The sequence below is a fragment of the Streptacidiphilus sp. BW17 genome, assembly GCF_041262485.1.
Lineage (GTDB): Bacteria > Actinomycetota > Actinomycetes > Streptomycetales > Streptomycetaceae > Streptacidiphilus.
Window position 1 is genome coordinate 1 of sequence record NZ_JBGCCR010000043.1, and the last position, 57,671, is coordinate 57,671.

Sequence of the window (57,671 nt, forward strand, 5' to 3'; positions counted from 1 at the left end):
TCCATAGAACAATTATCAAGCCACAACCCCACCCAAGACCATGGCCCATCAGGACTATCTTCCGAACACGAACGAGTTAGTCATTCCGTTCGATTACTCGGATGCCAACGGCGGAACCTCGACACCGCCCTCGCGGGCCTCCCGGAGGGCTTCCTCCAGCTCGTCGAGGGCGCGAGAGACACCCACCGGATCCTTGATGGCCACCGCGGTCGCCAGCGCGGAGCGGGCGTCGGCAACCTGTCGAAGGAGGACCTCGGCCGACTTGCGGCCCGGCTCCCCCAGGTAGCCGGACTGATCGACCTGATCGAATCCAGCGACGTCCTCGACCTGGTCGAGCTGCTCGTTCCGGTCCACCGCGGCCTCCTCACAATGCACGCTGGAAGCCCCTCCCACAGCCACCTTCGCAGGGATTGAAGAATTCTTCAATTCACACTTCAACGGACCTCAATCTCAAGGCCAAGGCAGAGGTCAGGCGGAGGCCAGGCCGAGGTCATGTCGCCAGGGATCACAACCAGCCCAGCCGTGATCCTTGACAGCCGCCCGACCCGCGACGGACGATCAACCGAACATTCGGTTGGCAACCACATCCAGTCAGTGGATCCGTGGCGCGCCCGACTGGTAGGCAGGAGTTCCGCGCATGCCCGTCCCCACCTCGACTCCCCCGGCCGACCTGCTCGACGCCGGCGAGCGGCTCAGCCCGGAGGAGTTGCACGCGCACCAGCTCAGGCAACTGCGCTGGACTCTCCGTCACGCCTACGACAACGTCGAGCTCTACCGGCGCAAGTTCGACGCGGCCGGGGTGGCTCCGGACGACTGCCGCAGTCTGGCCGATCTGGCGCGGTTCCCGTTCACCACCAAAGCGGACCTGCGCGAGACGTACCCGTTCGGGATGTTCGCGGTGCCGATGGAGCGGGTGCGGCGGATCCATGCGTCCAGCGGCACCACAGGGCGGCCGACAGTGGTCGGGTACACGGACGGCGACCTGGACCTGTGGGCCGACGTGGTGGCCCGTTCGATCCGCGCGGCGGGCGGGCGGCCGGGGCACAAGGTGCACGTGTCGTACGGGTACGGGCTGTTCACCGGGGGGCTCGGCGCGCACTACGGCGCGGAACGGGCCGGGTGCACGGTGATCCCGGCGTCCGGCGGGATGACCGCGCGGCAGGTGCAGATCATCCAGGACTTCCGGCCCGAGATCATCATGGTCACGCCGTCCTACATGCTGACGCTGCTGGACGAGTTCGAGCGGCAGGGGGTCGACCCGCGCAGCACCTCACTCCAGGTCGGCATCTTCGGGGCGGAGCCGTGGACCGAGGAGATGCGGCGCGAGATCGAGGAACGGCTCGACATCCACGCCGTGGACATCTACGGGCTGTCGGAGGTGATCGGTCCGGGCGTGGCGAGCGAGTGCGTCGAGACCAAGGACGGGCTGCACATCTGGGAGGACCACTTCTTCCCCGAGGTGGTGGACCCGGTGACGGACGAGGTGCTCGACGCGGACGTGATGGCTGCGGGCGGCACCGGCGAGCTGGTCTTCACCTCACTCACCAAGGAGGCGCTGCCGATCATCCGCTACCGCACCCGTGACCTGACCCGGCTGCTGCCCGGCACAGCCCGGCCCGCGTTCCGTCGGATGGAGAAGGTGACCGGGCGCTCGGACGACATGATCATCCTGCGCGGGGTCAACGTCTTCCCGACCCAGATCGAGGAGGTCGTGCTGCGCACACCCACCGTCGCACCCCACTTCCAGCTGCGGCTGACCCGGAGCGGACGGCTGGACCGCATGGAGGTCCGGGTCGAGGCACGGCCCGACGCCACCACGTCGGAGCGCGACGCGGCGGCTGCGGAGATCGCGCGGGGGGTGAAGGACAGCGTCGGCATCAGCGTCGCGGTGACGGTCGTGGACCCGGAGACGTTGGAGCGGTCGGTCGGCAAGATCAAGCGCGTCTTCGACCTGCGCAGCCAGGACGACACCGGGAACTGAACGGCGCTGAACGGCACGAAGCGGCGCTGAACGGCGCGACTTCCGAGGTCCCGGCCCTGCCGCCTCTTGTTACTGGCGAGTTAACTCCCTAGCATCGGCTCTACGCAGTCATGTCGCCGCTCCCCGTTCTGTGGAGGCCCGATGCCCGAGTCCGCCGCGCCGATCCCCGACCCACCCGCCCAGGCGGGACCGCTCGCCGGTGTCCGGGTGGTGGAGCTGGCGGGGCTGGGGCCCGGGCCGTTCGCGGCGATGCTGCTGGCCGACCTCGGCGCGGACGTGGTGCGGGTGGACCGGCCCGGAGGCGCGCCGCTCGCCGGGGATCCGGCGCTGGACGTCACCAACCGGGGCAAGCGCAGCGTGGTCCTCGACCTCAAGTCGGCGGACGGAGTGGCGCAGGTGCTCGACCTGGTCGGGCGCGCGGACCTGCTGATCGAGGGGTACCGGCCGGGCGTGGCCGAACGCCTGGGCGTGGGACCGGCCGACTGCCTCGCCAGGAACCCCCGGCTCGTGTACGGCCGGATGACCGGCTGGGGGCAGGAGGGGCCGCTGGCCCAGGCCGCGGGGCACGACATCGGGTACATCGCCACTGCGGGCGTGCTCGGGCTGGTCGGCGCGGCGGACGGGCCGCCCGCGATCCCGGTCAACCTGGTGGGCGACTACGCGGGCGGCTCGCTCTACCTGGTCGTCGGCCTGCTGGCGGGGCTGCACCACGCCCGCGCGACGGGACAGGGACAGGTGGTGGACGCCGCCATCGTGGACGGCGCGGCCCATCTGACCACGGTGCTGTGGGGGTTCATGGCGGGCGGGCGCTGGCAGGACCGGCGTGGCGTCAACATCATCGACGGCGGTGCGCCCTTCTATGCCGTCTACGCGACCGCCGACGGTCGACACATGGCCGTGGGCGCGCTGGAACCGCAGTTCTACGCCGAGTTCGCCAAGCTGCTGGACCTGCCCGCCGACGCGCCGGGGCAGCGCGACTTCGGGCGCTGGGACGACTTGCGCACGCTGATCACCGAACGCTTCGCCACCCGGACGCTGGCCGAGTGGCAGCAGGTCTTCGAGGGGACGGACGCGTGCGTCGCGCCGGTGCTCAACCTGCACGAAGCCGCCGAGCACCCGCACCTGCAGGCGCGGGGCAGCTACGCCGTTCACGACGGAGTCCCCCAGCCCGCGCCCGCACCCCGCTTCTCGGGCACTCCGACCGCCGTACCCCGCCCTCCGGCGCTGCCGGACGCGGGACGCGCCTCGGTCGCCGCCGACTGGGACCTGCCCGCCCTGCTCGACGCCGAAGCGGAAGCGGAAGCGGAAGCGGACGTGGACGTGGACGTGGACGCCAACGCGGACGCGGACGCGGACGCGGACGCCGAAGCCCCGCACGACCCTGACGCCAGGACGTGAGCCCCGGCTCCACGACCTCCGCGCACCCGAAGACCATCACCCCAAGACCATCACCCCAAACACCGTCCCACCCCAAAGACCATTCCACCCCTGACACTTCGCCAGAAAGCAGGCAGTCAGCGTGACCACCGGAACCCCCGAAGCATTCGTCTACGACGCGATCCGCACCCCGCGTGGCCGGGGGAAGGCGAGCGGGTCGCTGCACGGGACCAAGCCGATCGACCTCGTGGTCGGGCTGATCCACGAGATCCGGCGACGGTTCCCCGACCTCGACCCGGCGGCGATCGACGACGTCGTGCTCGGCGTGGTCAGCCCGCTCGGTGACCAGGGGTCGGACATCGCCAAGGTCGCCGCGATCGCCGCGGGGCTGCCGGACACGGTGGCCGGCGTCCAGGAGAACCGCTTCTGTGCCTCGGGCCTGGAGGCGGTCAACCTGGCTGCCGCCAAGGTCCGTTCGGGCTGGGAGGACCTGGTCCTGGCGGGCGGCGTGGAGTCGATGTCCCGGGTGAAGATGGGCAGCGACGGCGGCGCCTGGGCGATGGACCCGATGACCAGCTACGAGACCGGATTCGTGCCGCAGGGCGTGGGCGCGGACCTGATCGCCACCGTCGAGGGGTACTCGCGCACGGACGTCGACGCGTTCGCCGCCGAGTCCCAGGCCCGCGCGGCTGAGGCGCAGAAGGAGGGCCGGTTCGACCGCTCCGTCGTGCCGGTGCGCGACCGGAACGGCATCACCGTCCTCGACCGCGACGAGTTCATCCGCCCGGGCACCACCGCGGAGTCGCTGGCGGGCCTCAAGCCCTCCTTCGCGACCATTGGTGAGCTGGGCGGGTTCGACGCGGTGGCGCTGCAGAAGTACCACTGGATCGAGAAGATCGACCACGTGCACCACGCGGGCAACTCGTCCGGCATCGTGGACGGCGCGGCGCTGGTCGCGATCGGCAACGCCGAGGTGGGCGAGCGGTACGGGCTGACGCCGCGGGCGCGGATCGTCTCCGCGGCCGTCTCCGGGTCGGACCCGACGATCATGCTGACCGGCCCGGCCCCGGCGACCCGGAAGGCCCTGGCCAAGGCGGGTCTGACGGCCAAGGACATCGACCTGGTGGAGATCAACGAGGCCTTCGCCGCGGTGGCGCTGCGCTTCATCCGCGAGCTGGGCTTCGACCACGCGCAGGTCAACGTCAACGGCGGCGCGATCGCGCTGGGGCACCCGCTGGGTGCGACCGGGGCGATGCTGCTGGGCACCGTCCTGGACGAGTTGGAGCGGCGCGACCTACGCCGCGGCCTGATCACCCTCTGCGTGGGTGGCGGCATGGGCATCGCGACCGTCATCGAGCGACTGTGACGGCCGGTTCGAAGCCGCACCGCCCCTCCCCCTCGCCGCACGCCGACCCCGCGCCTGGAGACCACAACCCATGAGCACCGAGAACACCGCGACCGAGCAGAACACCACCGCAGCCGAGCAGTCCACGGTCCGCTTCGACCAGGACGCCGACGGTGTCGTCACCCTCGTCCTGGACGACCCCAACCAGTCGGTCAACACCATGAACACGGCCTTCACGGCCGACTTCGTCGCCGTCGTCGCGCGGCTGACCGCGCTGCGCGACGCGGGTGAGCTGCGCGGCGTGATCGTCACGTCCGCCAAGAAGACCTTCTTCGCCGGTGGCGACCTGCGCATGCTGAGCGCCGTCCAGCCCGCCGACGCGCAGGAGTTCTTCGAGGGCTCGCTGGTCCTCAAGCGCGCCCTGCGCGGGCTGGAGACGCTGGGCGTTCCCGTCGTCGCCGCGATCAACGGGGCCGCGCTCGGCGGTGGCCTGGAGCTCGCGCTGGCCTGCCACCACCGGGTGGCCCTGGACGCGCCGCAGGTCAAGATCGGGCTGCCGGAGGTGACGCTGGGTCTGCTGCCGGGCGGTGGCGGTGTAGTGCGTACCGTGCGGCTGCTCGGGATCACCGACGCGCTGCTCAAGGTGCTGCTGCAGGGACAGCAGTACCGGCCCGCGCAGGCCCTGGAGCACGGGCTGGTCCACGAGTTGGCAGCCGACCGCGACGAACTGCTGGCCAAGGCACGGGCGTTCGTCGAGGCAAACCCGACCGCGCAGCAGCCGTGGGACGTCAAGGGCTACAAGATCCCCGGCGGCACGCCGAGTTCGCCCGCCTTCGCCGCCAACCTCCCCGCCTTCCCGGCCAACCTGAAGAAGCAGCTGAACGGCGCGCCCTACCCGGCGCCGCGCAACATCCTGGCCACCGCCGTCGAGTCGGCGCAGGTGGACATCGACACCGCCTTCACCATCGAGGCGCGCTACTTCACCGAGCTGGCGACCGGCCAGACCGCGAAGAACATGATCCAGGCGTTCTTCTTCGACCTCCAGGCCGTCAACTCGGGCGCCAACCGGCCCGCCGACGTCCCGGCCCGGAAGGTGACCAAGGTCGCGGTGCTGGGCGCGGGCATGATGGGCGCGGGGATCGCCTACTCCTGTGCCAGGGCGGGCATCCAGGTGGTGCTCAAGGACGTCAGCGCGGAGGCGGCCGAGCGGGGCAAGGACTACTCCCGCACCCTGCTCGCCAAGGCGCTGTCGCGCGGCCGGACCACCGAGGCCAAGCGGGACGCGCTGCTGGCCCTGATCACGCCGACCGGTGACGTGGCCGACCTGGCCGGCTGCGACGCGGTGATCGAGGCGGTCTTCGAGAACCCGGCGCTCAAGCACCAGGTCTTCGCCGAGATCCAGGACGTGGTCCTGCCCGACGCGCTGCTCTGCTCCAACACCTCGACGCTGCCGATCACGTCGCTGGCGGAGGGCGTCAAGCGGCGCGAGGACTTCATCGGGCTGCACTTCTTCTCGCCGGTGGACAAGATGCCGCTGGTCGAGATCATCAAGGGCGAGCAGACCGGCGACGAGGCGCTGGCCCGGGCGTTCGACCTGGTCCGGCAGATCAACAAGACCCCGATCGTGGTGAACGACTCGCGCGGCTTCTTCACCTCGCGGGTGATCGGGCAGTTCATCAACGAAGGCGTGGCGATGGTCGGCGAGGGCGTCGACCCGGCGTCGGTCGAGCAGGCGGCGGCGCAGGCCGGGTACCCGGCGAAGGTGCTGTCGCTGATGGACGAGCTGACGCTGACCCTGCCGCGCAAGATCCGCGAGGAGTCCCGGCTGGCGGCCGAGGCCGAGGGCCGTGCCTGGGCCCCGCACCCGGCGGACGTGGTGCTGGACCGGATGCTGGACGAGTTCGGCCGCACCGGACGCAGCGGCGGCGCGGGCTTCTACGACTACGTCGACGGCAAGCGGGCCGGGCTGTGGCCGGGGCTGCGCGAGCACTTCACCAAGCCCGGCAGCACCGGCTCCGAGGGACTGGAGGCATCCGGGCGAGCGGAGGCATCCGAGGGAGTGGGCGTCCCGTTCCGCGACATGCAGGAGCGGATGCTCTTCGCCGAGGCGCTGGACACCGTCCGCTGCCTGGAGGAGGGCGTGCTCACCTCGGTGGCGGACGCCAACATCGGCAGCATCCTGGGGATCGGCTTCCCAGGCTGGACCGGCGGCGTGCTGCAGTACGTCAACGGCTACGAGGGCGGTCTGGCCGGGTTCACGGCGCGCGCACGCGAATTGGCGGCGGCCTACGGCGAGCGGTTCGAGCCCCCGGCGCTGCTGGTCGAGATGGCCGGTCGCGGCGAGACGTTCACGGACTGAGCCGAGTTCAAGGACTGAGCCAAGAGCCGAGCGCAGGTCGGCGCGTCCGCCCCAGAACGCGAGTTCAGGCGGGCGCGCCGCCGTAGTACACCAGCGACACCCCGTACACGGCGGACGCGACCGCCGCCGTCGCCAGGAACGGCCAGGCGACGGCGCGCCGGTCGGCGAGCCACTGGGCCAAGGGGTAGAGCAGGGTGAAAGCCGGGAGCAGGAACCGGGCGATCGGCGGGTAGGGCGAGGCGTTGACGACGTCGACCAGGACCATGCCCGCCCCGAAGACCAACAGCGGCAGCGGCTGCCTGCGGTAGCCGCGCCGGCACAGGGCTGCCACGAGCAGCACCAGGTAGCCGATCCCGGTGAGCGCCTCCGGGAGTTTGCCGACGGCCCAGTGGCGGGCGCTCGCGTTGGAGCCGAAGAGGTCCGCGGTGAGCCGGGCGTACCAGTGCAGGGTGCTGCCGCCCCAGTCGAGGCCGGTGTTCCACGCGTCCTGGATGTGGAAGTAGGCGTCGAGCGAGTGCGCGGCCAGGCTCACATAGACCACGTAGCCGAGCCAGCCGAGCGGGGCGAGCACCACGGCCGCCGCCGGACGCCATCGTCCGTCCCGCAGGTGCAGCAGGCCGCGCAGGCCCGGCGGGCGATCGCGCCACAGACGTATCAGCGCGGTCAGCGCGACCGCCGCTATCAGCGCGGAGGCGCTCGGTCGGGTCAGCCCGGCCAGGGCGCAGAGCACCCCCGCGCTGACCCAGCGTTCCGCCAGCAGGGCGTAGAGGCTCCAGGCGCAGAGGGCGGTGAAGAGCGCCTCCGAGTAACCCATGGACTCCACCGCGGCCAGCGGCAGGACGCCCCAGAGCACGGCGGCGATGACGCCGACCCGACGGCTCCAGAGGCGGTCGGCGATGGCGAAGATCGCCCAGGCCGCCGCCAGGGAGGACACCCAGGAGACGGCGACCAGGGCGCCGGCCGTGTCGATCCCGGTGACCTCGCGAACCGCGCGGGCCAGGCCGGGGTAGAGCGGGAAGAAGGCGCGCGGCGAGTAGGGGATGCCGTGCGCGCCGATCGCGCCGTTGCTCCGGGAGTAGCCGTGGTCGACGATCAGGGCGTACCAACCGGCGTCCCAGAGCGTGCCGAGCCGGGCGATCGGGTCCTTGCCGTGGGCCCATCCGTACCCGAGGACCAGCACGATCCCGAGCCCGCGGACGGCCGCGAAGGCGACGAGCGCGGGCGCGGCGCGCCCCACGGTCCGGCGCAGCGCGGGTCCGCTGTCAGCGGGACGGGAGAGGGGTACGGGCCGGGCCCGGACGGAGGTCATACACGGCCAGCGTAGGGCGTGGTGTGAAGGTCTCGCCTGCTCAGCGGGCGGCCGGCGCTACCTTCGCACCACGCGCTGGGCGCCCGCCGCGATCACCGCTCGCGGGCCTCCGCGCGCCGGAGGGCGGCTCGGAGGGTGGTGCGGACCTCCGCCTCGGGGGTCTCGGGCACGCCGAGTTCGGCGGCGATGCGGCGGTGGGCGCCGGGGTCGGGGCGAGACCCCGATGCGGCCTCCGGGGTCCGCTGGGTGGGCAGCGGGGCCTGGCCCGCTCCGAGTGCGGCCCGCTCGATGCCGACCAACAGGTCGATCAGGCCGTGGTCGGCGTATCCGGCGGCACCGGCCCGGAGCCGGGTGCTGACGCTGCGGTAGAAGGCGCGGCCCGCCTGGCGGCGGAGTTGGTCGCGCAGGCGCGGCGGCACGGGCGCGAGGGCACGCTCCAGCGCGGGCCCGGTGGCCTGCCAGAGGAATCGCGCGGCACGGACCGACTCCTCGGCGGGGATGCCGTCGAGGGCGCGCCGGGCGCCGAGCAGTTCGACGCTGACCAGTGCGGCATCGGACACCTGGGGCTGCTCGCCACGCAGTCCGGCCGCGCACTCGCGCAGCACGTTCTCGACGTTGCGGCGGACCCTGGGCCAACGGCCGGTCGCGACCAGGGGGCTCTCGGCCTCGGCGAGCAACGCGGCGTAGGCGGCGATGACACCCGGCCGTTCCTCCTCGAACCGGCCGGCCGCCGCCTGATCCGCTGCCACCTGCCGCCCCCTTCACCGGACCTCGACCCACCGACGGTTCGATCCTAAGCGCAGCCCTCCAGCCCTACGCGCAGCCCTGGGCACAGCCCTCCGCGCGGCAGGACGGGGACGGGCGCAGAGGGTTGCCGGACCACCTGCCACAGGACGCGCAAGCGTCGGCCGCGATGTGCAGCGATGAATCCGGAGAGGCATCAGCAGACGCATCCGCAGACCCTTCCGGCGAAATCTCCGGCGACGCTTCCGGCGACCGGCGGAAGATCAGTGCGGCCACCACGCCGCCGAGCGCCGCTCCCATCAGCTGCGCGGCAAGGAAGGCGGGGAGTGACGCCGGAGCCAGGCCGGACGGGCCGCCGGTGAGCGAACGGGCCACGGTGACGGCGGGGTTGGCGAAGGCACCGGAGGAGGTGGACCAGATCCCGGCCGCGACGTAAGCGGCCACCGCCGACGGGATCATCCGGTCCCGGCCGGTGCGGTCGAGGCCCTGCACGACCAGGATCAGCCCGGCGGTGCCGACCACCTCCCCGAGCAGCGTCCCGGCCCCGCCCAGGCGCGCGCCGGTTGCGGCCAGCAGCGGCCTGCCGAACATCGCCTCGGCCAGCACCGCGCCGACGGCGGCACCGAGCAGCTGCGCGACGAGACGGACGACGCGGGCGCGCACGGAGAGACCTCGCACGGTGAGGGTGACCACCGGATTGAGGTGACCGCCGGAGACCGGGGCGAAGAGCAGGATCAGCACCCCGAGCGCACTGGAGGTCGCCAGCGAGGTCGCCAGGAGCACCGTGGCGGGATCACGACCGAGCGCGACCGCCTTGTCCGTCGACCCGACCACCACCGCCGCCAGCAGCGCCGTCCCCACCAGCTCCGCCCCGGCCCGACGCCATGCCACCCCACCGAACCCTGTCCCCATAAGGGGCAGAGAAGCGTCATTTCAACATTTTGTCAATTTTTACCCGAACTCACGCCGCCCGCATACCCGGCACAGGTCCGACATGCAACCAATGCGAGCCCGACACACGTCTGCCCCAAGGCAGGCGCGGCCCTGACACAGGTTGTGCGCAGGTCGTGCGCAGCTCCGCCACTCGAACGCAAAGCCGCACGTCGGCCCGCCTTCACTCCGAACCGGATCTCACCTCAATTTTCCGATCCGTACACATTGAGCTGACAGGATGACGTCATGCTCGGCTCCTCATGCCGACCGATCTTCGAGCCCTTCCCATCACCGAGGAAACCGTGAGCGTTCCGACCAGCGCGCCCGAGCAGCCCGAGCAGAAGGCAGGCCAGGCGCACGCGCCGACCTCCGGCCTCGCGATCCGCCTCCCGGTACGGACCCCGAGAGGGTGGCGCACCGGACTGGCCCTGGCGCTCCGGGCCGCCGAACCGGCACTGCTGCTCTTCATGGTGGTGCGCGCCGTCGGCATGTCGCTCATCATCTTCCTCAGCCCGGGCTCGGTGAGCTACGCACTGCGTCGGCTGGCCCTGCACTGGGACGCGTCCTGGTACCTGGACATAGCCCAGCACGGCTACGACCACGCGATACGTCCGATGCTGCCCGGCGCGACGATACAGACGACCAACCTGGCCTTCTTCCCGGTCTATCCGGCGATGATCAAGGTCACCCACACCGTGCTGCCCTTCCTGAGCTGGGGCACGGTCGGGGTGCTGACCGCCTCGGCGTGCGCGGTAGGCGCGGCCTGGGGCATCTTCGCGGCGACGTCGTTCCGCTACGGCGACAAGATCGGCACGATCGCCGCGCTGCTGTGGGGCGTGGCCCCGGTCGCCGCCGTCGAGACGGCGGGCTACAGCGAGTCGGCGTTCACCATGTTCTCCGCCTGGGCGCTCTACTGCGTGGTCTCCCGGCGCTGGATCGCGGCCGGAGTGCTGTCGGTCCTCGCGGGCCTGACCCGGCCGACCGGCGTCGCCGTCGCGGCGGCGGTGATGTGCGCGGCGGCCATGGAGATCTGGCTGCGCTACCAGGAGCGCCGCTCAGAGCAGGGACGCACCCGGCTCCTCCCCTGGCTGGACCGGCTCCCCTGGTTCGACGGCACCGACCTCGCCGCCGCCCCGGTCGCCGACGAGCCGCCGCTATGGAAGCCGCTGGCGGCGATCCTGATGGCGCCCGTCGGCTGGGTCGGCTTCGTCGCCTGGACGGCGCTGCGCCTGCACAGCTGGAACGCCTACTTCCAGATACAGGCGGGCTGGCACTCCAAGTTCAACTTCGGCGCGTCGACCGCGCACGACATGCGGCTGCTCTTCACCTCGGCCAACCCGGTCGGCCTGTACTACCCGGTGGTAGCCGGGGTGCTGATCGCGGCGGCAGTGGTCTTCGTGACCTCACTGGCGCAGCGTCAGCCGCTGGCGTTCGTGATGTTCAGCTTCGTCATCATGGTGATCTCCTACGGCGACACCGCCTTCTTCTCCTCGCGGGCCCGGTTCCTGCTGCCGGCCTTCCCGCTGCTGATCCCGCTGGCGGCGGGGCTGGCCCGGGTGCGGACCAAGGCCACGCTCTACGCGGTCCTCGCGGCCTGCGCGATCTCGTCCGGGCTCTACGGCGCGTACATCCTGCTGTACTCGCCCAGCGCGCCCTGAGCCCCAGCACACCCTGAACCCTGCTGCACCCCGAGCCACACTGCACCCTGAACCCCATCGCTCCCTGAACCACAGATTCCACCCGGCAGCTCCTCTTCCGCGCACCCTCTTGTCGGCGAAGCTACTCTCCGGTAATTCTTACTGACACCAGGTCTAGTAAGGGAGCGTCGCCATGCCCGCCGAGATCGCGTACCAGCACGAAACACCGCACGGCCCGCGCACCGTCACCGTGCGGTACGAGCGCCGGGGCAGCGGTACCCCGCTGCTCCTGATGCACGGGATCGGCCACCACTGGCAGGCCTGGGAGCCGGTGCTCCCCGCGCTGGCCGAGCGGCACGACGTGATCGCGATCGACCTGCCCGGCTTCGGCGCGTCCGCGCCGCTTCCGGCCGGGGTCGCGTACGACCTGGAGTCGGTCGTGCCGGGCCTCGGCTCGCTCTGCGCCGCACTGGAGGTGGAGCGCCCGCACGTGGTCGGCAACTCGCTCGGCGGGCTGCTGGCGCTGGAGATGGGCCGACGTGGACTGGCGCGCTCGGTGACGGCGCTCTCGCCCGCCGGGTTCTGGACCCGGCCGGAGCAGGCCTACGCGTTCGGCGTGCTGCTCGGTATGCGCTTCGGCGCGCGGACCCTGCCCGCCCCGCTGGCCCGCCGGCTCGCCGAGAACCCGTCCACCCGCGGCCTGCTCGTCGGCTCGATCTACGCCCGCCCGAAGCTGCGCGCGCCCGAGGACGCACTGGCCGAGACCCGGGCGCTGCGCGGCGCGAAGGGCTTCGCCGCGACCCTCAAGGCGGGACGCGGCGTCGACTACCGCGTCGACGTCAGCGGTGTCCCGGTGACCATCGGCTGGGGCACCAAGGACCGGCTGCTGGTCCCCAGGCAGGCCGACCGCGCGGAGATCCGGCTGCCCAAGGCGAAGGTCGTCCGGCTGCCGGGCTGCGGCCACGTGCCGATGAACGACGACCCGGCGCTGGTCGCGGAGACCATCCTCGGCGCCGTCGCCGCCGCGGAGGCGTGACACGCGCCCCGGGCGCGCCCCCGTCCCGGATTCCGGACGACCTCACCCGATGGAGTGATACCAGCCCCCTCACTCGCCCGCCGAGAAAGCGCAGGTCAGCGGTGTCAATTCGGCTGCAGCCGGAGCATGCGGGCGCGGCCGGAGCTGCTGACGGCATGTCACGATGCGCTCGTGCCAGTGATGTCCCGAGATCCTGCGGCTCCTCTCGACGACGAGCCGGACGACGGCGCGGTACCTGTCTCCGCCGAGCCGCGCACCGAGCGCCTGCGCCGGGTCGGCCGCTGGGTGCTGGCCGGGCACAGCGCGCCGGAACTGCTGCGGCTGCCGCCTGCCCAGGTCAACCGGATGCTGACGGTGCTCGCCTGCGCGTCCATGCTGATCGGCGCGCGCGACATCTGGAACCGCACCATCGTCAACCAGCAGGTGCACGCCTTCGCGGTGATCCTGTACTTCGGCGCGATCCTGGTGATCGCCGTACTGGCGCTGAGCGTGCGGACCCGGCGGGTGATGACGCTGGTGGACGCGTTCATGCTGGCCGTCGCCGCGCTGCAGTGCGTCAACCGGTTCTACGTGGTCACCGCCGCGCAGCCGCCCGCGCCCGGGGTGGTGTCCAGTCATGTGTACTACGGCACCGACGAGGGCTCGCTGATCCACATGGCGGCCCGGACCCTGCTGCACCACGGCCGCATCTACGGGACCCAGTGGCCGCAGATCTTCTCGATGTTCCACGTCGGAACCACCCCGCTGATGAACGGCGGCGCGGCGACCGGCCTCGACTACCCGCCGCTGGGGCCGATCTTCACCGCGGTCCCGATGAAGCTGGGCCTGAGCCACCCGCCCGCCGGGCTGGCGGCGACGGCGATGCTGCTGCTGGCCTCGGTGGTGATGTTCCTGCTGCTGCCGGTCTCCTGGCGCCCGGTCGCGGTGATCGTCTGCTTCGGCTTCGGCTGGCTGCCCAACTATGCGCAGATGGGCTACCCGGGCTGCATGGAGCTGCCGTTCCTGCTGGTCACCGTGGCCTACTGGCACCGGACCGGGCGTGGCGGACGGCTCGGCCTGATCGGCGTCACCCAGGCCGTCTGCCTCGGGATCGCGGCCTGCCTGCACCAGCTGACCTGGTTCCTGACGCCGTTCCTGCTGATCGGGATGTTCATGATCCGGCGCGGCGAGATGCCCGCGCGGGACGCGGCACGGGTGGTGCTGCGCTACGCGGCGATCACCGCCGGGGTCTTCCTGGCGATCAACCTGCCGTTCATCCTGCAGGGCACGCACGCCTGGCTGCGCGGGGTGCTCACCCCGCTGACCCAGCAGGCGATCCCGGCCGGGCAGGGGCTGGTCGGGATCTCCTCGTTCTTCACCTCCGGCAGCGGTGGCCTGCATCTCTACAGCGTGGCCGGGCAGTTGCTCTGCCTGGCGATGATGGTGCTGCTGGTGCTCTTCCCGCGGCGGCTGGGACCGGCGGTGACCGTGATGCCGTGGCTGGTCTTCTACCTGTCGACCCGGTCGCAGCAGGACTACTTCGACCTGACCGTGCCGCTGTGGGTGATGGCCGCGGCGACGGTCTCCGCCGCCGACTTCGACCGCGCCTGGCACCCGCGCGCAGGCTGGCTCGGCTCGCGGGCGGTACGCGCCGCGCTGGTGCCGGTGCTGCTCGCGCCGACGGTGGTCACCATCTCGGCGGCCATGCTCACTCCCCCGCCGCTGCAGATGTCTGTGACCGCGATGAGCGGCAGCGACGGCGCCGGCGAACTCGCGCTGCTGGACCTGCTGCAGCGGGTGCAGGTGACGGTGACCAACACCAGCGACGAGGCGGTCACCCCGCACTTCGCCACCAGCACCGGGGCGACCATCTCGGACTACTGGAAGGTGCTCTCCGGCCCGGCCACGCTGCCGGCCCGCACCACCGCCGTGTACCGGCTCAAGGCCCCGTACGGCGGCGTGGACACCCCCGGCGTCAAGGGCAGGATCCTGCTGCGCGCGGTGACCCCGCAGCCGATGAGCATCTCCTCGGAGCTGATCGGCGTCGGGCCGGACCCGTCGACGCTGTCGCCGAAGCTCAAGAAGATCCTCTCATCGGGACTCGGCCTCGGCAGGCACAGCTCCGACAGCGTCGGCACCTCCTCGCCCGTCGAGGGGATCAACGGGCGCTGAGCCCGCCGCATCACAGCCTGACCGTCTCTCACGGCTTGTACGGCAGCGCGGGCACCTGGAAGCAGTTGGTGTTCATGTCCGGGACCTGGGTGGCCCAGCCGCCCTGGCCACCGTCGGCCGAGTCCTCCCAACGGGCCACGTTCAGGCAGGCCTTGGTGGGGCCGGTCGGCGGGTGGGCGCTCGGCACGAACGAGGCCGGGATCAGCAGACCGTGGGCGTCGTAGGGCTGCGGGCGCTGCATGTAGGCGTCGACGCAGGAGCGGGTCACGTCCGCGCCGCAGGAGGTGGCGGCGTCGGTGAACCACTGGGCGCCCGCCCAGCCCAGTAGCTCCCACTCGGACAACTGGCCCTGCTGGTCCGGGTAGTACTTCTGCATCGCCGCCCGGAACGCGGCGACCGCCGGGTACTGCGTGTCCTCGTAGTTGCGGGCGTCCGAGGTGGCCCACAGGACGTCGCGGCAGCCGGGCACGGAGGCGTAGTCGGAGCGGATCTCGTCGGACCAGTTCTGCTCGTTGGTCACCTTGGCCGTCACACTGACCCCCGCCGAGGCCATCGCCTGGCAGAGGCCGGTGTTGCCGCGCAGGTCCATCGCGTCGAGTAGGAGCTGGGCGTGGTCGGCCTTCATGCCGGCGGCGACGGCGGCGAAGTCAGGCAGGGCGAAGTCGACGGTCTCGTTGAGCACCGAGTAGCCCTCGGCCTTGAGTCCCTGGGTGAGCTGCGCGGCGTAGCGGAGGGAGTCGGACTGGTTGTAGGCGACGACCACGGCGCGGCTGAGGCCGAGCTTGGTCGTGAAGTACCGGTAGACCTCGGTGGTCTGGTAGAGCACGCCGTTCCAGCCGACCGTCCTGCCGTCGCGCGGTTCGTCGGTGCCGTAGATCTGATAGAGGTGCGGGTACTGGTCGTAGGCCGTGCCGATGGTGATGCCGCCGATGTCGGGGACACCCTGCGCGCTCACGTAGGGCGCGCCCGCGTACTCCAGCTCGGTCCCGGCGACCAGGGCGACCACGTGGTCCTGGTCGATCAGCTGGTGCACGCAGCTCTGGTTGCCGATGCCGGAGCCGCTGTCGTCGCACGGATAGACCTTGACCTGGCGGCCGTTGATCCCGCCGGCCGCGTTGAGCGCCTGGAAGAAGGCCTGGGCGCCGGTCGTCGGCCCGGAGAAGGTGTCGCCGCCCAGCGGGCTGCTGATCGAGGCGATGATGCCGACCGGGATCGGGGGCTGCGCCGTGCCCCCGGGGACGGCTGGCGCGGTGCCGCCGAAGTCCCGCAGCGGCACTCGGCTGCCGCACGCGGTCGCACACAGCAGGAGCAGCGCGAGGACGGCCGCCCGGACCCTCCTCGCGCGTGCGGAGCGCAGGACGCTCACCCGCTCACCTCAGGAGCAGCCGGGGATCGGCGAGGAGCCGGCCTTGAGTTGGAGCAACCCGCACAGGGTCGTGTCGGCGACCTTCCACACTCCGCCCTCTTCGACGGACTTGCCGGTGCTGTTGGGCAGGGCTTCGGCGCCGCTCAGGCAGACGTTGTAGGTGACCTCGGCGGTGGTGGCGCCGGTGAAGTCCACCTTGGTGACGCCGACCGTCGTCTGCGCCGCCTGCGGGTCCTTGCCGAAGGCCAGCAGCACCGGGGTGAACTTGACCCCGTTCTGCAACAGCGCGACCTTGGCGGTGTCGGAGGTCGACGGGTCGAAGAACTTGTTGTAGTTCGCGGCGACCTGCTGGGCGGCCGTCTTCACGTCGGCGGGTCCGCTGCCGGAGACCGTGTACGGCACCGAGCTGCCGCAGGCTGCGGCTGCGGCACTTCCACTGGGGCCGGCGGGCGCACTGCCGGCCGCGCCCGAAGTGGCCGACGCCGAGGGCGAGCCGGAGCCACTGCTGCCGCCACTGCTGCTGCAGGCCGCCGCGAGCAGCAGGACCGCCGCCGCGGTACCGGCCCGGAAGAGGACGGTCCTGGTTCGGCCCGTACCTCGTTCTGTGTCCACCAACCGCTCTGTGTCCATCAACCTTCACCGCCCTGTCCTGGGTTGCGAGAGAGTCGAGAGAGATGGGTGCGGAGATCTGACTTAGCATCAGCTCTGGATCCCCAAGCTAGCTCCCGGGGATCGTCAGGAACCCTCCCGTGCGGGTATTGATGAGGGAACGTGACCATTCGGCCCAGAGCCTGAGAGCCCGAGATCCCGAGAGAGGAACCCCATGATGCGGAGGTTCACGATGCGGGGCTTCACGGTTCGCGGTTTCACGGTGCGAGGGTTCACGGCGGGGTGGACGCAGTTGGGCTGGGTGCTGGGCGCGGCGGGCGCCCTGCTGTGCGTGCTCGGCTGGTACGGCATCTCCGGCGAGCGTTTCGCCGAGCGGCAGATCCCGTACCTCGCGTCGGCCACGGTTCCCGGCGCGGCGCTGATCGTCGCGGGCGCGGTCCTGCTGGCCCGGCCCGGGGCGGCCGAGGAGGAGGCGCGGCGCGATCGGATCGGTGAGGACGACCGGCTGCGCCGCCAGCTGGCCCTACTGTACGACCTGCTGGTCGAGGAGGCGACCCGGTCCCAGCAGGCCTCGGGCGGCGTTTCCGAGCCGGCCGTGACGCACCCCGGCAGCGCCGCCGAGCGGCTGGCGTACCTGCCGAACGGCCGCACGTACCACCGGGTCGGGTGCCTCCTGGTCGAGGGTCGCGGCGACGCGGTCCCGGTGACCCCGGCCGGGGCCCGCGAGCGCGGGCTGCGTCCGTGTCCGCTCTGCACGCCGGACCGGAACGCGGGTCCTGGCGACGCGGCTGACAGCGCGTCGGAGGCCTGACGTGCCCGCCGCTCAGCTGGTGCACGCGCAGTTGCTACACGCGCCGTTGCTGCACGCGCAGCTGGCGTCGCTGCCGCTGGACCTGGCGCAGGCCGGGCTCACCGTCGGGGCCGCCGCCGCGCTCTCCGGGATCGGGCTGGTGGTCTGCTACCGGGCGACCGGCGTGCTCAACCTGGCGCAGGGCGCGATCGCGATGATCACTGCCTATGCGGTGCGGCAGACCGTGGTGGTCTGGCACTGGCCCAAGGCCCTGGCCGTCGCGGTCTGCCTGCTGGTCTTCGCTCCCGCGATCGGCTGGACCCTGGACGCCCTCGTCTTCCGGCCGCTGCAACGGCGTGACGCGGGGCCGGTGGCGACGCTGGTGGCCTGCCTCGGCGTCTTCGTGCTGCTGGTCGGTGCGGCGTTCCTGCTGTGGGGGCCGACGCCGCTGAGCGACGCGCCGAGTCTGCTGCCGTCCACCCCGTGGGCGGTGCTGGCGGTGGTCGGCGTGCTGGCGGTCGGGGTGGCCGTGGTCGGCCGGTGGACGCCGTTCGGCACCCAGGTGCGGGCGGTCGTCGACAACCGGAGGCTGGCGGAGCTGGCCGGAGTGGACGCGGACCGGGTCTCCTCGGTCGGCTGGGCCTTCGGCGCGTTCACGGCCGGCGTGACCGGCGCGGTGCTGGCCCCCGGACTGCGGCTGGACCCGTACGGACTGCCGCTGCTGGTGATGGAGACGATGGCGGTCGCGGTGATCGCCCAGCTGCGCAGCCTGACCGTCGCGGTCGCCTCGGCACTGGCGCTGGGCGTGCTGCAGAGCGAGCTGACCCAGTTCCATCCGAGCGGCTGGGAGCAGTCGCTGCTGCAGGCGGTGGGGGCGAACCTGTTCGCGCTGGCGCTGCTGGTGGCGGTGCTGGTGCTGCCGTTGGACTTCACCGGCCGCGGGCGCGGGGGCGGGGGCGGCGAGGATCCGGAACGCCGCGCGTACCACCCGGTGCTGAGCGGGCGTCCGATCGCGTCGGGTGGTGCTGCCGGATCGGGCCGGAACTCGGCGGTGCGGCTCGGCTGCGCGGTGTTGCTGCTGCTGCCGTTCGCGTTCCGCGCCGACGACCTGCGGTCGGCACTGCAGGTGCCCGCGCTGGCGCTGGTGCTGCTGTCGATCACGGTGGTGACCGGCTACGGCGGCCAGGTGTCGCTGGGCCAGGCCGGGTACGCGGGGCTGGGCGCGCTCTTCACCGGGCTGCTGGCGGGCGGGCGGGTGGCGGGGCTGCCCGCGTTCCCTCCTGTGGTGGCGCTGCTCTGCGCCGTGGTGCTGGCCGCGCCGCTCGGGCTGCTGGTCGGCTGGCCCGCGATCCGGCGGCGTGGGCTGGCCCTGGCGCTGACCACCTTCGCGGTGGGCACGGCGATCAGCCGCCTGGTCTTCCAGCAGCCCGCCGCGACCACGGGCGTCATGCTGGACCGGACCGGGATGCTGGGCCAGGACCGCTTCTTCTACGGGGTGGAGTTGGCCCTGCTGGCGGGCGCGCTGCTGCTGGTCCGGGCGCTGCGCCGGGGACGGCTCGGCCGGGCGCTGGGCGCGATGCGGGACCACGAGGCGGGCGCGGCGGCGGCCGGGGTGGACGTGCCACGGCTGAAGCTGCTGGCCTTCGTGCTGGGCGCGGCGCTGGCCGCGCTGGGCGGCGGACTGATGGGGCTGGGCGGGCAGGCCTTCGACCCGAACGCCTTCGACCCGGTGCTGGGCCTGATCTGGTTCGCCGCGGTGGTGGTCTTCGGCGCGGACAGCGCGGTCAGCGCGGTGCTGGCGGCGGCCACCCTGGTGGGTCTGGACGCGGGGACCGTCGCGGGCGTCTCGACGGCGGTCGTCGGAGCGCTGGCGCTGCTGCTCGGTCGGCTCCCGCCGGGCGGCCTGGCCGGGCTGACCCGCCTGCCGGGACGCGGGACCCGGGCCAGGGACGCCGCCCACCGCACGGCGGCGGAGCTGGGCGCGGAGCCGGTCCGGCTGACTCCGCTCGGACGGCGTCTGGCGGCGCGGATCACGCTGCCCGTGCAGGCGGCGACTCCCCCGGCGCCCGCGCCGACGGCTGCGCCCATGCCCGCGCCGGCGCCCGCGCCGACGGTGGCGCGGCGGGAGGGCGAGCGGCTGACCGCGCGCAACCTGACCAAGCGCTTCCAGGGCGTGACCGCCGTGGACGGGGTGACCCTGGCCGTGCCGCCGGGGCGGATCACCGCCCTGACCGGGCCCAACGGCGCGGGCAAGAGCACGCTCTTCGACTGCCTCAGCGGCGCGCAGCGCGCGGACTCCGGCCAGGTGCTGCTCGGCGGCAGGGACCTGACCCGGCTGCCCGAGCATGCCCGGGCCCGGCTCGGGCTGGCCCGGACCTTCCAGCAGATCGCCGTCTTCCCCGGGCTGACCGTGGCCGACAACCTGCGCGTCGGCGCGGAGCAGGCGGCCGGGCGCACCGCACGGGAGTCCGCCGCGGACGCCGACCGGCTGCTGAGCCTGCTCGGCCTCGCCGAGCTGCGCGACCAGGCCGCCGCCGAGCTGCCCACCGGGACGCTGCGGCTGGTCGAACTCGGCCGGGCGCTGGCGGCGCAGCCCGCCGTGCTGCTGCTGGACGAGCCGGGCGCGGGCCTGGACCGGCGCGAGACGGCGCTGCTGGTGGAGCTGCTCCGCTCGCTGGCCGAGGGCGGGCTGGCCCTGCTGCTGGTGGAGCACGACCGCGAGCTTGTCGACGAGCTGGCGTCCGGCGTGCACGTGATGCGGACCGGCCGGACCGAGTTCCACGCCCGGCCGGAGCATCGGTACGGGCCGGAGCATCGGGGCGGGGTGCTGCCGCATGGCGCTTGAGGTGGAGCTGCGGGCGGCCCGCGTCCGGTACGGGCCGCTGGAGGCGCTGCACGGGGTGGACCTGCCGGTCGCGGCCGGAGCGATGACGGTGCTGCTGGGCCGGAACGGCTCGGGCCGCAGCAGCGCCCTGCAGGCGCTGGCCGGGGTCGCGCCGCTGGCTGCGGGCAGCGTGCGCTGGTACGGCGGGTCGGAGCGGGCCCGGGACATCACCACGATGGACACCTTCCGCCGTTCCCGGCTCGGCATCGCCCTGCTCCCGGCGGAGCAGGGCGTCTTCCCCTCCCTGACCGTGGCGGAGAACCTGACGCTGCTCAGCGGCGCGGGGGTCCCGGCCGCGCTGGCGCTCTTCCCCGAGCTGGAGCCGCTGCTGTCCCGGACGGCAGGGACGCTGTCGGGCGGCGAGCAGCGGATGGTCGCACTCTCCCGGGTGCTGACCGGGCCGGGTCGGTTGCTGCTGCTCGACGAGCTCGGCCTGGGGCTGGCCGAGGAGGTCGTGGCGCGCGTCCACACCGCACTGATGGCGCTGGTGGCGGCGGGCCGGACGGTGGTCCTGGCGGAGCAGTCCCTCCCGGCCGCGCCCGCCGCGCCGGACCTCGTCTTCGAACTCCGGCGCGGCGCGGTGGTCGCGGCGTACGAGACGGCAGGTTAGGCCGCTCGTCGGCCGCTCGTCAGAACGCTGCTCGGGCAGCCGGTCAGGACGCGGGTGGCAGCAGACGGAGCACCGTCCCCGCGTCGAGCGCGTTCGGGTCGGGGCCGATGACGGCACGGTTGCGCGCGTACAGGGCGGGCCAGCCGCCGGCCAGGTGGAAACGCGAGGCGATGGACGCCAGCGAGTCACCGGCCCGGACCGTGTACGTGGCGGGCACCGTGCCGGAAGGCGGCGTGGTGCTCGGCGGGGGTGTCGTGACCGGCGTGGGCGTGGTGCCGGGCGGGGGTGTGGTGCCGGGCGGGGGTGTGGTGACCGGCGGCCTGCCTCCGCCGGGCGGGCGGTGGCCGACGAGGCCGAGGCTGCGGGCGCAGTTGGGCCAGGCGTCCCAGCCCTGCCAGGCGAGGATCTTCTCGGCGGTGGCTATCTGCTCGATCCGGGCGGCCAGGTCGGGGCGGGACGCGTAGCGCAGTCCGCCGGACTCCCGCCAGGTCTCCAGGGAGATCTGGAGTCCGCCGTAGTAGCCGTTGCCGCTGTTGACGTGCCATCGGCTGTTGCTCTCGCACACGGCGAGCCGGTCCCACACCGTGGCGGGGACACGCGTCCCGGCCGACGCCGACTGCGGCAGCGCGCACAGGACGACAGCCGTCGTGGCCGTCAGACATCTTCCGACTATGCCCATGGCGGCTGACGCTACGTCGGTTTCCGTGCCGGTCAGATGATCTGATGATCTGCCACGCCGCAGCCTCACCCGGACAGCGCACCCCACCGGTGCCCGCGCCGGACAACGCCGACAGCGCGGCCGCCGTCCACGGGGGACGGAGGCCGCGCCGGTGTCGTCAGGCGCTGGGAGAGCCGGTGGCTCAGCCCAGGTTGAGGACCTGGCCCGGGAGGATCAGGTTCGGGTTGCCGCCGATGACGCTCTTGTTGGCGGCGAACAGGTTCTGCCAGGTGGTGCCGTGGGCGGACGCGATGGCGCTCAGCGTGTCACCGGACTTGACGGTGTAGCTGCCGGCCGAGGAGGAGCTGCTCTGCGCCGGGGCGGACTGCTGGACCGGGGCGGACTGCTGGACCGGGGCGGACTGCTGCGGCTGCTGAGCCGGGGCCGCCTGCTGCGCCGGAGCGGACTGCTGCGTGGAGGAGGTGTTGACGGAAGCCGGGGCGCCACCGGCGGTCAGGCCGGCCTGCGGGCCGCAGACGGGCCAGGCGCCCGGACCCTGGGAGGCCAGGACCTGCTCGGCGACGGCGATCTGCTGACCCTCGGTGGCCTGGTCGGCCTCGGAGGCGTACTGGGTGCCGCCGTAGGCCGCCCAGGTGCTCGGGGTGAACTGCAGGCCACCGTAGAAGCCGTTGCCCGTGTTGATGGACCAGTCGCCACCGGACTCGCACTGCGCGACGGCGTCCCAGGTGGAGACCGAAGCAGCAGACGCCGTGGTGGCGGTCAGCAGACCCGCCACCGGAGCGGCGACGAGCGTGGCGGCGACAACGGCGGTGCGGACACGGAAGTTCATGAAATGCCTTTCGACAGCCCCGGGCAGGGTCAGCGGGGGCCCGCACAGTCCGTCACGACGGCTCTGCGCTCGGCCGGCCCACGCCCTCGCTCCGACACTCGCCACCGACCTGTCTGTTGTTGCGGCGGCGGGCACCTCCCACGGCCCACGCCCGAAGGACGCAGGGGGAAAGTGCGGAGACGGGCGAACCCGGGCGGTGCTCGTTGCACCGACGCCAATGACGGTAGGAACTCCCCGGTCGTGGACTCAAACCTCGATGGAAAGTCCCTGTTCACACGGCCGTTACCGCTAGTAAGAATCTTGGAAATCTTTACCGGATGTCCGATTTGGGACTTTTGTCGAACCGTCAGCCGGACGGTTTCGTGACGCCCACCACAGGAACCGGGCCATCAGGCCGGGTGACCTCCCCCACATGGTCGACGGACGGTCACCCAACGGTGCGTCAGAGTGACCGAAATCGGTCGAGTTCGCGTCCGATTCGGGGTGGGGCCGTGACCCCGGGCACATCCGGTGCGTTTGTCATCACGGCCGTCATATCGGCTGGGGCCAGACGTCCCCGGCCCAGCGATTCGAGGAGTCATCCGTGCAGCGCATGATCGACGTCAGCGACGAGGTCCGTGCCGAGATCGGTGACGACGAGGCCGATCGTCTGCTCCAGGGGGTCACCGCCCCCGACCGCTACGACTGCACCTCCTGCCGGGCGCCGGGCGACGTCACCCTGGACCCGACCGCCACCGTGCTGTTCGTCGGCGAGGAGACAGCGGTTCTCGCCTTCGCCCACTCCCGGTGCATCCCGTCCCAGGTGGTCGAGGTGGCCGAGGAGCAGCTCCAGGGCGCCGTCCGCAGCATCAGTGCCACGGCCCCACCCGCCGCAGCCGTCCCCGCGCCTTCGGCGCCCTCCGCTCCGGCGGCTGCGTCCGGCCAGGTCGCACCGGCGGTCCTGGGGGTGACCTGCGGTCTGGTGCTCTGCAAGGGCGGGGAGTTCCCCGGAGTACCGCGGGCGGCGCTCGTGGTCGAGCCGACCGGGCCGATCGGGCGCCCCGGCACTGCGGTCGGCGAGGACGCCTTCGGTGAGCTGCTCATGGAGCACGGCTTCCAGCTCGTCCCGGACGTGGACCAGCCGCCCGGCCAGCTGCCCGGCTGGTCGGTGCTGATGGCGATGGGTCAACTCCACGCCGTGCTGCAGCCCTCCCCCGGCGGCGGCACCAACGCGTGGTGGCAGGCGCACCAGCCGCTCCAGGTGACCGACGCGTGGCGCTCGGCCGCCTCGCAGCAGGCACACGTGATGATGCTCGCCGCCCCGGCGGGCAGTATCGGCCGTCAGCCGCGCGAGGACCTGCTGCGCAGCGCCCTGGACAACGCGGCGCGGCGCGGTCTGCTGCTCGGCGCGGTGCTGCCGCTGGCCGGCACCTGAGTCAGGCACCGCAGCCGAGGCAGGCACCGCGCCTGAGGCAGACAGGCAGCAAGCAGGGGCGCGCGCAACCGTGCGCCCCTGCTTGCTGCCCTGACCAGCACAAACGGGCGGCCTGTCGATACTGACGGTGCCGTCCCCGCATCCAGAGCACGGCTGGGTCGTTGGCCATTACGTGCACACCTTCGACACCTTCCCCCCGCCCCGCCGCAGCCCCGGCGTCTGGACGCCTGCGGCCGAGGCCATGGCCGTTCCGATGCCGCCGAGCGTCCCGACCGCGATCCCGGCCATGCGGCCCGCCTTCGAGCGTGACGCCGGCCGGGAGACGCCGATCTACGACTCCCTCTACAGCGAGTTCCGCAGGCTCTTCCGCAGCCTGCCGGGCGACCGGAGCGGCGAGGAGCACTTCCGGCTCCCCTACTTCGCCGACTTCACCGCCCCGCAGAGCGCTCCGGTGCCGCCGGGCGCCGGGCGGCACCGGGGTTACCTCTCCCTGCCGCCCGGCTCCGCCTGATCCGGCCTGCCTGCAAGATCCGGCCTGCCTGATCCGTCCGCCCGACCGGGGCTACTTCTTCTTGCCGCGCTTCTCGCGCACGCGCACCGAGATGGAGATCGGGGTGCCGACGAAGCCGAACTCCTCGCGCAGCCGACGCTCGACGAAGCGGCGGTATCCGGCCTCGATGAAGCCGGAGGCGAAGAGCACGAAGCGCGGCGGCTTGGTGCCGGCCTGGGTGCCGAAGAGGATCCGGGGCTGCTTGCCGCCGCGCACCGGGTGCGGGTGGGCGGCGACCAGCTCGCCGAGGAAGGCGTTCAGACGGGCCGTCGGGACACGGGTCTCCCAGCCCTCCAGCGCGGCCTCGATCGCCGGGACCAGCTTCTCCATGTGGCGCCCGGTCAGGGCGGAGACATTGACCCGGGGCGCCCACTGGACCTGGACCAGGTCCTGCTCGATCTCGCGCTCGAGGTAGTAGCGGCGCTCGTCGTCCATCTGGTCCCACTTGTTGTAGGCGATGACGACGGCACGTCCGGCCTCGACGGCCATGGTGATGATCCGGGTGTCCTGCTCGGCCAGCGTCTCGCTGGCGTCGACCAGGACCACCGCGACCTCCGCCTTCTCCAGGGCGGCCGCGGTGCGCAGCGAGGCGTAGAAGTCGGCGCCGGCGGTCTGGTTGACGCGGCGGCGGATACCGGCGGTGTCGATGAACTTCCAGGTCTTGCCGCCGAGGGTGATCATCTCGTCGACCGGGTCACGGGTGGTGCCGGCCAGCTCGTTGACGACCACCCGGTCCTCGCCCGCGACCTTGTTGAGCAGGCTGGACTTGCCGACGTTCGGGCGGCCGATCAGCGCGACGCGACGCGGGCCGCCGAGGATCTGGTCGGCGGCGAAGGTCTGCGGCGGTGCCTCGGGCAGCTTCCCCAGGACGGCGTCGAGCAGGTCGCCGGAGCCACGGCCGTGGAGGGCCGAGACGGGGTAGGGCTCGCCGAGGCCGAGGTTCCACAGCGCGGCGGCGTCGGCCTCGGCGGACGGGCCGTCGACCTTGTTGGCGCAGAGCACCACCGGCTTGCCGGAGCGGCGGATCAGCTTGACCAGCGCCTCGTCGGTGTCGGTCGCGCCGACCTGGGCGTCGACGACGAAGAGCACGGCGTCGGAGTTCTCGATGCCCATCTCCGCCTGGGTGGCGACCAGGCCGTCCAGGCCCAGCGCGTCGATCTCCCAGCCGCCGGTGTCGACCAGCTTGAACCGGCGGCCGTTCCAGGTGGCCTCGTACTGGACCCGGTCGCGGGTGACGCCGGGACGGTCCTCGACGACCGCCTCGCGACGGCCGATGATCCGGTTGACCAGGGTGGACTTGCCAACGTTCGGGCGTCCGACGACGGCCAGCACCGGCAGCGGGACGTGCTCGTGGTCGTCGAGGTCGCCGAACTCGTCGAGATCGAAGCCCTCCTCGGCGGCCAGCTCCATGAACTCGGCGTACTCGGCGTTGTCCAGGTCGCCGTGTCCGGCGATGTGACCGGCGTTCTCCATACTCATCGGGCGGTGCCCACTCTCGTCTTCGGCTGTTTCAGGCGGTTCTGGGGGCTGACGCCCGGCACGCGTGGTTCGGTGTCCGGCGCGCGATCAGGCTCAGCCCAGGCGGGCGGCGACGCGCGCGTGCACCAGCCCGATGATGTGCGCGACGACCTGATCCGGGGTCATCTCGCTGGTGTCGACCTCGACGGCGTCGTCCGCCTTGCGCAGCGGCGCCGTGGCGCGGCTGGAGTCGGCCGTGTCACGGCGGTTGATGTCGGCCAGGATCGCGGCTATCCCGGTCAGGTCGGTGACGCCGAGCTGCGCGGCGCGACGGGCCGCCCGGGTCTCGGCGGAAGCGGTGAGGAAGACCTTGACGTCGGCGCGCGGGAAGACCACGGTCCCCATGTCCCGGCCCTCGGCGACGATCCCCCGCGCGGCATGCAGGGCGGAGCCGCGCTGCAGCTCGACCAGGCGGGTGCGCACCTCGGCGACGGCGCTGACCGCGCTGACGGCGGCGGTCACCGGCTGCTCCCGGATCGGGCCGGAGACGTCGACGCCGTCGACGGTGATGGTCGGGCCCGCGGCGTCCGTCCCCGAGACGATGACCGGCTTGCTGGAGGCCACCGCGACCGCGTCGGCGTCGTCCACGTCGACGCCGGCGTTGAGCAGCCAGTAGGTCATGGCCCGGTACATGGCGCCGGTGTCGAGGAAGCTGTAGCCCAGCTGCGCGGCGATCTCACGCGACACGGTCGACTTTCCGGTGCCTGCGGGGCCGTCGAGCACGACGACGACCGGGGCAGAGGAGTTGTCCACGGGGCGGCTTCCTTCGGAACGCAGGGGAGAGGTCTACGTAAAGGTTACCGTCGCCGGGCAGGCACGACCGCAGCGCTCGTTGCGGCCCCGCGGCAGCCCCCGCTTTCGGGCCCTACCGCAGGCTCCAGCCGCGCTCGCGCAGCGCCGTCATCAGGGTCGGGACCGCGCCCGGCGCCACGGCCAGCTTGACCAGACCGGCCTGCTGACCGGCGCTGTGCTCGATGGAGACGTCCTCGATGTTGACCCCGGCCCGGCCCGCGTCGGCGAAGAGGCGGGCCAACTCGCCCGGCTGGTCGCCGATCAGCACGGCGACGTCCTCGTAGCGGGTGGGCGGGGCGCCGTGCTTGCCGGGGATCCGGGCGCGGCCGACGTTGCCGCGACGCAGCACGTCGGCGACGGCCGCCGCGCCCTTGCCGCGCTTGGCGGCGTCGGCCGCCTCCATGGCACGCAGGCCGGAGACCGCGCCGCCGAGGTCGGCGGCGACCTCCTCCAGGATGTCGGCGACCACGCCGGCGTTGGCGCTGAGGATGTCGACCCAGAGCCGCGGGTCGGAGGCCGCGATCCGGGTGGTGTCGCGGATGCCGGGACCGGCCAGCCGCACCGCGTTGTCCGAGGCGTGCTCCAGCCGGGCCGCGACCAGCGAGGCGAGCAGTTGCGGGGTGTGCGAGACCAGCGCGACCGCGCGGTCGTGCGCGGCGGCGTCCATCACCACCGGGACGGCCCCGCAGAGCGCGACGAGCTCCAGCGCCGCGTTGAGCGTGTCGGTGTCGGTGTCCGGCATCGGCGTCAGCACCCAGGTGCGGCCGTCGAAGAGGTCGGCGCGGGCGGCCAGCGGGCCGTTGCGCTCGGCGCCGGCCATCGGGTGGCTGCCGATGTAGCTCCGGGTGTCGCAGCCGAGCGCCAGCACGTCCTGCCGCGGGCCCGCCTTGACGCTGGCCACGTCGGTGTAGTGGCGGGCCAGTCCCTCGCGCTGGGCGTCGGCCAGCACCTGGCCGACCCGGGCCGGGGGCACCGCGATGATCGCCAGGTCGACGGGGCCGTCCGGCGGCTCGATCGTCCCTGCGCCGAGCGAGGCGGCGGTGCGGGCGGCGTCGTGGTCCGCGTCGCGCAGGTGGACCGCCGTGCCGCGTTCGGTGAGCGCGAGCGCGGCGGAGGTGCCGATCAGTCCGGTGCCGATCACGACGGCGGTGCGCATCGGGAGTACGTCCTCGCGGAAGAGTGGAAGAAGAGGTGGCGGGGGTGCTGGGAACGTCCGGGTGCAGCGGCGGCCGATCGGGTCGGGGCGCAGTCCGACCCGATCGGCAAAGCCGCTGACGCCCACCGTAACCGCGCGGACACGCCAGGGACACGAGCGTCCGCAGGGCAAGACAGTTGCTGAGACAGTTGCTGCGGCAGCCGCGGGAGCCGGTGCTGCTATCCGGCGAGAATCCGCAGCTCGCGGCTGGTGAGGTTGAGCCGCTCGCCGCCGTCGGCGGTGCAGACGGCGATGTCCTCGATGCGCGCGCCGAACTCGCCGGGGAGGTAGATGCCGGGCTCGATGGAGAAGGCCATGCCGGGCTCCAGCGGGCGGGACGAACCCGCGACGATGTAGGGCTCCTCGTGCGTCTCCAGGCCGATGCCGTGGCCGGTGCGATGGATGAAGTAGTCGCCGTACCCGGCCTTGGCGATCAGGTCACGGCCGACGGCGTCCAGCGCCTCGGCGGTGACGCCGGGGCCGACCGCGTCGCACTGCTCCTTCTGCGCGGCCAGCAGCACCTCGTAGAGCGACTCGTAGCGCTCCGGCGGGCGGCCGACGCAGTAGTTGCGGGTGGAGTCGGAGCAGTAGCCGGAGGGCATGGTGCCGCCGATGTCGACGACGACCGGCTCGCCCTCGCGGATCACCCGGTCGGAGACCTCGGCGTGCGGGCTGGCCCCATTGGGGCCGGAGGCGACGATGACGAAGTCGACCCGGGCGTGACCGGCGGCGGTGATCGCGTCGGCGATGTCGCGGCCGACCTCGCGCTCGGTCCGGCCGGGACGGAGCCACTCCTCCATCGCCGAGTGGACCTTGTCGATCGCCTCGGCGGCCTCCAGCAGCGCGGCGACCTCGGCCGCGCTCTTGCGCATCCGCAGCTCACCGATGACCTGTCCGGCCAGCGCCTGCTCGGCGCCCGGCAGCGCGTCGCGGAAGGCGAGCACCTTCTCCGCGAACATGTGGTTGTCCAGGCCGACCCGGCCCAGCCCCCGCGGCAGCCGGGAGGCGACCAGCGCGTAGGGGTCCTCGGTCTCCCGCCAGGGAACGATCTCGATGTCGAGCGCGCCGACCGGCGAGGCCTCGGCGGCGGGCTGCTCCAGCAGCGGGACGACCAGGAACGGCGCGCCCTCGGCGGGCGCGACCAGGCAGGTGAGCCGCTCCAACGGCAGCGCCTCGTAGCCGGTGAGGTAGCGCAGGTCCGGTCCGGGCGAGACGAGCAGGGCGTCGAGTCCGGCCGCCCTGGCGGCCTCCTGGGCGCGGGCGACCCGGTCCGCGGGGTAGAGCGCGGGGTCGTGTCCCGAGGTGTGTGCGGAGGCGTCGTGTCCAGCATCGTGTGCCATGCCCCAAGTCCATCACGCCCCGCCCGCCTCCGCAGTGTTCCGGCCTGTCCCGCGGCACACCCCCTACTCGCCGTGCGGCTGTTGCGGTACAAAGTGGACATGCTCTTCCACCTGACGCCGCTCGACGCGTGGCTGGATCACCCGGACCGGCCCTACACGACGTCCTCGCTGGCGTTGGAGGGCTTCATCCACTGCTCCGCCGACGAGGAGCAGGCACTGGCCGTCGCCAACGCCCGCTTCGCCTCCGCCCGCGGCCCGCTGATGGTGCTGCTGATCGACGAGAACCGGCTGGACGCGCCGGTGCGCTGGGAGGAGGCGGCCGACGGCACGCTGTACCCGCACGTCTACGGGCCGGTCAACCGCGCCGCGGTCGCTGGGATGCTGGAGGCCGAGCGGGACTCCTCCGGCCGCTGGGCGCACCTGGCTCTGTGGAGCTGACGCGCAGGCCGGAGCATCACTGATTCTCCGTCAATTCACCTGCGGGCAACGCAGAGGCCCCGCAGGCCCCCTTTTGCGTTCGCTGCTCCCGTGCCAGTGTGGTGCGTCACTTTCTACGCGCGTCATCGGGGAAACTCCGACCGATTCACGAAGAGGGAGCAGGATGCGCAAGAGCAAGGTGCTGGCCCTGGCACTGACCGCCGGGCTGGGATTCGGGGCCGCCGTCGCGGCCCCGGCGGTGGCGGCGCCGAGCGCGCCGCGGGCAGCGGCGAACCACGCGGAGTCCTCCTGTCAGCTGGACTCGGCACAGCCGGGCGTCAAGCACGTGATCTACCTGCAGTTCGACAACGTCCACTTCACCCGGGACAACCCCAACGTCCCCTCGGACCTGGAGCAGATGCCGCATCTGCTGAACTTCCTGGAATCCAACGGCGTGCTGGACGACAACCACCACACGCCGTTGATCGCCCACACCGGCGACGACATCCTGACCTCGCTGACCGGCCTCTACGGCAGCGACCACGGTCAGCCGGTGGCCAACTCGTACCGGTACTACAAGCCGGACGGCACCACCAACTCGGCGAGCACCTTCGCCTACTGGACCGACGGCGTGGCCGACAGCTCGGTCCCGACGCCGAGCGACTCCAGCTACACGATGGTCACCCAGAACGGCAAGAACACCCCCGCGCCGTGGGTTCCCTACACCCGTGCGGGCTGTGACGTCGGCGCGGTCTCCGCGGCGAACACCATCCTGGAGAACACCACCGTCGACATCAACAAGGTCTTCGGCGCCAACTCGCCCCAGGCGGCCGAGGCCAAGGCGAACCCGACCAAGGCCCAGGCGGACTACGTCGGCATCGGCGTCCACTGCGCCCAGGGTTCAACGCTCTGCGCGGGCGCGGGCGCCGCCGCCAGCCCGGACCTGCTGCCGGACGAGCCGGGCGGCTACCACGGCTACCAGGCGCTGTTCGGCGCCAAGTCGGTGGACCCGGCGATCACCGGCGGTTCGGCCGTGGTCGACTCGACCTCCGGAGCGCCCATCACCGACCCCAAGGGCAACCCGGGCTTCCCCGGCTTCGACAGCATGAGCGCGGCCAACACGCTCGGCTACGTGGCGCAGATGCAGGAGTCCGGCGTCCCGGTCACGTTCGCGTACATCTCCGACGCGCACGACAACCACGCCGCCCCGTACAACGCCTTCGGGCCGGGCGAGGCGGGCTACGTCGCGCAGCTCAAGAGCTACGACCAGGCCTTCGCCCAGTTCTTCAGCCGCCTGGACAAGGACGGGATCAACTCCCACAACACCGAGTTCGTGGTGACCTCCGACGAGAACGACCACTTCGTCGGCGGCGCGCCGAGCCCGGCGAACTGCGACGGCGTGCACGTCCCGTGCACCTACCAGCAGATCGGCGAGATCAACGCCAACGCGAGCGGCCTGCTGGCCACCCAGCAGGGCGTGACCACGCCGTACGGGATCCACGCGGACTCCGCGCCCAACTTCTACCTGAACGGCGACCCGGCGCAGAACGCCCCGGTGACCCGCTCGTTCGAACAGGCGTGGTCCAAGGTGACGGCGGTCAACCCGATCACCGGGAAGACCGACGTGATCAACAACTACGAGGCCGACCAGACGGAGATGAAACTGCTCCACATGGTCACCGGTGACCCGAAGCGAACGCCGACGTTCACCTCGTTCGCCAACCCGAACTACTTCGTCTACGCGGGCGCGGCCAACTGCAACTCCTCCTGCGTGGCGCTCGGTCCGGACTACGCCTGGAACCACGGCGACTTCTCGACCGACATCAACACCACCTGGCTCGGCCTGGTCGGTCCGGGCGTCAGGCACCTGGGCGTCACGAACAAGGTCTGGTCGGACCACACCGACATCCGGCCGACGATGCTGACGCTGACCGGCCTGCGGGACGACTACCGCAGCGACGGCGTGGTGCTGACGCCGTTCCTGACCGCCTCCGCGCTGCCGCGCTCGCTGCGGGGCGACCGAGGCGAGTACGCCGCGCTGGCCGCCGCGTACAAGCAGCTGGACGCGGGCGTGGGCCAGTTCGCCTCGGCGACGCTGGTCCTCTCCAACAAGGGCGTCTCCTCGTCCTCGGCCGGTGACGCGGTCTACCAGGCCGACGAGGCGAAGCTGGCCGCGCTGGGCGCCGCGCGCGACGCGCTCGCCTCGCAGATCGCCGGGCTGCTCGACAGCATGGCCTTCGGCCACGGCCGGGTCGGCGCGCTCGACAGCAGGAAGGCCGGCCCGCTGGTCCGGCAGGCCGACCTCCTGATCACGCAGGCCCGGAAGGCCGCCGCCTGATCAGCACCGCTCGTTCCTGAGTGAGCGAGTCCGCGCCCGTCCCGCCCACATGACGCACCGTCACATGTGGACGGCGACGGGCGCGTTCGCGTCCTGCTGGATCCTGCCGCGACGGTAGAGCAGCAGGCTGAGCACCAGCCCGACGGCGAAGAAGCCCGCCGACCACCAGTACGCGGTGGAGTAGCTGTGCAGCTGCGCCTTCGCCAGCAGCTCCGGCGTCGGCACGCCCTTGCCGACCAGGTAGTGCGTACCGGCGCTGGTGGCCAGGGTGTTGAGCAGCGCCGTACCGATCGAACCGCCGATCTGCTGCATGGTGTTGACCGCGGCCGAGGCCACGCCCGCGTCCTGCTCGCCGATCCGGTCGGTGGCCAGACTCATCGTCACCGGCATGATCAGGCCGAGACCGAAGCCCATCACCAGCAGCGGCGGCAGCACGGAGGTGGCGTAGGAGCTGTTCAGCCCGAGGCCGGTCAGCCAGACCATGGCGCCCGCGGCCAGTGCCATCCCGGTGGGGACGAGCGGCCTGGGCCCGATCCGCGGCAGCAGCCACAGGGTGGCCAACTGCGCGGCGACCATCAGCGCGCCGATCATCGGCAGGAAGCCGAGGCCGGTCTGCACCGGGCTGTAGTGCAGCGTCTCCTGCAGGTAGTAGGTCAGGAAGAGGAAGACGCCGAACATGCCCGCGCCGGTGATGGCGGTGGCCAGGAACGACGCGCCGCGGTTGCGGTCCAGCAGCACGCGCAGCGGCAGCAGCGGGTGCTCGGCGCGGGTCTGCCACCAGCCGAAGACCGCGATCAGCAGCACGCCGGCGACCAGGAACCCCCAGGTCTGCGGCGAACCCCAGCTGTGCGACTCGGCGTTGGAGAAGCCGTAGACCAGCCCGAAGAGCCCGGCGGAGACCAGCACCGTGCCGGGGATGTCCAGCTTGGGCCGCTCTGCGGGAGCGCCCTTGCGCAGGAAGGCGAGGCCTCCGGCGAGCGCGAGGGCCGCGAAGAAGAGGTTGACGAAGAGGGTCCAGCGCCAGTTCAGATGCTCCGTCAGCAGCCCGCCGAGCAGCAGGCCGATGCCGCCGCCCGCGCCCGCGATGGCGCCGTAGATGCCGAACGCCTTGGCGCGTTCCTTGGCGTCGGTGAAGGTGGTGTTCAGCAGTGAGAGCGCGGCGGGCGCGAGCAGCGCGCCGAAGAAGCCCTGCAGCGCGCGTCCGGAGACCAGCATGGTGAAGTCCCCGGCCGCACCGGCCAGCGCGGAGGCGGCGGCGAACCCGCCGACTCCGACCAGGAACACGATCTTGCGGCCGAAGAGGTCGGCAAGCCGGCCGCCGAGCAGCAGCAGGCTGCCGAAGGCGAGCGCGTAGGCGGTGACGATCCACTGCCGGTCGGCGTTGGAGAAGCCCAGCGCGTGCTGGGCCGAGGGCAGTGCGATGTTCACGATCGTGCCGTCCAGCACGACCATCAGCTGCGCGATCCCGACGACCGCCAGCACCCACCACCGCCGGCCGCCACCGGTGGCGGCAGCCGTACTGCCCTCCGCCGCGCGTGCGCGCGAGGCGGGTGTCTGCGTCTGCGACATGAGGACTCCGAACGAAACGGTTTCGTACTCTTCGCGGACAACACTACGCCCATCGAAACGAAGTCGTTTCGATGGGCGGGTGTGAGTCGTGTCTCAGCTTTCCCGGAGCCGCACCGGCTCAGCTGTTCAGCTGTTCAGCTGTTCAGCTGTTCAGCAGGGCGGGAAGCACGACGGCGTTGATGTAACGCTTCATGTACTCGGTGTCCGCGAACCGGTCGTCGAGGATCTTCCGGGCCGGGAGCGCGCCGACCAGCATGTGGCCGAGGAACTCCCCCGCCGCCGCGCCCTCGCGGAGCTCGCCGCGGGCGACGGCCCGCACCAGCATGTCGCGGAGCACCACCAGGACCGGCTCGACCAGCATCTCCCGCAGCGCCGCCCCGAGATCCGGATTCAGATGCACTGCGTGGCCGACCGCGCTCATGAAGACGGTGTCGTCCTCCAGGGCCATCCCCGCCTCCGCGAGCGCGTGCAGGTCACCTGCGAGCGAGCCGGTGTCCACGTCGTCCAGCAGCAGCGGGCGGGCGTGGCGCATCGCGGAGGCGACCAGCTGCGGCTTGCCCTTCCACTGCCGGTAGAGCGTGGCCTTGCTGACGTGGGCGCGGGACGCCACGGCGTCCATGGTCACCGAGTCGTAGCCGAGCTCCCTGACCAGGTCGATGACGTGCCGGTACAGCTCCGCCTCACGCTCGGCGCTCAGCCGCCCGCGTCCCGCCGCAGTCCCCGGCACCGTGGTCACCTGGGTCAGAGCCCCACAGCCTTCATCAGCTGGCCCACCTCGGGGTTGGTCAGGCGGCGCAGCCACCCGGACTTCTGGTCGCCCAGCGCGATCGGGCCGAACTGGGTGCGGACCAGCTTCTCGACCGGGAAGCCCGCCTCGGCCAGCATGCGGCGCACGATGTGCTTGCGGCCCTCGTGGAGGGTGACCTCGACCAGGTAGTTCTTGCCGACGTTCTGCACGACCTTGAAGCCGTCGGCACGGGCCCAGCCGTCCTCCAGCTCGATGCCCTTGGCCAGCTGCTTGCCCAGGTCGCGCGGGATCGGGCCCTGGATCGCGGCCAGGTACGTCTTCTGCACGCCGTACTTGGGGTGGGTGAGGCGGTGGGCCAGCTCGCCGTGGTTGGTGAGCAGGATGATGCCCTCGGTCTCGGTGTCCAGTCGGCCGACGTGGAACAGCCGCGTCTCGCGGTTGTTGACGTAGTCGCCCAGGCACTGGCGGCCGTCCGGGTCCTCCATCGTCGCGACGACGCCGGCCGGCTTGTTGAGCGCGAAGAACAGGTAGGACTGGGTGGCCACGGTGAGGCCGTCGACCTCGATCTTGTCCTTGTCCGGGTCGACCCGCTTGCCCTGCTCGCGGACGACCTTGCCGTTGACCATGACGCGGCCCTGGTCGATCAGCTCCTCGCAAGCGCGGCGGCTGCCCATGCCCGCGCGGGCCAGCACCTTCTGCAGGCGCTCGCCCTCGAGGTCGCTGGTCGCGCTCGGCTTGGACGGCCGCTCGTGGCGGGCGCGGACCGCGTCCTCGACGCGGGCCTGCAGCTCGCGCGGACGCGAGGCACCGGAGCCGGGGCCCTTCTTCGGGCGGATCTGCCCGACACCACCGCCGCTGCCCGTGCCCTCACGGCGCGGACCGCGCGGCTTGGCGTTCTCGCCGCCGCCCCACTCCGGGCGGTCGTAGCGGCGCTGCTCGGGGCGCGGCGTGCCGTTGCCGCTGCCGCCCGCGCCCTGGCCGCGACGCTGGCCCTGTCCCTGGCCGTCCCGTCCCCGGGAGCCCGAGCCGCCGCCGCTGCTGTTCCTGCTGTTACCGCTACGCATCAAATGCCCGCTGCCTGGTCTGTCCGTCGTCGTGTGTCTGTCGTCCGTACTGCACTACTCACTACTGCACTACTCACTGCTCGTCACTGCTCGGCTCACTGTTCAACTGCCAGCACCGCCTCGGCGATCGCGGAGCCCTCCTGCGAGTCCGCCTCCACGTCGTCGGCCTCGGGGAGGAAGGGGGCGAGCTCCGGCAGTTCGTCCAGGCCGCGCAGCCCCATCCGTTCCAGGAAGTAGTGAGTGGTCCGGTACAGGTACGCCCCAGTCTCCGGTTCCGTACCGGACTCCTCGACCAGACCTCTCTGTACCAGGGTACGCATGACGCCGTCACAGTTCACACCACGGACGGCGGAGACCCGGGAGCGGGAGACCGGCTGACGGTACGCGATGACCGCCAGCGTCTCCAGCGCGGCCTGGGTCAACCGGGCCTGCTGGCCGTCCAGCACGAACCGGTCCACGACCGGCGCGCAGACGGCGCGCGTGTAGAAACGCCAGCCCCCGGCGATGTGGCGGAGCTCAAAACCGCGCTGCTGCTCGGTGTACTCCTCGGCCAGCTCGGCCAGCGCCGTGGCGACCAGCTTCTTCGGCCGCTCCAGCACCTCGGCCAGCCGCACGGCGGTGATCGGCTCGTCGACGACCATGAGCACGGCCTCGAGCGCGGCCTTGAGCGGGATCTCGGGAGCAGGCTCCGCGGCAGGGGCGGGGTCGGGCTGGGATTCGGGCTCCGATTCGGGTTCGGGCCACAGGACGGGTTCCGGCTCGGGCTCGGGCTCCGGTTCGGGTTCGGGCCGCAGGACGGGTTCCCGCTGCGGGGGGAGTTCCGGTTGCGCCGCCGGTTCAGGCTCGGCATCGAGCTCGTCGAGGAAGACCGTCTCCAGCTGCTCGCCCGGGCGCAGCTGTCCGGGGAGGCCCAGGCGGCGGCGTGGGGCACCCGTCGCGTCGCTGCGGTCGTCCGCCATCTCAGAGCTCCTTCGTACGTTGTGTACGTGCCTGCGTGCCGTCCTCGGCCACCTCTGCCGGGGGCGCGTCGAACTCCTCGCCCAGGCCCTCCGCCACGGTGACGTCCTCGCCGTCCGCGACCTCGGCCACCCAGCGGACCAGCAGCTCCCCCAGCGCCTCCGGCTGGTCGAAGGCGAGCAGCTTCTCCCGGTACAGCTCCAGCAGCGCGAGGAAGCGGGCCACCACCGTCAGCACGTCGGGCGCGTCCGCCGTCAGCTCGCTGAACCGCGCCTCGCCGCGCTCCCGGAGCAGGGCGAGGACCAGCTCGGCCTGTTCCCGGACGCTGACCTTGGGCGTGTGGATGTGGTCGACGTAGACGACCGGCTTGGGCTTGGGCTCCATCGCCTTGGCGGCCAGCTTGGCGAAGGCGGTGAGGCCGATGGAGATGACCACCTCGGGCAGCAGCTCGGCGTGCTCCGGGTCCAGGCCGACCGTGCGCGGGCGGCGGGCGCCCTCCGCCTCCCAGCGCTCGGCGAAGAGGGCCGCGACGCGCTTGTAGGCGCGGTACTGCAGCAGCCGGGCGAAGAGCAGGTCGCGCGCCTCCAGCAGGGCGAGGTCCTCCTCGTCCTCCAGTTCGGCGACCGGGAGCAGCCGGGCCGCCTTGAGGTCGAGCAGGGTGGCCGCCACCACGAGGAACTCGCTGGCCTGGTCGAGGTCGAAGGAAGGCCCCATGGCCCGGATGTGGGCGATGAACTCGTCGGTCACCTTGGACAGCGAGACCTCGGTGACGTCCAGCTTGTGCTTGGCGATCAGGCTGAGCAGCAGGTCGAACGGGCCCTCGAAGTTCTCCAGCCGCACCAGGAAGCCACCGGCCGACTCCTCCTTCGGAGCTGGCTCGGGCGTCACTTCGGGCGAAGCCTCGGGCAGGGTGCGCATCGGGGCCTATGGTGCCCTGTCCCCACCTGCGGGGGCGAACGCCGCGCGGGTCAGCGACCGCGCAGCCGCCGTACCAGGATGCTGGCCTCGCCGCGCTGCTCCAGGTCGGCCAGGACCACGGCGACCGCCTCGCGGACGATCCGGCCCCGGTCCACCGCTAGTCCGTACTCGCCGCGCAGGGCCAGCCGGGCGTGTTCCAGGTCGAACAGCTCCTCGGCGGAGACGTAGACCGTGATCTTCTCCTCGTGGCGCTCGCGACCGCTCGGGCGGGGGCGCGGGCCGCGCGTCTTGCGGCGGGCGGTCGCCGGCTGGGTGATCGCGTCGGAGGCCGCCTGCGCGGCCTTGGTGGCCGCTCCGGCCTCGACCCGAGGGGGCGGGCCGGGGACGGCCCCGTGCTCGCCCGCCGGATCGGCGGGCTGCCCCTCGGGAGGCCTCGCCGCCGGCGGCGGTACCGCCGCCTGGGCCCCGGCAGGAGCCCCGGGCACCGCGGGGGCCACCGCCTGCCCGACAGGCGCGGAGGCAGGCGGGGCGGCGGGCGCGGAGGACGTCTCCTCGGAGGCGTCCGGTGCGCGCGGCGCGGGCGTGCTGAGTGCGGTCCCCCCGGTGGTCCGGAACAGTTCGTCCGCCCCCGGGAGACTCACTCGACGGGGCACCGTGCGAGCACCTCCCTGGCGAGCTGACGGTACGCGGCGGCCCCGACCGAGTTGGAGGCGTAGGTGGTGATCGGCTCACCGGCCACCGTCGTCTCCGGGAACCGGACCGTACGGCCGATGACGGTGTGGAAGACGTGCTCGCCGAACGCCTCGACGACGCGGGCCAGCACCTCGCGGCTGTGGACCGTACGCGAGTCGTACATGGTGGCCAGGATGCCGTCCAGGCGCAGGTCGGGGTTGAGCCGCTCGCAGACCTTCTCGATGGTCTCGGTCAGCAGGGCGACCCCGCGCAGCGCGAAGAACTCGCATTCCAGCGGCACGATGACGCTGTGAGCGGCCGTCAGCGCATTGACCGTCAGCAGACCGAGGGACGGCTGGCAGTCGATGATGACGTAGTCGTAGTCGTTCATCAGCGGCTTGAGCGCGCGGGCCAGCGCCGACTCCCGGGCCACCTCGCTGACCAGCTGCACCTCGGCGGCCGACAGGTCGATGTTGCTGGGGAGCAGGTCCATGCCGGGCACGGCCGTCTTGAGCAGCACCTCATCGGCCGTCAGACCCCGCTCCATCAGCAGGTTGTAGACGGTGAGGTCGAGCTCCATCGGGTTGACGCCGAGGCCGACCGACAGGGCGCCCTGCGGGTCGAAGTCGACGAGCAGCACCCGGCGGCCGTACTCGGCCAGCGCGGCGCCCAGGTTGATGGTCGAGGTCGTCTTGCCGACCCCGCCCTTCTGGTTGCACATCGCGACGATCCGGGCCGGACCGTGCTCGGTCAGCGGCGTGGGGATCGGGAAGTACGGCAGCGGCCTGCCCGTGGGGCCGACCCGCTCGCGGCGCTGGCGCGCGGCGTCGGGCGCCAGGGTCGCGGCGTACTCCGGATCCGGCTCGTACTCGGCATCAGGGTCGTAGAACTGACCGTCCGCCACGCCGTTGCGGTCCGTCTGGACCAGGCCGGGCTCGATGGGGACGTCCAGCGCGCTCGCATGGCGCAGCGCGTCGTGATCGGAAATCGGGTACTCCAGGCTCGGGTAACCGGGCTGCTGCTGACGTGCGTCGAAAGTGCGCGAGGCGCCGCTCTCGGGAGCAATTGTCGACTCATTCACAAGTCGTCTTACCTCCTTGGCGACCGCCGTAGTGTCGGTGCGGACATCGAGAGCTTGGGGCTCTGCCCCCTCCACTGGGCGGCATTCACCGCACCGCAGCCTAGCAACGACACAGTAGCGTCAACCAGCGCACCAGTGATGCACTAACCAACATGTCGATATGACAATTGCTGACCGCAGGTCCCAGGCACTGTACGAAACCGCTGTTCGGCCCACGGAGACACTGCTCTCCACCGCCGTTCACCCCTCTGCCGAGGGTGACATCAACTGGCGTGGGGTTGACAGAACGCCAGGAGGGCGCCGCACCAGCGTGCGACGCCCTCCTGGGCGGGTGACGAGCCGTCAGGCCGTCATCAGGTATGAACCGGAACGGCTCAGGCCAGGACGTCCGCCAGCTCGACGTGCGGCAGGCCGAAGGCCTCGGCGACCGCGGCGTAGGTGATCTGACCCTCGTGGGTGTTGAGACCCTTGGCCAGCGCGGCGTCGCGGCGGCAGGCCTCCTGCCAGCCGCGGTTGGCCAGCTCGAGGATGTAGGGCAGGGTCGCGTTGGTCAGCGCGTAGGTGGAGGTGTTGGGCACCGCACCCGGCATGTTGGCCACGCAGTAGAAGACCGAGTTGTGGACCGGGAAGGTCGGCTCGGCGTGGGTGGTCGGGTGCGAGTCCTCGAAGCAGCCGCCCTGGTCGATGGCGATGTCGACGAGCACGGAGCCCGGCTTCATGCGGGAGACCAGCTCGTTGGTGACCAGCTTCGGGGCCTTGGCGCCCGGGATCAGCACGGCGCCGATGACCAGGTCGGCCTCGAGGACGGCCTTCTCCAGCTCGAAGGAGTTGGAGGCGATCGCCTTGATCTTGTTGCCGAAGATCTTGTCGGCCTCGCGCAGCTTGTTGATGTCGCGGTCGAGCAGGGTCACGTCGTAACCCATGCCGATGGCGATGGTGGCCGCGTGCCAGCCGGAGACGCCACCGCCGATGACGACGGCCTTGGCCGGGTGGGTGCCGGGCACGCCACCGGGGAGCACGCCACGACCGCCGGTCGGACGCATCAGGTGGTAGGAGCCGACCTGCGGAGCCAGGCGGCCCGCGACCTCGGACATCGGGGCGAGCAGCGGCAGCGCGCCGTTGGCGAGCTGGACCGTCTCGTACGCGATGGCGGTGGTACCGGAGCCCAGCAGCGCGTCGGTGCACTCGCGGGAGGCGGCCAGGTGGAGGTAGGTGAAGAGCAACTGGCCCTTGCGGAGGCGGTGGTACTCCTCGGCGATGGGCTCCTTGACCTTCAGCAGGAGGTCGGCCGTGGCCCAGACCTCGTCGGCGGTGTCAAGAATCGTGGCACCGGCGGCCACGTACTCCTCGTTGGGGATCGAGGAGCCGGAACCGGCGTTGTTCTCGACGAACACCTCGTGCCCGTTGCGGACCAGCTCGTGCACGCCAGACGGCGTGATGGCCACGCGGTACTCGTGGTTCTTGACCTCGCGGGGGATGCCGACCTTCACGGCTAACACGTCCCTTGCACATGGGGGTTCCTCCCGACGACGGGAACGCCGCCGGAAGCCACACGCGGCGACATTGCCATGCGTGGCACTTCCGAGTGTATTTGAAGCCCCAGACATGCGTAAGCCTTCCAATCCGACCAAAAGTCTGGGATCTGTTGGCTGTTTCGTAGGCTTGCACTTCGGCCGAGCCGCCGAATCATAAGAAATGCGACAATCAGGACAATCAATCGAAACCGGATCGTTGTCCCGTCGGCGGCCACAGCGGGCGGACGCGACCGGGGCCGGTCCCGGTGGCGCACTAACGCGGACGGCCCACGCCCAGCGCGGCCGCCTGGTCCCGTTGGACCCGTGCGCCCGCCTGGTCACCCGCGCGGTCCAGGGCCTCGGCCATACGCAGCAGCACCAGCCCTTCGAGGCGTCCGCCGCCCGCGCGCCGGGCCGCCTCCAGCGCCTCGCGCTGGGTCCGCAGGGCAGCCTCGGTGCCACCGGAGAGCTCCTGCACCCGGGCCGCACCGAGGATCGCGGTGACCGCGGCGGCCTCGTCGTCGAGCTTGCGGTACAGCGCGACGGCGGCCCGGTACTCGCGCAACGCGTCCGCGTAGCGGCCCTGGGCGCTGTGGGTGGCGGCGAGGCGGCCGAGCAGCCGGGCCTCGTCGGCGCGCTCGCCGCGGTTGCGGCGCAGGGTCAGCGCGCGGCCGTAGAAGTCGACGGCGCGGACCAGATCTCCCGAGGCGCGGTAGGCACCGGCGGTGGCCTCCAGGATCCGGCCCACCGCGACCTGGTCCTGTGCCGCGCGGGCCGGACCGAGCGCGCTGCGGTAACGCTCCATGGCCCGGGCGTGCTCACCGGCGGCGGCGTGCAGGTCGCCCAGGTTGACCAGGGCCGCGGCCTGCCGCTGCGGCTGGGCGCCGCGCCGGGCCAGCTCCTGGACGGCCGAGTGCAGGGCGTACAGGTCGGTGGCGACCGAACGCCGGCGCGCCTCGCCCCACACCGGCAGTGCCCGGACCAGTGCGGTGGCCAGCCGGGTCACCAGCCCGTCCAGGCCGCCCGCGGCCATGCCGTCGGGGACGGCCAGCAGCAGCGTGGGCAGCTCCAGGTCCAGCCAGGCCCAGGCCTCGGCGGCGCTGCGGAACCGGAGCGGGACCGGCAGCGGCTCGGGCTCGGGCGTCCGGTCCGGCGCGAGCCGGTGGACGCACGCGCCCAGCAGCCGCACCTGCCGCTCCAGCCACCGGGCTCGGGACAGCTCGACGGCGGCGGGCTTGTCGTGGGCCTCGCGCAGCCCGGTCAACACCGGCCGCAGGCTCTCCGGCACCCGGAAGCGGCCCTGCGCCACCGCCTCCTCGTGCAGCAGTTGCTGAGCGGCGAGCGAGGCCAGCTGCGTGGCGGCGGCGTCCAGCGGGCAGCCGACCAGCGCCGCCGCGCCGCGCGCGTCCAGTACACCGCCGGGCACGACCGTGGCCAGGCGCAGCAGTTGCTGCGCGCTGCCGCTGAGCGCGCCGTGGACAAGGGCGAAGGTGCGCCGCAACGGGTCCTCGCTGCGCTGCGCGCCACGCGGCGGAGGCGGGGCTGCGGCGGGGACGCCGATGGTCGGCGCATAGGTCGGCATCGGCGGCACGGCCTGCCCCGGCAGGCCCAGCGCGGAGGGGTCCTTGGGCGGTGGATCCTCTGTGCGCGGGGTCTGCGGGCGGCTCTGTCGGCCGCCGCTGTACCCGGGGTCGGTGTACTGCGCGAAGGCCTCCGGGGCGACGTCCCGCAGTGCCTGGAGGGCGTCGGAGAGGGAGGCGCGCGGCCGGGTTGCCAGCCAGCCGCCGAGCAGCCGCAGCGCCCCGGCGTGGCAGGCCACCGTCTCCGCCATGACCTGCGCCGCGACCGGGTCGTTGACCACCCGGACGTCGCCCGCCATGGCGGCCAGCAGCTCCCGGGCGGCGGTGTAGTCCAGCCCGCCCAGCACGCAGGGTCGGGCGTCCGGCACGGAGCTCAACGGACCGGAGGTGGCGGCCAGCACCAGTGAGCCGGGGGCGGTGGGCAGCAGCGGCTGGATCTGCCCGCTGCTGGTGACGTCGTCGAGGACCAGCAGCACCTGCTGCTCGGCCAGATGCGCGCGGACCGCCTCGGCGGCGGCGGTCTCCGCCTCGTCCGGGGCCAGGGCGGCCGGACGCGGCAGGCCGAGCGCGTCGAGCAGCCGCCGCGCCGGGAACGGGTCGCGCAGCGAGAGACGGACGGCGACCGGGAACCCGTCGACGAGTTCGGCGGCCAGCCGCAGGGCGAGCGCGGTCCGCCCGGACCCCGGGCGTCCGGCCACGACCAGCACCCGCGCCGGTGCGGCGTTCTCCTCAGAACGGTCCGCACGGTCCGCGCTGCCCGCGCGCGCGGTGGCGCGCAGCCCGGGACGGCCGATCTCCTCGCGCAGCAGCGCCAGCTCGGCCCGCCGCCCGACGAACGGCCCGGGCGCGTCGATCATCCCCGAGGCGCGCAGCACCTCGCTGCCGGAGGCCGAAGCCGACTGTGCCACGGACACGAGCGCCGCTCCCGTCGGTCAGTTGACAGGGCCAGAAGGCTGGCCACTGACTTCTGACGCAGCGTAATTCACTCGGAGCACACGCAGGCACACCTTCACACCGGCGTGCGGAAGCACAGTCGAATATCGCTCAATCGGCTCAAATGCCCAGCATTAGAACGGGCGTGCGGGCCAGGGGGCCTCGGCGGGGCGGAGCGCGTCGATGCCGTCGCCCGCCAGGACCGCGGAGAGGGCCAGCGCGCCCGCGACGAGGGCGCCGTTGTGGAGTTCGCCCGCAAGGGTGCGGCTGACGACCTCGGTCAGCGGGAAGCGGGCGACCTGGAGGTCGAGCTCCTCGCCCTCGGCCTGGAAGCGCTCGCCGTCGGACTCGGCCAGGTCGCGGGCCAGGTAGACCCGGATCGCCTCGTCGGAGCCGCCGGAGGTCGGGTAGAGGTCGAGCAGCACCCGCCAGTCCCCCGCCTTGTGGTGCGCCTCCTCGTAGAGCTCCCGCTGCGCGGCGTGCAGCGGGTTCTCCCCGGGGATGTCGAGCAGACCGGCCGGCAGCTCCCAGAGCCGGTGCCGGACCGGGTGCCGGTACTGACGTACCAACAGCACCCGGCCCTGCTCGTCCAGGGCGATCACGGCGACCGCCCCGGGGTGCTTCATGTAGTCGCGCGTCGCGGCGCGGCCGTCCGGCATGACCACGTCGTCCGAGACGATGTCCCAGACCTTCCCTTCGAAGGCGGGCCGTTCGGCGACGACCTCCCACGAGTCGGGCGTGTCCACAAGGTCCTGCTGGACGGGCTGCTCCGCGGCGCTCACGACGTTCCTCCCCTGGCGGTTTCCGCCGACCTTACTCGGCGACCGGGGCAGCGGCCTTGTCCGACGCGGCGGCGGGCGCCACCTCGCCGTCCTGGACCCGGATCGCGGCGGCGACCAGCCCGGCGAAGAGCGGGTGCGGGCGGGTCGGGCGGGACTTGAGCTCCGGGTGCGCCTGGGTGGCGACCAGGTAGGGGTGCACCTCGCGCGGGTACTCGACGTACTCGACCAGGTCACCCTTGGGCGACAGACCGGAGAACTGCAGGCCGGTCTTCTCCAGCTCGGCGCGGTAGTTGTTGTTGACCTCGTAGCGGTGGCGGTGGCGCTCCTCGACGTACTGCTCGCCGCCGTAGACCTCGCGGACGATGGAGCCCTCGGCCAGCTTGGCCGGGTAGAGGCCCAGGCGCATGGTGCCACCCAGGTCGCCCTTGCCGTCGACAATCTCCAGCTGCTCGGCCATGGTCGAGATGACCGGGTGGCGGGCGGCGGAGTCGAACTCGGTGGAGTTGGCGTCGGCCAGGCCGGCCAGGTTGCGGGCCGCCTCGATGACCACGCACTGCAGGCCCAGGCAGAGACCCAGCAGCGGGGTGCCGTGCTGACGGGCGTAGGTGATAGCGCCGACCTTGCCGTCCACGCCGCGCTCGCCGAAGCCGCCGGGGATGCAGATCGCGTCGACGTCACCGAGCTGCGCGGCGGCGCCCTCGGGGGTCTCGCAGTCGACCGAGGTGACCCACTTGATCTCGACCTTGGCGGTGTTGGCGAAGCCGCCGTGGCGCAGCGCCTCGGTGACCGACAGGTAGGCGTCGGGCAGGTCGATGTACTTGCCGACCAGCGCGATCTTCACCTGACGGGTGGGCTCGTGGACGCGGCGCAGCAGGTCGTCCCACTGGGTCCAGTCCACGTCGCGGAAGGGCAGGTCGAGGCGGCGCACCACGTAGGCGTCCAGGCCCTCGGTGTGCAGCACCTTGGGGATGTCGTAGATCGACGGGGCGTCGATCGCGGCGACCACGGCCTCCTCGTCGACGTCGCACATCAGCGAGATCTTGCGCTTGATCGCCTGCGGGACCTCGCGGTCGGCGCGCAGCACGATGGCGTCGGGCTGGATGCCGATGCTGCGCAGCGCGGCGACCGAGTGCTGGGTCGGCTTCGTCTTCAGCTCGCCGGACGGGCCGATGTAGGGCAGCAGCGAGACGTGCACGAAGAAGACGTTGTCGCGGCCGACCTCGTGGCGGACCTGGCGGACGGCCTCCAGGAACGGCAGCGACTCGATGTCGCCGACGGTGCCGCCGACCTCGGTGATCACCACGTCGACGTCCTCGGTCGCCATCCGGCGGATCCGGGACTTGATCTCGTTGGTGATGTGCGGGATGACCTGGACCGTGTCGCCCAGGTACTCGCCGCGGCGCTCCTTGGCGATGACCGTCGAGTAGACCTGGCCGGTCGTCACGTTGGCCGAGCCGTGCAGGTTGGTGTCGAGGAAGCGCTCGTAGTGGCCGATGTCCAGGTCGGTCTCGGCGCCGTCGTCGGTGACGAAGACCTCGCCGTGCTGGAACGGGTTCATCGTGCCGGGGTCGACGTTCAGGTACGGGTCCAGCTTCTGCATGGTGACCCGCAGTCCTCGTGCCTTGAGCAGAGCTCCGAGGCTGGAGGCGGTCAGCCCCTTGCCGAGCGAGGAGGCAACGCCCCCGGTGACGAAGAGGTGCTTGGTCGTCGTGCCGGCCTTACCGGAATGGGGCTGTGCCAAGAGGGGGCTCCCGTGGTCGCGTCATCACCTGCACCGCTCTGCCGAGAGAGGCGGAGGGGGGTGGTGGATCGTGAGGGGTACGGAGCCTGAACCGTCGTGGGACGAGCCCGGCGTAGCCGGCTCAGTACCAATCCACGGAATACCAGGGTATCAGTGCCGCAGGCCGCCCGTGTTCCGACCGGCCGGAACCGGCGCGCCGGTCCGTACCATCGCAGCAGACGAGCAGGCCGGCCCGGAACGCCTCCGGGACATCGGAGCGCGGACCGGCACGCCGGTTCCGGATCGTGTCCCCAGCGACCCAAGATCCGTCGTATTCTGCACGGACACCGTCCGCTTCAGAAGCCCCATCCGCACCCCCCGCCGCACGGCGGGACTGGTGCTCCAACCTCCGCACCCCACGCGGCTTCTGTGACGCAGCGACGTTCAGCTCCACACTCCCTGCTCGACACCCCCAGCTTGCCCCCCCAGCTCGACACTTCGGCTCCACCCCCACAACCCCACACTCAGTCCCCGCACTCAGTCCTGCACCCTGCACCGCGAACTGGAGAACCACGTGGCCGCCCGCATCGAGGACTATGCGCTCATCGGCGACATGCAGACCGCAGCCCTGGTCAGCCGGGACGGCGCGGTCGACTGGCTCTGCCTGCCCCGCTTCGACTCGCCCGCCGTCTTCGCGGGCCTGCTCGGCACGGACGAGCACGGCTTCTGGCGCATCGGCCCGGCCGAGCCGGTGCCGGTCGCGGAGGAGGAACAGGCGGAGGCGGTCGTCACGGAGGCCGTCCCGGTCGAGGTGGCTGCGGACCCGCAGGCGGCCGGCGTCGTACGGGCGGAGACCTTCGAGACCGTGCCTTTCGAGGACACGGGTGAGTTCCGGGTGCTGCCGCCGACGGCTGCTGCTCCGGCACCGCCTGCGGCGCGGCGCCGGTACCGGGGCGATTCGCTGGTGCTGGAGCAGGAGTGGGACATGCCCGGCGGCACGGTGCGGGTGATCGACTTCATGCCGCCGCGTGGCCTGCCCGAGCGGGGCGCGGTGCCGCAGATGATCCGGATCGTGGAGGGTGTGTCCGGGCAGGTGCGGATGCGCTCCGCCCTGCGGATGCGGTTCTCCTACGGGCGGGTGGTGCCGTGGGTGCACCGGGTCGAGGACGGCGAGCAGTCCCGGACGGTGGCGGTGGCGGGGCCGGACTCGGTGTGGCTGGACGGCGCGGCCGAGACCTACGGCCGGAACCTGACCACGTACGCGGACTTCACCGTCACCGAGGGCGAGCGGATCGCGTTCGCGCTGACCTGGCAGCCCTCCCACCTCGGCGCACCCGACCAGCCCGACCCCGAGGACGCGCTGGCGACCACCGAGGAGTTCTGGCGCGACTGGGTGGCCCAGTGCACCTACCAGGGCCCGTATCACGAGGCGGTGGTCCGCTCGCTGATCACCCTCAAGGCGCTGACCTACGCGCCCACCGGCGGCATCGTCGCCGCACCCACCACCTCCCTGCCGGAGGACATCGGCGGGGTGCGGAACTGGGACTACCGCTTCACCTGGCTCCGGGACGCCACGATCACCCTCTCCTCGCTGCTGCGCACCGGCTACCGCGACGAGGCCCGCGCCTGGCGCGAGTGGCTGCTGCGCGCGGTGGCCGGGGACCCGGAGAACCTGCAGATCATGTACGGCATCGCGGGCGAACGCGAGCTGTCGGAGACGACGCTGGACTGGCTGCCCGGCTACGAGCACTCCACCCCGGTCCGGATCGGGAACGGCGCCGCCGACCAGCTCCAGCTGGACGTGTACGGCGAGGTCGTCGAGGCGCTCCACCTCGCCCACATGACCGGCCTGGCCCGCAACGACCACGCCCACATGCTGCAGCTGCGGCTGATCTCCTGGCTTGAGCAGCACTGGAACGACCCGGACGAGGGCATCTGGGAGGTCCGCGGCCCGCGCCGCCACTTCGTCCACTCCAAGGTGATGGCCTGGGTCGCGGTCGACCGGACCGTCCGCATGTTCGAGCAGACCCCCAACGAGGGCCCGCTGGAGCGCTGGCGCGAACTGCGCGACACGATCCACGAGGACGTGTGCGAGCACGGCTACGACCCCGACCGGAACACCTTCACCCAGTCCTACGGCTCCAAGGAGCTGGACGCCTCCCTGCTGCTGATCCCCCAGGTCGGCTTCCTGCCCCCCGACGACAAGCGCGTCATCGGCACCATCGAGGCCATCCAGCGTGAGCTGATGACCCCCGACGGCTTCGTGCTGCGCTACCCGACCTCGGGCGGCGAGGAGGGCGTGGACGGCCTGCCCGGCGACGAGGGCGCCTTCCTGGCCTGCTCCTTCTGGCTCGCCGACGACCTCGCCATGATCGGCCGGGTCGCCGAGGCCAGAGAGCTCTTCGACAAGCTGCTCGCCATCCGCAACGACGTCGGCCTGCTGGCCGAGGAGTGGGACCCCCGCCTGCAACGCCAGGTCGGCAACTTCCCGCAGGCCTTCAGCCACGTCCCGCTGATCGACACTGCCCTGCGCCTCACCGCCTGCGGCGGGCTGCCGGGGCTGTAGGCGACGCCGAGCCGGAGGCACCGGGGGCGGCACCCCGCTTTTGTACACTGGAGGCACAAAACCTGCCGCCCCATCTCACCAGGGAGCCTCCCGTGGACCTGACCGCCCGTGCACTGCTGCTGGACATGGACGGCACCCTGGTCGACTCGGGGGCCGTGGTGATGCGCGTCTGGGGACGCTGGGCCGCCGCGCACGGCATCCCCCTGGAGCGGATCGAGGCGGTCGTCCACGGGCGTCAGGGCCACCAGAGCATGGCCATCCTGCTGCCCGACCGCCCGGCCGCGGAGAACCACGCCGACAACGCGCGCATGCTGGCCGCGGAGACCTCCGATGTCGACGGCATCGTCCCGATACCGGGCGCCCCGGCCTTCCTCGCCGCGCTGGCGGCCGGACCGGTCCCGCACGCCCTGGTCACCTCGGCGGACGTCGCCCTGTCGGACGCACGGATGAACGCGGCGGGCCTGCGCATGCCGCTGACGCGGGTCACCGCCGAGGACGTCAGCGCCAGCAAGCCCGACCCGGAGGGCTTCCTCAGGGGCGCGGCGCAGCTCGGCTTCGCGCCCGGGGACTGCGTGGTCTTCGAGGACTCCGAGGCGGGTGTCGCCGCCGGTCTGGCCGCGGGCATGCGCGTGGTCGGCATCGGCGCGGCGACCGCCCGCTACGGCGCGACCGTGTCGGTGGACTCGCTGGAGCAGGTCTTGGTGACGGCCGACCCTGACGGCACCGTCACGCTCAAGATCACGGGCTGAGCAGGCCTACCGAGCCTGCCCATCGAGCTGCCCACCGAGCAGTCCTCAACGATCGGTGCGGTCCTTCGGGACCTGCTGGACGATCCACCCGTTGCCGTCCGGGTCGCTGAAGGTCACGAAGGTGTTCCACGGGCCACCGTGGCCGGGGTTCTGACCGGTCTCGCCGAAGTGGAACACCTCGCTCGCGCCGACACCGCGCTCGACCAGCTGCGCCCGTGCCGCGTCGATGTCGGTGACGCAGAGCTGCAGTCCCTGGTAGCTGCCGGGCACGGCCCGGGTCAGGCCCTCACCGACCACGACCGAACAGCCGGACCCGGGCGGCGTGAGCTGGACGACCCGCATGGCCGGGCTCATCCGCCGGTCGGCGTCGACGTGGAAGCCGACCTGCTCGCTGTAGAAGACCTTGGCCCGGTCGACGTCCGCGACCGGGAGCACGACGACTTCGAGAGTCCAGTCCATGGCTCCACGATGGCAGCAGGACCCGGGCCGCACGACCCGGGCTCCTGACGGATCAGGCCGAGGTCAGCTCCCGTGGTCAGCTCTCCGTGGTCAGCTCGTCGTAGATGCTGAGCACCTGGGCCACCGTGTCCGCCTGGGTCGGCCAGGTCTCGGCCTGCTGCGGGCCGGCCTCGGCCAGCTCGGCGCGGCGGGCCGGATCCGCCAGCAGCGAGGAGACCGCCGCCGCCAGCGCCGTCGCGTCGCCCGGCGGCACCAGCACCGCCGCGTCGCCGACCAGCTCGGGGAGACCGCCGACGGCGGTGGTGACCACCGGGACGCCCGCCCGCAGCGCCTCCTGGGCGACCATCGGCCGGGCCTCCCAGCGCGAGGAGATCACCACGACGTCGGCGGCGGCCAGCAGCTCCGCCACGTCCTCGCGGAAGCCGAGCAGCTTGGCGGGGAGCCGTTCCGACTTGATCCGCGCCTTGAGCGCGGGCTCGTCCGCGCCCTCGCCCGCAATGACGACCAGCGGCTGCGCCTGTGACGTGTCGTCACCACCCGCCCGCCAGCCGGAGGCGGCGTCGAGCAGCAGGTGGAAGTTCTTCTGCGGCGTCAGACGGCCGATCGCCAGCACGATCGGGCGGTCCCGGTATTCCTTGCCCGGCTTGCCGCCGAGCAGTTGACGCCGCGTCTCCTCCCGGCCAACGGTGGGCGGGGCCAACGGCGGCGCGACGACCGGGCCGAGCCGGGCGTCGGTCGCCCCCAGGTCACGGGCGCGGGCGACCAGGTCGGAGGAGGCGCCGAGCATCAGGTCGGCGGCACGCGCCACCCGGCGCTCCATCATCCGCAGCAGTCGCCGCTCCACGCCGGTCGCGAGGTTGGCCGAGTGGGAGGTGACCACCAGCGGCGTCTCCGCCCGGGCCCAGCCGCGGGCGGTACGCAGCGCCAGATCGGACAGCAGCGCGGCGCGCAGGCCGTGGGCGTGCACCAGCGAGGCGCGGGCGAAGGCCTTGCGCAGCTCACCGACGGCCGCACTGTCGGTGCGTGGACCGGGCGTCGGAGTGATCTCCACGGCGTGGAAGCGCGCCCCGGCCCCGGAGAAGCCGAACAGCTTGTCCGTCTCCGCGGGCCCGCACACGGTCACCTCGACCCCGTGCGCGCTCAGGCCCTCGGCCAGCGAGCGCACGTGGGCGCCGATGCCGCCGGTGGTCCCGGCCAGCACCAGCACGGCCTTGAGCTCCTCGCTCGACACAGCTGGGGTGCTCTGCTCCACGATCAGCGCCGTCTCTCTTCCGTCGGTCAGTCGGTACTACGTCTCAGGCGTTGCGTCAGGTACTACGTCAGGTACTCAGCTACCGGGTCCCGTGCTACGTCAATGGTCCGCTACCCGAGCCGCCGTTCGGTGCATCACCATGGCAGTTCGGGCCGCGGTTGCCCAGGGCAGGGTCACCCCTCGCGGCCCGCCGTGCCGTTGCGCGCGGCGGCCAGCAGCTCCTCGGCGTGGGCGCGGCCCAGCTCGGAGTCCTCCAGACCAGCCAGCATCCGGGAGAGCTCACGTACCCGCTCCTCGTCGGTGAGGGTCTTCACGCCGCTGCGGGTCACCGTGCCGTCGACGGTCTTCTCCACCACCAGGTGCCGGTCGGCGAACGCGGCCACCTGCGGCAGGTGGGTCACCACCACGACCTGCGAGGTCCTGGCCAGCTTGGCCAGGCGACGGCCGATCTCGACCGCGGCCTTGCCGCCGACGCCCGCGTCGACCTCGTCGAAGAGGTAGGTCGGCACCGGGTCCGCGCCCGCGAAGACCACCTCGACCGCCAGCATCACCCGGGAGAGCTCACCGCCCGAGGCGCCCTTGGCGATCGGACGCGGCGCAGCGCCCGGGTGCGGGGCGAGCAGCACCTCGACCTCGTCCACGCCGTAGGGTCCGAATTCCGCCGTACGGGTGAGACCGAAGCTCACCCGCGCGTGCGGCATGGCCAGCTCGGTCAGCTCGGCGGTGACCGCCTTGGCGAAGGTCTCCGCGGCGGCGTGCCGGGCGGCGCTCAGCTGCTCGGCGAGCTCGGAGACGGTCTGTGTCAGCGACTCGTGCTCCGCCTGGAGCCCCTCGATCCGCTCGTCGTCGCCGTCCAGCTCGACCAGTCGGGCCCCGGACTGCTCGTTCCAAGCCAGCACCCCGGCCAGCCCGCCCGCGGCGCTGCCGTACTTGCGGACCAGGTGCGCCAGCACCGCGCGCCGCTCCTCGACCGCGGCCAGCCGGACCGGGTCCGCGTCCAGGTCCTCGGCGTAGCCGGCCAGCTCCTGGGCGATGTCGGCGAGCAGGTAGGAGACCTCGCCGACGCGGTCGGCCAGTGCGCCGAGACGCTCGTCGTGGGAGCGGACCGCGTCCAGGGCCCGCTTGGCCTGGGCCACCAGCAGGCTCGCGTCGACGACGTCCGGGTCGGCCGGGTCACCGGCCAGCGCGCCGTGGGCGAGGGTGGCGGCGGTGGAGAGCGCGTCGGCGTGGCCGAGGCGCTCCGACTCGGCGGCGAGTTCGACGTCCTCCTGCTCGCGCGGCTCGGCGGCGGCGATCTCGTCCAGGCCGAAGCGGAGCAGGTCCGCCTCCTGGGCGCGTTCACGGGCCCGCGTGGTCAGCTCGTCCAGCGTCGTCGCGACCGCGCGCAGGCGGCGGTAGGCCGACTGGTACGCGGCCAGCGGCTCGGCGACGGAGGCGCCCGCGTAGCGGTCCAACGCGCCGCGCTGACGGGCGGGCTGGAGCAGCCGCTGCTGGTCGGACTGGCCGTGCACGGCGAACAGGTCCTCGCCGAGCGTCTGCAGCAGGCTGACCGGAACCGTGCGCCCGCCCACATGCGCCCGTGAGCGGCCCTCCGCCGAAACCGTGCGGCTCAGCAGCAGTGCTCCCTCGTCCAGCTCCGCACCGGCTTCCAACGCCCGTTCTGCGGCCGGGGACTCGGCCGGCAGCGCGACCCGTCCCTCGACCACGGCCCGCTCCGCACCGTTGCGTACCAGGGCGGCGTCCGCACGGCCACCGAGCAGCAGGCCGAGACTGGTCACCACCATGGTCTTACCCGCCCCGGTCTCACCGGTGACGACGTTGAAACCCGGCGCCAGTTCGACCACCGCATCGTCGATCACGCCCAGGGCTCGTATCCGCATCTCCTCCAGCACGACCCTGACGATACGAGGTTCGGACCCCTTCCCGCGACGAGCCACCCCTCCAGGGAGTGGTTCGCGCACGGGTACGACTGTTCGTAGGACGGCTCGTGCCATGGCTCCGGCGACGGCCCCGCGTCCGCTACGCGTCGTCCCCGGTTCCGCGCCAACCCGTAACCGGGAGCTGGAACTTGTGCACCAGCCGCTTGGAGAACGGGGCCCGGTGGAGGCGGGCCAGCAGCACCGGATTGTGGCCCTTGCGGACCTCCACCCGTGCGCCCGGCGGAAGTTCGAAGGTCCGGCGGCCGTCGCACCAGAGCACGCCGTTCGACGTCCGCGGCTGCACCTGCACCTCCAGCACCGAGTCCGGCGAGGTCACCAGCGGCCGGGCGAAGAGCGCATGCGCGCTGATCGGCACCATGAGCAGCGCCTCCACCTCCGGCCAGACCACCGGACCGCCCGCGGAGAAGGCGTAGGCGGTCGACCCGGTCGGCGTCGCGCAGACCACGCCGTCGCAGCCGAAGGACGACACCGGACGCCCGTCGACGCCGGTGATGACCTCGATCATCCGCTCCCGGGCGGCCTTCTCGACCGAGGCCTCGTTGAGCGCCCAGTCGGTGTGCACGACGTGGCCGTCCTCCCGGACCACCACGTCGATCGTCATCCGCTGCTCGACCTCGTAGTCCCTGGCGACCACCCGCGCGACCACCTTCTGCAGGTCGTCCCGCTCGGCCTCGGCCAGGAAGCCGACCCTGCCCAGGTTCACCCCGAGCATCGGCACCCCGAACTCGCGTGCCAGCTCCGCGCCGCGCAGCAGTGTTCCGTCGCCGCCGAGGACCAGGATCAGCTCGCAGCCCTCACCCGCCGCAGGCCCGGTCGGCACCGCCTCGACGCCCTCGGGGTAGCCCATGTCCGGGGCCTCGGCCGCGAGCACGCGGATCTTGACGCCCTCCTTGAGCAACCCCTCGACCAGGCACTCGACGCTCTGCAGCGCGGCCTCGCGGCCGGTGTGCGCAAGCAGGAAGACCGTCCGGTCGTCGGAGACCGTCCGGCGGTCGGGCACCCGCTCGTCGGGCAGGCGCTCGTCGGGCAGGCGGTCGGTCATGGGCTCCTCCAACGCCGCCGCCCGGACGTCCTCGACCGGACGGCGTCTCCCCCAGTGGCTGTTGTCCCCGATGACGCGTGTCAGGGGTGACTGTAGTCAGGGACGCTCCTGACCCTACCCGTTCGGACGGCATCCACCCCGGGGATTACCGCAGGTCTCACGCCGTTGCTACGTCCGCTGCCGCGTTGCCAGGTCCGCTACTGCCTCCGCTGCTGCTACTTCGGTCCCTCGGCGACGGCGCGGGCGGCATCCGCCGGGTCGAGCGGCTCGGCGTCGCGCCGGAACCAGAGGAAGTACTCGACGTTGCCCGACGGCCCCGGCAGCGGGCTCGCGGTCACCGCCCGCACGCCGAGCCCCAGTTCGGCGCCCTGCGCGGCGACCTTCTCGATCATCTCCTGGCGCAGCTGCGGGCTGCGGACGACGCCGCCGCTGCCCAGCCGCTCCTTACCGACCTCGAACTGCGGCTTCACCATCAGCACCAGGTCGCCCTCGGGCGCGGTGACGGCCACCAGCGCGGGCAGCACCAGGCCGAGCGGGATGAAGGACAGGTCGCTGACGACCAGGTCGACCGGCTCCCCGCCGATCTGGTCGAGGGTGAGCTCGCGCACGTTGGTGCGGTCCATCACCACGACCCGGTCGTCGCTCTGCAGCGACCAGGCCAGCTGCCCGTAGCCGACATCCACCGCCAGCACCTGCTCCACCCCCGCGCGCAGCAGCACGTCGGTGAACCCGCCGGTGGACGCGCCGGCGTCCAGACAGCGGCGGCCCTCGACGGCCAGCCCCTGCGGGGTGAAGGCGGCCAGCGCGCCGGCGAGCTTGTGCCCGCCACGCGAGACGTAGTCCGGGTCGTTCTCGTCCTTGGCCACGACCACGGCGGCGGAGGTCTCCACCTGGGTCGCGGACTTGGTCGCCACCGTCCCCGCGATGGTCACCCGCCCTGCGGCGATCAGCTCGCTCGCGTGCTCACGCGACCGCGCCAGCTTGCGACGGACCAACTCGGCGTCCAGACGGCGTCGTGCCACTGCCACGTACGGTTCAGCTCCTGCCCAGTGCGTCAACCCAGTGCGTTCAACGGCGTGGGCGCCTGGCCCGGCCGTTCCTCCAACCCCGCGAGCGTATCCCGCAGCAGGTCGTGCACCTCCCCGTACACCCCGGCCCGCACCTCCGCGGGCACGTCCCCGATCGCGGCGAGCCGCGCGAGCGCGCCGTCGACGGCGGCGTGCCCGGTCTCCATGACCGGCGGGAGCGGGACGGGAGGCGGCGGCGCTGTGTCAGCCTCGGCTGCGGCGGTCGGGGCCGGTTCAGTCATCGGGGTTCTCGCGCTTGGGGGCGGCCTTGCGCGGCGTGGTCTGCTTCGCCGGGGCGGCCTTCTTGGCAGCCGTCTTCGTGGTGGCGCTCTTCTTCGCTGCGGTCTTCTTGGCTGCGGTCTTCTTGACCGCCGACGTCTTCTTCGTCGCAGCTGTCTTCGCCGGCGTGGTCTTGGCCGGGGCAGCCTTCTTGGCCGGGGCAGCCTTCTTCGCGGCGGCCGCCGTCTGTGTCGCCGGCTCCGACGTCTTCGCGGCGGCGCGGGGCCGCATCGCGGGGACGGCCGCCGCGCGGCGGGCCTTGGCTTCCTCGGCGGCCGCGGTGTCCTCGGGGCTCGGCTCGTCGACCGGGACCCGGACCGGCCGGGGCCGGGTCGTCCCGGTCGGACGGCGGACCTCCCTGCCGTTCGGCGCGGTGTCCTCCCGGACGGGTCCGGGCGTCGCCCCGAAGTCCGTCCCGAAGTCCGCCGCGAAGTCCGTGTCGGTGTCCGCCTCCGCCGTCGCCTCGGCGGTGGACGAGGCCTCACCCTGGAACTGGCGCAGCTGACGCTCCAGGAACTCCAGCACCACTCCCGCCTGGACCACGCCGTCGCTCAGCCGGTGCCACGCCCTCTCGCTCTCCGCGAGAGCCCGGCCGACGACCTCGTCGGCGAGCTCGCGGACCGGGTCCGGCAGCTTGGACCGCAACTCACCGGCCACGCCCGTCGCAACATCGGTGGCAATCTTCACGTAGTCGCGAACCATCGCACGCATCCCGCCCTCGTCCACAGGTCCCTCCAAAGCCCTCGTCGCGCCTCGGAACCGACGCTACCGCCTTCACCGCCACCGCGTCGGCCCGGTACGGACGCGGCGCGGGTGCGGTGCTGCGATACGGTCGGTCGCAACAGGGGACGAGCAAGGAGCAGCGCCGGGATGGCCACCGCACTCGAATGCCGTGAGGCACTGACCACCTTCAGCGAGAACCTCGGCAAGGCCACCGGCAACGCCAAGGCCGCCGCCCAGCTCGACCGGTCCCTGAGCTGCTGGATCTCCGACCTGGACCTGACGTTCAGCGGGCAGCTGCGCGGCGGCCGGATCCAGGACCTCGTCGAGGCTCCGGGCAAGCCCCCCGCCAAGGCGCAGATCCGGCTGGCCATGAAGGGCGACGACCTGGTCTCCCTGGTGGCAGGTCAGTTGAACTTCGCCAAGGCGTGGGGTTCGGGTCGGCTCAAGCTGGAGGCGAGCATCCTCGACCTGCTCAAGCTGCGCTCCCTGCTCTGACCCGGCGGACGCCGAAGTCGGCAGCGACTCAGAGCCCGAGCTCGGCCAGCGCCTTCCGCCATTCCGGCACCGGACGGCCCGCGTCCGCCGCCGCCCAGGTGGCCGCGCAGAGGGCGCGCAGGCCCGCGTAGGGGTCGGTGCCGCGCTCGTCGCCGAAGCCCAGCCGTGCGGCCCCGTGCGCGTCCTCGCGCGGGGCAACCGTCCAGCCACCGCACTCGTACGCGCCGTCACCCGGCGAGGAGACCTCGGCCGGGACCGCGAGCAGCCCCCGCAGGTCCGCCGCCAGATAGGTCGGGCGGTACTTCGGCTCCGCCTCGGGCAGTTGCTCCGGCCGGGTCACGCCGGTGAAGACCAGCAGGCTGTCGACACCGCCGTTGAACGCGCCCTCGATGTCCGTGTCCAGCCGGTCGCCCACGACGAGCGGACGCTTCGCGCCGGTCCGGATGACGGTCTCCCGATGCATCGGCGGCAGCGGCTTGCCTGCGACCTCCGGATCCACGCCGACCGCCGCGCGCACCGCCGCCACCAGCGTGCCGTTGCCGGGCGCCGTGCCGCGTGCCGTGGGGATGGTCAGGTCCGTGTTCGACGCCACCCACGGCAGGCCGCGCTGGACCGCGTAGGCGGCCTCGGCGAGCTGCGGCCAGCCCACCGTCGGGTCGTAGCCCTGGACCACCGCCGCGGGGTTCTCCTCCAGCGAGGTGACCGGCACCAGCCCGCGCTCGCGCAACGCCGCGCGCAGCCCTTCGCCGCCGACAACCAGCACCGCGGCACCCACCGGAACCATCGAAGCGACCAACCGCGCAGCCGCCTGCGCCGAGGTGATCACGTCTCCCGGTTCGGCCGGGACGCCCAGCTCGGTCAGATGCGCGGCGACCGCCTCCGGCGTGCGCGAGGCGTTGTTGGTGACGTACGCGAGGTGCATGCCCGCCGCGCGGGCCGCGTCCAGCGACTCCACGGCGTGCGGGACTGCGGCCGGTCCCGCGTAGACGACCCCGTCCAGGTCCAACAGCGCGGTGTCGTACGCCTCGTGGAGGGCCGACGTTCGAGTCTGGTGCTCGGCGGACATCGCGGGAGTCTCCCTGGGGTTCGGGATCGGGTCTTCGGGACTTGGGGACTTGGGGTCTTCGGGTCAGTGTTCGGGATCAGTGTTCGGGATCGACGCTGGGCCCGTGCCCGGGCTCGGCGTCGGGTTGCCGTGCACCTCCGACCGTACCGAAGCCACCGGCCCGCGCCTTCAGTGTGGCCCGGGTCTGGCGCAGCGCGGCCCGGTAGTGCTTGGCCTGCGGACGCATCGCCACGGCCAGCGCGAGGTGCTCGGCCGAGCTCTCGAAGTCGCCCAGCCGCGCCGCCGCCAGACC

Annotated in this window: 49 protein-coding genes (1 of these 49 running past the window's edge); 17 read left to right on the forward strand and 32 right to left on the reverse strand. The window is 72.3% G+C overall.

Translation table 11 applies throughout. From position 1 onward, the window contains the following. Positions 1–93: 93 nt before the first annotated feature. Positions 94–354, reverse strand: a complete 261-nt coding sequence (locus ABH940_RS33395) for a hypothetical protein (protein ID WP_370106993.1) — start codon at positions 352–354, stop codon at positions 94–96. Between the two features lie 283 nt (positions 355–637). Here ABH940_RS33395 and paaK point away from each other — a divergent pair, with 283 nt between their 5' ends. The 4 genes from paaK to ABH940_RS33415 all read left to right on the forward strand — a co-directional run bounded on the left by paaK (position 638) and on the right by ABH940_RS33415 (position 7,062). Continuing rightward, a complete protein-coding gene (gene paaK / locus ABH940_RS33400; protein ID WP_370064910.1) occupies positions 638–1,981 on the forward strand; it encodes a phenylacetate--CoA ligase PaaK in 1,344 nt (447 codons plus the stop codon). A gap of 141 nt (positions 1,982–2,122) precedes the next feature. Beyond that, the gene (locus ABH940_RS33405; RefSeq protein ID WP_370106994.1) at positions 2,123–3,379 is read left to right on the forward strand and encodes a CaiB/BaiF CoA transferase family protein; all 1,257 of its coding nucleotides are present in this window, start codon (positions 2,123–2,125) and stop codon (positions 3,377–3,379) included. A 121-nt stretch (positions 3,380–3,500) separates the two neighbouring features. Beyond that, on the forward strand, positions 3,501–4,724 hold the full coding sequence (locus ABH940_RS33410) for an acetyl-CoA C-acetyltransferase (protein ID WP_370106995.1): 1,224 nt from the start codon (positions 3,501–3,503) through the stop codon (positions 4,722–4,724). Between the two features lie 70 nt (positions 4,725–4,794). Beyond that, a complete protein-coding gene (locus ABH940_RS33415; protein WP_370064916.1) occupies positions 4,795–7,062 on the forward strand; it encodes a 3-hydroxyacyl-CoA dehydrogenase NAD-binding domain-containing protein in 2,268 nt (755 codons plus the stop codon). A 64-nt stretch (positions 7,063–7,126) separates the two neighbouring features. On the opposite strand, the gene ABH940_RS33420 is transcribed toward ABH940_RS33415, so the two are convergent. The 3 genes from ABH940_RS33420 to ABH940_RS33430 form a co-directional block, all read right to left on the reverse strand. Next, a complete protein-coding gene (locus ABH940_RS33420) occupies positions 7,127–8,371 on the reverse strand; it encodes a glycosyltransferase family 39 protein (RefSeq protein ID WP_370064918.1) in 1,245 nt (414 codons plus the stop codon). Positions 8,372–8,463: 92 nt separating this feature from the next. Next, positions 8,464–9,120, reverse strand: coding sequence for a hypothetical protein (locus tag ABH940_RS33425; RefSeq protein ID WP_370064920.1), 657 nt, complete (start codon positions 9,118–9,120; stop codon positions 8,464–8,466). A 64-nt stretch (positions 9,121–9,184) separates the two neighbouring features. After that, positions 9,185–10,006 carry an aquaporin gene (locus ABH940_RS33430; protein WP_370064922.1) on the reverse strand — a complete coding sequence of 274 codons (822 nt, stop codon included), beginning with the start codon at positions 10,004–10,006 and terminating at the stop codon, positions 9,185–9,187. Positions 10,007–10,350: 344 nt separating this feature from the next. Here ABH940_RS33430 and ABH940_RS33435 point away from each other — a divergent pair, with 344 nt between their 5' ends. From ABH940_RS33435 to ABH940_RS33445, 3 genes are all read left to right on the forward strand, one after another. Continuing rightward, the gene (locus ABH940_RS33435; RefSeq protein ID WP_370106996.1) at positions 10,351–11,706 is read left to right on the forward strand and encodes a mannosyltransferase family protein; all 1,356 of its coding nucleotides are present in this window, start codon (positions 10,351–10,353) and stop codon (positions 11,704–11,706) included. A 172-nt stretch (positions 11,707–11,878) separates the two neighbouring features. Next, positions 11,879–12,721 (forward strand): alpha/beta fold hydrolase, encoded by an 843-nt coding sequence (locus tag ABH940_RS33440; protein WP_370064926.1) that lies wholly within the window; start codon positions 11,879–11,881, stop codon positions 12,719–12,721. Positions 12,722–12,901: 180 nt separating this feature from the next. Beyond that, positions 12,902–14,872: a hypothetical protein gene (locus ABH940_RS33445; protein WP_370064928.1), complete on the forward strand. Its 1,971-nt coding sequence runs from the start codon at positions 12,902–12,904 to the stop codon at positions 14,870–14,872. A 28-nt stretch (positions 14,873–14,900) separates the two neighbouring features. Here ABH940_RS33445 and ABH940_RS33450 read toward each other — a convergent pair whose 3' ends face one another. Next, a complete protein-coding gene (locus tag ABH940_RS33450; protein WP_370064930.1) occupies positions 14,901–16,238 on the reverse strand; it encodes an ABC transporter substrate-binding protein in 1,338 nt (445 codons plus the stop codon). Positions 16,239–16,247: 9 nt separating this feature from the next. Next, complete coding sequence (locus ABH940_RS33455; RefSeq protein ID WP_370064932.1) at positions 16,248–16,850, reverse strand: hypothetical protein; 603 nt, start codon at positions 16,848–16,850, stop codon at positions 16,248–16,250. A 229-nt stretch (positions 16,851–17,079) separates the two neighbouring features. Here ABH940_RS33455 and ABH940_RS33460 point away from each other — a divergent pair, with 229 nt between their 5' ends. Genes ABH940_RS33460 through ABH940_RS33470 form a run of 3 tightly spaced genes read left to right on the forward strand, consistent with a single transcriptional unit; the run spans position 17,080 to position 21,131 of the window. Continuing rightward, on the forward strand, positions 17,080–17,658 hold the full coding sequence (locus ABH940_RS33460; RefSeq protein WP_370064934.1) for a hypothetical protein: 579 nt from the start codon (positions 17,080–17,082) through the stop codon (positions 17,656–17,658). A 1-nt stretch (position 17,659) separates the two neighbouring features. Continuing rightward, positions 17,660–20,482, forward strand: coding sequence for an ATP-binding cassette domain-containing protein (locus ABH940_RS33465; protein ID WP_370106997.1), 2,823 nt, complete (start codon positions 17,660–17,662; stop codon positions 20,480–20,482). Continuing rightward, positions 20,472–21,131, forward strand: coding sequence for an ATP-binding cassette domain-containing protein (locus tag ABH940_RS33470; RefSeq protein WP_370064938.1), 660 nt, complete (start codon positions 20,472–20,474; stop codon positions 21,129–21,131). Before ABH940_RS33465 ends, ABH940_RS33470 begins: the two co-directional genes overlap by 11 nt. 43 nt (positions 21,132–21,174) lie before the next feature. On the opposite strand, the gene ABH940_RS33475 is transcribed toward ABH940_RS33470, so the two are convergent. Next, on the reverse strand, positions 21,175–21,810 hold the full coding sequence (locus ABH940_RS33475) for a transglycosylase family protein (RefSeq protein ID WP_370064940.1): 636 nt from the start codon (positions 21,808–21,810) through the stop codon (positions 21,175–21,177). A 181-nt stretch (positions 21,811–21,991) separates the two neighbouring features. Beyond that, on the reverse strand, positions 21,992–22,639 hold the full coding sequence (locus tag ABH940_RS33480) for a transglycosylase family protein (protein ID WP_370106998.1): 648 nt from the start codon (positions 22,637–22,639) through the stop codon (positions 21,992–21,994). Between the two features lie 583 nt (positions 22,640–23,222). On the opposite strand from ABH940_RS33480, the gene ABH940_RS33485 reads away from it, so the two are divergent. Beyond that, positions 23,223–24,053: a hypothetical protein gene (locus ABH940_RS33485; RefSeq protein WP_370064944.1), complete on the forward strand. Its 831-nt coding sequence runs from the start codon at positions 23,223–23,225 to the stop codon at positions 24,051–24,053. Between the two features lie 172 nt (positions 24,054–24,225). Next, a complete protein-coding gene (locus ABH940_RS33490; RefSeq protein WP_370064946.1) occupies positions 24,226–24,564 on the forward strand; it encodes a hypothetical protein in 339 nt (112 codons plus the stop codon). 51 nt (positions 24,565–24,615) lie between these two features. On the opposite strand, the gene der is transcribed toward ABH940_RS33490, so the two are convergent. From der to ABH940_RS33510, 4 genes are all read right to left on the reverse strand, one after another. Then, positions 24,616–26,082, reverse strand: a complete 1,467-nt coding sequence (gene der / locus ABH940_RS33495; RefSeq protein ID WP_370106999.1) for a ribosome biogenesis GTPase Der — start codon at positions 26,080–26,082, stop codon at positions 24,616–24,618. Positions 26,083–26,175: 93 nt separating this feature from the next. Continuing rightward, positions 26,176–26,874 carry a (d)CMP kinase gene (cmk, locus tag ABH940_RS33500; protein ID WP_370107000.1) on the reverse strand — a complete coding sequence of 233 codons (699 nt, stop codon included), beginning with the start codon at positions 26,872–26,874 and terminating at the stop codon, positions 26,176–26,178. Positions 26,875–26,986: 112 nt separating this feature from the next. After that, complete coding sequence (locus ABH940_RS33505) at positions 26,987–28,069, reverse strand: prephenate dehydrogenase (RefSeq protein WP_370064952.1); 1,083 nt, start codon at positions 28,067–28,069, stop codon at positions 26,987–26,989. 218 nt (positions 28,070–28,287) lie between these two features. Further along, positions 28,288–29,448 (reverse strand): M24 family metallopeptidase, encoded by a 1,161-nt coding sequence (locus ABH940_RS33510; protein ID WP_370064954.1) that lies wholly within the window; start codon positions 29,446–29,448, stop codon positions 28,288–28,290. A 99-nt stretch (positions 29,449–29,547) separates the two neighbouring features. Between ABH940_RS33510 and ABH940_RS33515 the strand changes: the two genes are divergently transcribed. After that, positions 29,548–29,886, forward strand: coding sequence for a DUF952 domain-containing protein (locus tag ABH940_RS33515; protein ID WP_370064956.1), 339 nt, complete (start codon positions 29,548–29,550; stop codon positions 29,884–29,886). A 163-nt stretch (positions 29,887–30,049) separates the two neighbouring features. Continuing rightward, complete coding sequence (locus ABH940_RS33520; RefSeq protein WP_370107001.1) at positions 30,050–32,203, forward strand: hypothetical protein; 2,154 nt, start codon at positions 30,050–30,052, stop codon at positions 32,201–32,203. Positions 32,204–32,263: 60 nt separating this feature from the next. Here the strand turns inward: ABH940_RS33520 and ABH940_RS33525 are convergent, their stop codons facing one another. From ABH940_RS33525 to ABH940_RS33575, 11 genes are all read right to left on the reverse strand, one after another. Beyond that, positions 32,264–33,772, reverse strand: coding sequence for an MFS transporter (locus ABH940_RS33525; RefSeq protein ID WP_370064960.1), 1,509 nt, complete (start codon positions 33,770–33,772; stop codon positions 32,264–32,266). Positions 33,773–33,914: 142 nt separating this feature from the next. Continuing rightward, positions 33,915–34,499: a TetR/AcrR family transcriptional regulator gene (locus tag ABH940_RS33530; RefSeq protein ID WP_370064962.1), complete on the reverse strand. Its 585-nt coding sequence runs from the start codon at positions 34,497–34,499 to the stop codon at positions 33,915–33,917. A 14-nt stretch (positions 34,500–34,513) separates the two neighbouring features. Beyond that, positions 34,514–35,584, reverse strand: a complete 1,071-nt coding sequence (locus tag ABH940_RS33535; protein WP_370064964.1) for a pseudouridine synthase — start codon at positions 35,582–35,584, stop codon at positions 34,514–34,516. A 95-nt stretch (positions 35,585–35,679) separates the two neighbouring features. Further along, positions 35,680–36,258 (reverse strand): SMC-Scp complex subunit ScpB, encoded by a 579-nt coding sequence (scpB, locus tag ABH940_RS33540; RefSeq protein ID WP_370065034.1) that lies wholly within the window; start codon positions 36,256–36,258, stop codon positions 35,680–35,682. Between the two features lie 286 nt (positions 36,259–36,544). Then, positions 36,545–37,459: a ScpA family protein gene (locus ABH940_RS33545; RefSeq protein WP_370064966.1), complete on the reverse strand. Its 915-nt coding sequence runs from the start codon at positions 37,457–37,459 to the stop codon at positions 36,545–36,547. 50 nt (positions 37,460–37,509) lie between these two features. After that, positions 37,510–38,112, reverse strand: a complete 603-nt coding sequence (locus tag ABH940_RS33550; protein WP_370064968.1) for a hypothetical protein — start codon at positions 38,110–38,112, stop codon at positions 37,510–37,512. After that, positions 38,097–39,071, reverse strand: a complete 975-nt coding sequence (locus ABH940_RS33555; RefSeq protein ID WP_370065036.1) for a ParA family protein — start codon at positions 39,069–39,071, stop codon at positions 38,097–38,099. Before ABH940_RS33555 ends, ABH940_RS33550 begins: the two co-directional genes overlap by 16 nt. A gap of 515 nt (positions 39,072–39,586) precedes the next feature. Next, the gene (gene ald, locus ABH940_RS33560) at positions 39,587–40,702 is read right to left on the reverse strand and encodes an alanine dehydrogenase (protein WP_370064970.1); all 1,116 of its coding nucleotides are present in this window, start codon (positions 40,700–40,702) and stop codon (positions 39,587–39,589) included. Positions 40,703–41,000: 298 nt separating this feature from the next. After that, positions 41,001–43,220: a tetratricopeptide repeat protein gene (locus ABH940_RS33565; RefSeq protein WP_370064972.1), complete on the reverse strand. Its 2,220-nt coding sequence runs from the start codon at positions 43,218–43,220 to the stop codon at positions 41,001–41,003. A 153-nt stretch (positions 43,221–43,373) separates the two neighbouring features. Beyond that, entirely contained in the window at positions 43,374–44,021 is a 648-nt protein-coding gene (locus ABH940_RS33570) for an NUDIX domain-containing protein (RefSeq protein ID WP_370064974.1), read from the reverse strand. Between the two features lie 31 nt (positions 44,022–44,052). Further along, complete coding sequence (locus ABH940_RS33575; protein ID WP_370064976.1) at positions 44,053–45,762, reverse strand: CTP synthase; 1,710 nt, start codon at positions 45,760–45,762, stop codon at positions 44,053–44,055. Between the two features lie 553 nt (positions 45,763–46,315). Here ABH940_RS33575 and ABH940_RS33580 point away from each other — a divergent pair. Continuing rightward, on the forward strand, positions 46,316–48,307 hold the full coding sequence (locus ABH940_RS33580) for a glycoside hydrolase family 15 protein (RefSeq protein WP_370107002.1): 1,992 nt from the start codon (positions 46,316–46,318) through the stop codon (positions 48,305–48,307). A gap of 92 nt (positions 48,308–48,399) precedes the next feature. Next, positions 48,400–49,056 (forward strand): HAD-IA family hydrolase, encoded by a 657-nt coding sequence (locus ABH940_RS33585; protein ID WP_370064978.1) that lies wholly within the window; start codon positions 48,400–48,402, stop codon positions 49,054–49,056. A gap of 45 nt (positions 49,057–49,101) precedes the next feature. Here the strand turns inward: ABH940_RS33585 and ABH940_RS33590 are convergent, their stop codons facing one another. From ABH940_RS33590 to ABH940_RS33620, 7 genes are all read right to left on the reverse strand, one after another. Next, positions 49,102–49,515 carry a VOC family protein gene (locus ABH940_RS33590; RefSeq protein WP_370064980.1) on the reverse strand — a complete coding sequence of 138 codons (414 nt, stop codon included), beginning with the start codon at positions 49,513–49,515 and terminating at the stop codon, positions 49,102–49,104. A gap of 76 nt (positions 49,516–49,591) precedes the next feature. Then, on the reverse strand, positions 49,592–50,767 hold the full coding sequence (locus ABH940_RS33595; RefSeq protein WP_370107003.1) for a glycosyltransferase family 4 protein: 1,176 nt from the start codon (positions 50,765–50,767) through the stop codon (positions 49,592–49,594). A 173-nt stretch (positions 50,768–50,940) separates the two neighbouring features. Further along, the gene (gene recN / locus ABH940_RS33600; protein WP_370107008.1) at positions 50,941–52,647 is read right to left on the reverse strand and encodes a DNA repair protein RecN; all 1,707 of its coding nucleotides are present in this window, start codon (positions 52,645–52,647) and stop codon (positions 50,941–50,943) included. A gap of 139 nt (positions 52,648–52,786) precedes the next feature. Beyond that, the gene (locus ABH940_RS33605) at positions 52,787–53,749 is read right to left on the reverse strand and encodes an NAD kinase (RefSeq protein ID WP_370064984.1); all 963 of its coding nucleotides are present in this window, start codon (positions 53,747–53,749) and stop codon (positions 52,787–52,789) included. 215 nt (positions 53,750–53,964) lie between these two features. Next, a complete protein-coding gene (locus ABH940_RS33610) occupies positions 53,965–54,771 on the reverse strand; it encodes a TlyA family RNA methyltransferase (protein ID WP_370065040.1) in 807 nt (268 codons plus the stop codon). 32 nt (positions 54,772–54,803) lie between these two features. Further along, the gene (locus tag ABH940_RS33615) at positions 54,804–55,058 is read right to left on the reverse strand and encodes a hypothetical protein (protein WP_370064986.1); all 255 of its coding nucleotides are present in this window, start codon (positions 55,056–55,058) and stop codon (positions 54,804–54,806) included. Then, on the reverse strand, positions 55,051–55,806 hold the full coding sequence (locus ABH940_RS33620) for a hypothetical protein (protein ID WP_370107004.1): 756 nt from the start codon (positions 55,804–55,806) through the stop codon (positions 55,051–55,053). Before ABH940_RS33620 ends, ABH940_RS33615 begins: the two co-directional genes overlap by 8 nt. Positions 55,807–55,965: 159 nt before the next feature. On the opposite strand from ABH940_RS33620, the gene ABH940_RS33625 reads away from it, so the two are divergent. Then, positions 55,966–56,313 carry an SCP2 sterol-binding domain-containing protein gene (locus ABH940_RS33625; protein ID WP_370107005.1) on the forward strand — a complete coding sequence of 116 codons (348 nt, stop codon included), beginning with the start codon at positions 55,966–55,968 and terminating at the stop codon, positions 56,311–56,313. Between the two features lie 28 nt (positions 56,314–56,341). On the opposite strand, the gene ABH940_RS33630 is transcribed toward ABH940_RS33625, so the two are convergent. Continuing rightward, positions 56,342–57,379, reverse strand: a complete 1,038-nt coding sequence (locus ABH940_RS33630) for an HAD-IIA family hydrolase (protein ID WP_370064992.1) — start codon at positions 57,377–57,379, stop codon at positions 56,342–56,344. A gap of 76 nt (positions 57,380–57,455) precedes the next feature. Then, positions 57,456–57,671, reverse strand: partial view of a tetratricopeptide repeat protein gene (locus tag ABH940_RS33635; protein WP_370107006.1) — the 3' end only. 255 nt of this gene lie beyond the right edge of the window; only the last 216 of its 471 coding nucleotides appear in the window; the start codon falls outside the window, past its right edge; its stop codon occupies positions 57,456–57,458.

Excerpts from the sequence above, each read along its gene's own strand:
- paaK (WP_370064910.1), top strand. The coding sequence starts at position 638 with ATGCCCGTCCCCACCTCGACTCCCCCGGCCGACCTGCTCGACGCCGGC.
- ABH940_RS33405 (WP_370106994.1), top strand. The coding sequence starts at position 2,123 with ATGCCCGAGTCCGCCGCGCCGATCCCCGACCCACCCGCCCAGGCGGGA.
- ABH940_RS33415 (WP_370064916.1), top strand. The coding sequence starts at position 4,795 with ATGAGCACCGAGAACACCGCGACCGAGCAGAACACCACCGCAGCCGAG.
- ABH940_RS33420 (WP_370064918.1), bottom strand. The coding sequence starts at position 8,371 with ATGACCTCCGTCCGGGCCCGGCCCGTACCCCTCTCCCGTCCCGCTGAC.
- ABH940_RS33440 (WP_370064926.1), top strand. The coding sequence starts at position 11,879 with ATGCCCGCCGAGATCGCGTACCAGCACGAAACACCGCACGGCCCGCGC.
- ABH940_RS33445 (WP_370064928.1), top strand. The coding sequence starts at position 12,902 with ATGTCCCGAGATCCTGCGGCTCCTCTCGACGACGAGCCGGACGACGGC.
- ABH940_RS33460 (WP_370064934.1), top strand. The coding sequence starts at position 17,080 with ATGCGGGGCTTCACGGTTCGCGGTTTCACGGTGCGAGGGTTCACGGCG.
- ABH940_RS33470 (WP_370064938.1), top strand. The coding sequence starts at position 20,472 with ATGGCGCTTGAGGTGGAGCTGCGGGCGGCCCGCGTCCGGTACGGGCCG.
- ABH940_RS33475 (WP_370064940.1), bottom strand. The coding sequence starts at position 21,810 with ATGGGCATAGTCGGAAGATGTCTGACGGCCACGACGGCTGTCGTCCTG.
- ABH940_RS33480 (WP_370106998.1), bottom strand. The coding sequence starts at position 22,639 with ATGAACTTCCGTGTCCGCACCGCCGTTGTCGCCGCCACGCTCGTCGCC.
- der (WP_370106999.1), bottom strand. The coding sequence starts at position 26,082 with ATGAGTATGGAGAACGCCGGTCACATCGCCGGACACGGCGACCTGGAC.
- ABH940_RS33505 (WP_370064952.1), bottom strand. The coding sequence starts at position 28,069 with ATGCGCACCGCCGTCGTGATCGGCACCGGACTGATCGGCACCTCCGCC.
- ABH940_RS33510 (WP_370064954.1), bottom strand. The coding sequence starts at position 29,448 with ATGGCACACGATGCTGGACACGACGCCTCCGCACACACCTCGGGACAC.
- ABH940_RS33515 (WP_370064956.1), top strand. The coding sequence starts at position 29,548 with ATGCTCTTCCACCTGACGCCGCTCGACGCGTGGCTGGATCACCCGGAC.
- ABH940_RS33520 (WP_370107001.1), top strand. The coding sequence starts at position 30,050 with ATGCGCAAGAGCAAGGTGCTGGCCCTGGCACTGACCGCCGGGCTGGGA.
- ABH940_RS33525 (WP_370064960.1), bottom strand. The coding sequence starts at position 33,772 with ATGTCGCAGACGCAGACACCCGCCTCGCGCGCACGCGCGGCGGAGGGC.
- ABH940_RS33535 (WP_370064964.1), bottom strand. The coding sequence starts at position 35,584 with ATGCGTAGCGGTAACAGCAGGAACAGCAGCGGCGGCGGCTCGGGCTCC.
- ABH940_RS33545 (WP_370064966.1), bottom strand. The coding sequence starts at position 37,459 with ATGCGCACCCTGCCCGAGGCTTCGCCCGAAGTGACGCCCGAGCCAGCT.
- ABH940_RS33590 (WP_370064980.1), bottom strand. The coding sequence starts at position 49,515 with ATGGACTGGACTCTCGAAGTCGTCGTGCTCCCGGTCGCGGACGTCGAC.
- recN (WP_370107008.1), bottom strand. The coding sequence starts at position 52,647 with ATGCGGATACGAGCCCTGGGCGTGATCGACGATGCGGTGGTCGAACTG.
- ABH940_RS33605 (WP_370064984.1), bottom strand. The coding sequence starts at position 53,749 with ATGACCGACCGCCTGCCCGACGAGCGCCTGCCCGACGAGCGGGTGCCC.
- ABH940_RS33615 (WP_370064986.1), bottom strand. The coding sequence starts at position 55,058 with ATGACTGAACCGGCCCCGACCGCCGCAGCCGAGGCTGACACAGCGCCG.
- ABH940_RS33620 (WP_370107004.1), bottom strand. The coding sequence starts at position 55,806 with ATGCGTGCGATGGTTCGCGACTACGTGAAGATTGCCACCGATGTTGCG.
- ABH940_RS33625 (WP_370107005.1), top strand. The coding sequence starts at position 55,966 with ATGGCCACCGCACTCGAATGCCGTGAGGCACTGACCACCTTCAGCGAG.
- ABH940_RS33630 (WP_370064992.1), bottom strand. The coding sequence starts at position 57,379 with ATGTCCGCCGAGCACCAGACTCGAACGTCGGCCCTCCACGAGGCGTAC.